Below are 56,805 nucleotides of genomic sequence, written 5' to 3' on the forward strand. Positions count from 1 at the left end.
AGGAGCCGGCTGGCCGGCGAAGCTGTTTTAAAGCCCCGCCAATTCCTCGCAGACCTGGGTAAAGCCCGGTCGCGCCAGTACCTCCGGCTGGCAGCAGCGCTGCACCAGCGCCGCGAGTTTCTGCTGTTGCTCCAGGCTCAGCGAGCCATCCCCGCGCTCCAGCAATTCCTCCAGCAAGATACCGAAGGCCCGTACTTCCAGGCGTTGCAGCGCCCGGCTTTGCACGGTGTCGTCCTGGGCATGGAAGGACGCTGCGCCAAAATCCCCCAGCAGGCAGTCGCCCTGGGCGTTCCACAAGGTGTTGTGGCCATAGAGGTCGCCATGGGTGATGCCCTGGGCGTGCAGGTGCGCGCCCACCGAGGCAATGCCCCGGGCGATGCCCAGGGTTACGTCGGCGTTGAAGCGGGCGTCGTCCGGGTAGATGTCCCGGGAGCAGGAGTCCAGGCTCGGCAGCGCCGCGAGGTTGCGGTAGCTGGGGTCGATCAGTTGCATCACCAGGCCGTTCTGGCCCTGGGGGTGGTCGAGGATGCGGCCTTCGACGCGGATCAGGTTCGGGTGCAGCCCGGCGCTGATGCAGGCGTTCATTTCGTGCAGCGGCGAGCCGTCGCTGGTCATCTCGCCCTTGTACAGCTTGACCGCCACCGCCCGCGGCGGTTGCCCGGCGGGCTGCCATTGCGCCTGGTGAATCACCCCCGAGGCGCCTTCGCCCAGGCGCTGTTCCAGGGTCAGTTCGCTCCAGGGGATGGTCGGCGTGGATTCCAGGGCCGTGGCATCGGCTTCCGACTCCAGCGGGTTGCCGGCATAGGCCAGCCAGGTCAGGCGCGGCAGGGCGAGGAGGAAGGGCGGCAGCTCGGTCAGGCGGTTGGCGGCAATCCGCAGCAGCTCCAGGCGTTGGCACTGGCCCAGGCTCTGGGGCAGGGCGGTCAGGCGGTTGCCGGCCAGCATGAGCTTTTGCAACAGCGGGCGCTTGCCCAGCTCTTCGGGCAGTTCACTGATGCAGTTGTCGGTGAGGATCAGCCAGCGCAGCTGCGGTGGCAGGGCGGCGGCCGGCACCCGCTCGATGCGGTTGGCCTTGAAGCCGATCATGCTCAGTTGCAGGCATTGGCCGAGGCAGGCCGGTACTTCACTGAACCGGTTGTCCGAGCAGAACAGGATGCGCAGGCGAGTGAGTCGGTGCAGGTCCTCGGGCAGGCTGCTCAGGGCGTTGCCACTGAGGTTGAGGATCTCCAGGGAGTCGGCCAGATCGAAGATTTCCCGGGGGAACTCAGTCAGCCCGCAGGACAGGTCCAGGCGCTTGATGCCGGCCAGTTGGCCAGCCCGCAGTTGGGCAAGGGTATCCATGAACAGCGTCAACACTCGAAAGAAGAAAAAGGCGGGCAGAATAAAGCAGTTCGGCGGTTTTTGCTGCCTGAGCGGCCATGGGATGGGGGCTATTGGGTTTCCAGCAGCCTGAAGGCCAACGCGCCCGCTCCTTGAACGTAGTCGGCAATCAGGGTCAGGTCGGTCTTGCGGCCTTTGGACCACAGCTGGCAGGCCACTCTCATGGTCGATGGCTCGGTGCCCAGCGGGTAAAGGTCCAGGGCGACTCGGCCGCTGCGGTCTGGTTGGAATGCCCGGTCATAGGGCACGAGGGTCAGGTCCCCGGCCTGTTCTCCCGAGCTGTCCAGCTCTTCGAGGATTTCTGCATAAATGGCCGGGCTCACGCCAACTGCCGCCAATGCCGTCGGCTGGGCATGTTCAATGGCGCGCAAAAGTGCCTCTGCCAGTCGGTAAATCTCTTTGCGATCAGATGCTTGCATCTTGCAGTGCTCCAGCCAGCCGGCGAAATGCCGCGGGGTGCCTGGAGTTCCCGGCTTCAGCCAGCATCGACTCCAGGCTGTGGTGCTCCAGGGTATTTTTTACCGATCCGGTGGCGGCTCTGCCCAGCGGGCTTTCCAGGTCGAAGTCGCTCTCCAGGGTTGCAAGCAGGTAGGCGCCCTGGCGGCTCCATTGGTTGAAACGCATGACGTGCCGGTCATCCAGAATCACCGCGCCTTCCTGCTTGTCCTCCGAGAAATGGAACGCCAACTGCGAAGGGGGCAGGTTTTGCTGGGCCGCAAGGCGTTTCCTGTACTTGAGCACCGACGTCAGGCGGGCCCCGGGGGCCAGGTTGAAGCCACTGCCGACCCGTTGCCGGTCAAGGAAGTAGCACTTGAACAGCACCTCCAGGGTTCGCTGGTGGTAGCGCGTCGTGCAGCGTTTTTCATACTGGTGAAAGTCCTGGGGCTCGCCGACCCGCTCATAGCCTTTGGCCGCCAGTTCGGCTGCCGAGAAACTCTCCAGGCCAAATAGCCGGGAGTGCTTGAGGGTTGAATCTTGCAGGTGCAGGCACACCAGCTCGCAAAAGCTGATCGAACTCATGTGGCTATTCGCTCAAGCGGGTGCTCGGGGCCGATTTCCTGCAATTGCCCGAGGCGGCTGCGGGTGCGGGCCAGGTCGATGGCGTGGCCGCCCAGGCTTTCGGCCAGCGGGCGCTGGCCGATCAGCAGCAGGCGCTTGTCCTGGTCGTAGAGCACGTCGATCAGGTTGATGAAGCGCTGCTGGGCGGCGATCGAGCACTCCGCCAGTGGCGGCAGTTCATCGATGATCCAGGTGTCGAACTGGCGGCTCAGTTCCAGGTAGTCCATGACTGCCGTGGGCTGCTGGCACAGGTCGTTGAATTCGAAGCGGATGCTGCGCTGCTGGCGCTGGCGGGTGGTCAGCTGGCGGCTGCCGACCTGCAGCAGCGTTGCCGGGGCGTGGCGTTCGGGCAGCGTGAGCGCCTGGCGCTGGGCCGCGGTGCCGGGCCAGAGATACTGCCCCCGGGTAAAGGCCTGTTGCTCGTGGGTTTGCGCGTGGGTCCGGTAATCCTCGGCACCGCCGACTTCCATGACCTGCATGCGCGCGTTGATCAGTTCGATCACCGGTTTGAAGCGGGCATGGTACAGCGGGTTGGGCAGCAGGCCTTCGGGGGCGTAGTTGGAGGTCACCAGCAGCACGATGCCGCGCTTGAACAGGGCCTTGAACAGCCGGGTGATGAGCATGGCGTCGCCGATGTCGTGGACATGGAACTCATCGAAACACAGTACCCGGCACTGGCGGAGCAGCTCATCCAGGGTGGTTTCCAGGGCATCGGCCTGCTGCTGGTGGCGAAACATGCCCTGGTGCAGTTGGGCGAAGAAGTCATGGAAATGCAGGCGCTGTTTCTCGGCGATGGGCAGGGCGCGGAAGAAGCCGTCCAGCAGCCAGCTCTTGCCCCGCCCCACGGCGCCATACAGGTACAGGCTCGGCGCCTGCGGGGTGGCCTGCTCCAGGGCGTCGGCCAGTTGCCCCATGCGCTCGATCACCTGCAACTGGCCATGGCTCAGGGTGTAGCCCAGGTCCAGGGCCTTATGGCGAAAGTAGTCATGGATCAGCGCGCCAGCGGCGCTCGGGCGGCGGGTGGGCCTGGCGAACAGGCGACGCCAGGGAGATCGAGTCTGTGCAGGTTTTGGCGGTAAAGCGGCCAATGTTGATTACCCCGATGGTTCCAGGCCGCTCACCTTAAGAGCGGCGTGCCAATTTAACCAATAGAAAATGCCCCGGCCAGTCATCTCGAAAAGGCATGGCTGCAGCCGTCCCGGCGCAGCGCTCATGCCGTGAGCAATTAATACGCTAACTGGCGGTTTCCCCGCGGGTTGCTAACCTGACTTCAGCGAATGCTCCTCATAAGGATTGAGGCCTTGAATGGATATAAGGGTGTGGCAGTGATGAGCGCATTGCTCAGCGCGACAGCAGGGGCCGCGGACTTGCAGGTGCAGGTCCGGGTCGATGTGCTGCGTGGCTGCCAGTTGGTCGGCCAGCAGCGCGAAGCGGGGATCGAACAGCTCGGTACCCTGGACTTCGGCAGCACCGCGCGCCTGGACGACCCGGCCGGGCCCTTGTCGGCGGCACTGCCGGGCAGCCGCCAGCCGCGCCTGGAATGCAACCCCGATACCCCCTATCAGATGCGCATCGACGGCGGCCTGCACGGTGGTGTCGGCGAAGTGCGCTACCTGGCCAGCAACACCCGGGCCGGCAAACCCATTCCTTATCGCCTCTACCAGGACCCGGCCCGGCGGATTCCGCTGCCGGTGAATGTACCGGTCAGTGGCCGGGTGCCGGATTCCGGCACGGTGGACCTGCCCTTGTACGGGCGTATCGAACCTTTGGCCGAGATCCCCCGGGCCGGCGGTTATTCCGATGTATTGAAAGTGACCCTGACCTGGTAGGGCCGGGGCATGAATGCTGCCACGAGTAACGGGGCAGAGCAGGGAGGGCGGTTCATGGTGAACGGCCCATGTGGGAGTCCTGATGGAACTGGGATGGCTGCAATGAAAGGCAGGACCTGGACGATTGTCGCCCTGGGTTCGTTGTGCCTGTTGGCGGACGACGCCCAGGCGGCAATCAGCGGGCAGATCCAGGCACGCCTGGTGATTACCGCTGCCTGCCAGGTCAGCAGCGGCGGCGATCCATCTGCCAGCCCGATCGGCGACCCGGGCATGCTCAACTTCGGCCAGCAGGGCCCGACCTGGGTCGCGCCGATCAAGGCCAGCCTCACCAACAGCGCCGAGGGCCAGCTGCAGGTGGCCTGCAACTCCTCGGTCACCGGCTTCACCGTGACCATCAATGGCGGCCTCAACGGCGACGGCACGACCCGGCGCTTGAGCAATGGCCGCCAGACCATCCCCTATCGATTGTTCGTCGATGCATCCGGTAGCGACAGCTACAGCATCGGCCAGCAGCGCAATTTCGCAGTGAGCAGCGGCAGACGGATTCCCATCCCGGTGTTCGGCTCTGTGGTCGCGAATACCCGCGCGGTTCCGGCAGGGCTCTACACCGACACCCTGACCATCACGCTGGATTGGTAAACCATGAGAGGACACACATCATGCACGCGCTTGTATCCAGAATCGGCTGGCCTCTGTTGGGGCTGGTCATGGCTTCAACGGCCAATGCCGCCACCACGGTCACCGGGCAGATCAGCTCGACCCTGATCCTCACCAGCAGTTGCCAGGTCAACGGCGTCGGCGGCAGCACCGGGCTGAACTTCGGTGCCCTGAACTTCGGCACCACCAACAGCCTGTTCACCACGGCCACCGGCCAGGTGCTGGGCGGCGGTGGCGGCGCGCTGTCGATCCTCTGCTCCACCGGCACCACGCCGACCCTGACCATCCAGGGCGGCGCCAATGACGGCAAGTCCACCGGTGGCACCCGGGCCCTGTTCGACGGGGTGGCCAACTATGTGCCCTATGACCTGTACACCGACTCCGGGCATTCGCAGATCGTCGCGATCAACGGCGTGATCAACCTGGCGCCAAGCACCGGGGTGGCGCAAACCGTGAACCTCTATGGCCAGGCGGTGGGCAAGGCGGGGCTACCGGCCGGCACCTACACCGATACGGTGTCCGTGCAACTGACCTTCTGATGCCATGGCCAGCCACGCTTGTGCGCTGCTGCTCCTGGCCTGCGCGAGTGCCTGGCCGGGGTGGATCGCTGCGGCCACCAGCCAGAGCTTCCAGGTCAGCGCCACCATCACCGCCGGGTGCCTGGTGGTGGGGGGCGTCAGCAACTACGGCAGCCTGGCCTTCGGCAGCCAGTCGGCGCTGTCCACCAGCACGGTCAGAGTGGCGCTCACCGGGGGCGTGCAGTTGCAGTGCACGCCGGGGGTGACCCTGAACATGACGGTGGACGGAGGCCAGTACAACAGCAGCGGCCGGCACATGCAGCTCAATAGCGGCAGTGCGCGGGTGGCCTATCAGTTGTTTCGCGATGCGGGCTACAGCCAGAGCCTGGGGATAGGCCAGAGCGTGGCCGTGGCCTACAGCGATGCCAATAACATCAGCCTGCCGATCTACGGGCAGGTGCAGTTGCCGGGCAATCAGCCTGGGGGGACGTACAGCGATGTGCTGCAGGTGCAGCTGTCGTGGTGATGGGGCGCATTCATAACCAGCCGGCAGGCGGACAAGGAGTAGCAGTATGCATTTACCTTTGCAGGGCATGCGGGGGACCGGTTATCTGATCCTGGCGGGGCTGTTGGCAGTTGTACCCAGGGTCCAGGCCGCCAGTTCGGTGCTGATCTGGCCGATCGACCCGGTACTGGAGGCCGATCAGCAGGCCAGCGCGCTGTGGCTGGAGAACCGCGGTACCGAGACCGCCAACCTGCAGATCCGGGTGTTTGCCTGGAGCCAGAGCGGCTTTGCCGACCAGTACCAGAACCAGCGCGATGTCATCGGCAGCCCGCCGGTGGCGAAGATCGAGCCGGGGCAGAAGCAACTGGTACGCCTGACCCGCACCCGCGAGGTGCCACCGGGGCAGGAGCTGGCGTACCGGATCATCATCGACGAGATTCCCTCGGCCAAGCCCATCACCCCGGAAGGGGATGCCAAGAGTGCGGCAGCGATCCGCTTCCAGATGCGCTACTCGGTGCCTTTGTTCGCCTATGGCGCCGGGCTGTGGAGCAAGGAAGACACCTCCCGTCCACGCGATCCCAAGGGGGCCGGCGTGCCGGACCTGAGCTGGCGCAAGGTGGCAGTGGACGGCAAGACGTTTTTCGAGCTGCGCAACCAGGGCGCGGTGCACGCCCGCCTGACCGATGTGGCCTTCAAGCAGGGCGGGCAGGCCCGGCCCGTGGCGCCTGGGCTGCTGGGCTATGTGTTGCCCGGGGCGGTGATGCGCTGGCCGGTGCCGGAAACCCTGGCGGCCGAGTCGACCCTGCAACTGCGGGTCAATGGAGCACCGCAGGTACAGGACCTGGCGCCTACGCACTGAGCCTCGGGCGCAACGCGGCCGCCAGTCGGACGGCCGGTGGGGAGAGGTACGGACGGATGTGAGCGCGGTGGCGCATCCGCCCCGGGATGGAGATGTCCATAGATGGACTTGAGCCCGCAATGAGCCAGGACCCGGCTCGGCGTTTTCGCAGGTGGCAAGGGCTGGTGACCGGCCTGTGTAGCCTGATGCTGGCCGCAGGGGTGCCGGCGGGCGAACTGCCGCCGCCGCCCAGCAGCCTGGAGTCGATGGCCGATGCACAGCTGTTTCTGGAACTGGTGATCAATCAGATGAACACAGGGAAGGTGGTGGCGGTGGAGCAGCGCTCCGGCCGGCTGTTTCTGCCGGCGCAGACCCTGCGTGAAACCGGGATCAAGCTGCCCGAGGGGCTGGGCGCCGAGGTCGACCTGGACAGCCTGCCGGGCCTGCACAGCGACTACGACAGCCAGGGCCAGCGGCTGCTGCTGGACGTACCGCCCGACTGGCTGCCGGAGCAATTCATCGGCAGCCGCCAGGCCTACCCACGGACCCCGGCCCTGAGCAGCTTCGGCGGGTTGCTCAACTACGACCTGTACCTCAACGACACCGATGACGGCGGCACCTACCTGGCGGCCTGGAACGAGGTGCGGCTGTTCGACTCCTGGGGCACGCTGTCCAACACCGGGCAGTACCGCCAGACCCTGTCGGGGGTGGGGAACAACTCCCTGAACAACGGTTACCGACGCTATGACACCACCTGGCGTTTTTCCGACGATGAACGCCTGCTGACCTACGAGGCCGGTGACCTGATCAGTGGCGCCTTGCCCTGGAGCAACTCGGTGCGCCTGGGCGGGGTGCAACTGTCCCGGGATTTCTCGGTGCGTCCGGACCTGGTGACCTATCCCTTGCCGCAGTTCGCCGGGGAAGCAGCGGTGCCGTCCTCGGTGGACCTGTTCATCAACGGCTACAAATCCAGCAGCGCCGACCTGCAGCCCGGCCCCTACACCCTGACCAACATTCCCTTCATCAACGGCGCCGGCGAAGCGGTGGTGGTCACCACCGATGCCCTTGGCCGGCAGGTGTCCACCACGGTGCCGTTCTACGTCACCAGCACCTTGCTGCAAAAGGGCCTGACGGACTTCTCGGTGGCCGCGGGCACCTTGCGCCGGGACTACACCCTGCGCGACTTCGGCTATGGCCCGGGGGTGACTTCCAGCAGCCTGCGCTACGGCCTGAGCGACAGCCTGACCCTGGAAGGCCATGCCGAAGCCTCGGACTCCCTGACCCTGGGCGGGGTCGGCGGCAACCTGCGGCTGGGGCAGTTCGGGGTGATCAATACCGCCGTCAGCCAGAGCCGTTTCGACGGCGACGGCGGCCAGCAGTTGAGCCTTGGCTATCAGTACAGCAGCCAGCGCTACAGCGTCGCCTACCAGCGGGTGCAGCGGCGTGATCAGTACGCCGACCTGACGGTGGTCGACAGCCCCTACACCAGCCTCAGCCAGCGTAGCGAGCAACTGACCCTGAGCCTCAACCTGGAGCGCTTCGGCAGCCTGGGCGCCGGTTACTTCGACGTGCGCGCCGCCGACTCGACCCGTACCCGGCTGTTGAACCTGACCTGGAGCAAGCCGTTGTGGCACAGCAGCAGCTTCTACCTGTCGGCCAACCGCGAGATCGGCGACAGCCACTGGGCCATGCAGGCACAACTGGTGATCCCCTTCGACCTGCACGGCAGCCTGAGCCTGAGCAACGAGCGCAGCAAGACCGGGGAAAACCGCCAGCGGGTCAACTTCAGCCGCTCGGTGCCGATCGAAGGCGGGGTTGGCTACAACCTTGGCTACGCCACCGGCAGTGGCGCCGACTATCGCCAGGCCGATGTGACCTGGCGCCTGCAGTCGGTGCGCCTGCAGGCCGGGGTCTATGGCACCAGCGATGCCGAGACCCGCTGGGCCGATGCCAGCGGTTCACTGGTGTGGATGGACCGCCAGGTGTTCGCCGCCAACCAGATCGACGACGCCTTCGTGGTGGTCAGTACCGACGGCTACAAGGACATCCCGGTGCGCTATGAAAACCAGCTGGTGGGCCAGACCGACAAGAACGGCCATCTGCTGGTGCCCTGGAGCAGCGCCTATTACCGCGGCAAGTACGAGATCGATCCGCTGAACCTGCCGGCCAACGTGCAGAGCCCGAATGTCGAGCAGCGGGTGGCGGTGCGGCGTGGCAGCGGCTACCTGCTGGAGTTTCCGCTGACCCGGATCATTGCCGCCAGCGTGGTGCTGGTGGACGCCCAGCAGCGCGAGCTGCCCCTGGGCAGCAACGTCACTCATGAGCAGAGCGGGGCGCGGACGGTGGTCGGCTGGGATGGGCTGGTCTATCTGGAAAACCTCGCGCCCCAAAACACCCTGCACGTGGAACTGGCCGACGGCAAGACCTGCCGGGCGCAGTTCGACATCGACATGCAACAGCAGCAGGTGCCGTTGATCGGCCCGCTGGTCTGTCAGTAACGGCGGTATCACCGGATCAAGGAGCGTGGCGTGTGAATGCGGGCAAGGGATGGCGACAGGCAATACTGGGGCTGCTGGCGAGCGTGCTGTCGTGCACGGCCCAGGCACTGTGCACAACGGTCCCGACCGCGCCGGCAGGCTTCGGTACCGTCAGCTCGATCCTGGTGCGCACCACCTCGCAGCCGGCCTCCACCACCAATGCCGGGCTGAGCTGTACCGGCTCGCTGCTGAGCATTCTGGCCAGCAACGATCATTTCTACGCCACCATCACCTCCACCACCAGCGGCATGGTGGGACCTACCGGCGACGTCATCAGCTACACCCTGTACGCCAACAACAGCACCAGCTATCCGATCACCCGCGGGGTGCAGTTCGACTTCGCCCGCAATTCCATCATCGACCTGCTGGGCCTGCTGGGCAGCCCGACCGTGGCCAAGACGGTGCCCATCTACCTGGGTACGCTCACCGGCAGCAACGTTGCGGCGGGGGTCTATACCGAGAACCTGAGCATTCTCTGGAGCTGGAACTATTGCTCCGGAATCGGCGCCCTGGGGATCTGTCTGGGCAGGGATGTCGGCAGCGGTACCCAGAGCCTGACCGTGAACATGACGGTGTCCAACGATTGCGTGATCACTGCGCCGAACATCAGTTTCGGCAGCGCGCCGGTGATCAGCGCCTTCGCGACGGTGACCGGGCAGACCATCAACCTGGCCTGCACCAAGGGCAGTGCCTACACCGTGGGCCTGAGCGACGGCCAGCACCCGGTGAGTGCGGGGGGGCGCAGGCAGATGATTTCCGGCAGCAACTACCTGGCCTACGACATCTTCAAGAGTGCCGGTAGCACCCGCTGGGGCAGTGTCGGCAGTGCCCGGCGCTCCAGCACCGATGCCGAGGTGAACCCCGGCAACGGCCTGGGCACCGGCAGCCAGATCTTCAACTACAACGCCAGGATCTACACCGACCAGAGCACCCCGCCGGCCGGCACCTATATCGACAACGTGGTGCTGGACGTGGGCTTCTGAGGGCTACAGGGGAATTTCCGCCGGGCCGACCATGGCGTAGTTGTAGCCCTGGCCGGACCAGTACTGCGCCTGCAACGGGCCCTCGCGGCGGCTGCCCGGGGGTAGCAGTTTGTTCTGCGGCCCTGGCGGGCGGATGTAGAAGCTGACCTTGCGCCCCTCGCGATCCTCGTACAGCACCATGGCCGCCGGGCCTTGCTCGGTGCTCAGCAGGCGTCCGCTGACGGCCCTGAACCCGGCCCCCTGCAGATCCGGCAATGGGCTGGCCTGGGTGAAGTAACGGTCCAGCCAGGCCTGCATGCTCTGATTGCCCTGTACCTTGAAGTCCGCGGGGAGCATGCCCTGCTCGGCAAACAGACGATAGGCCTGCAGGGCGTCGGTCATGGGCAGCACGCTGCTGCCGGCCAGGGTCAGTTCCCGCGCCTGCCAGCCGCTCAGGCCGCCCACGCCCACCGCCACCAGGAGCACCGCGGCACTGGCCAGGCGGCGCAGGCTACGTTGCTTCAGGCGCGCGCGGATCTGCACAGGGTCCAGCGCCGGGTTGGCCGGCTGCAGCAGGGCACCACCCAGGGCCGCCCGCAGGTGCTGGGCGTCCTGCTGCCAGGCCTGGACCCGGGCCGCCACCTGCGGGTGGCTGGCCAGGTAGTGTTCCAGCAACCGGCGGTCCTGCTCACTGAGTTGGTGGTCGACATAAGCGTGCAAGTCGCTGTCGCTGGGGGGCAGGCTGATCATTTGAGTATCCGTAGAGAAGGGCTGCTGATTTCGCCGTCGCTGAGTTGGCGCAGGGCCTGGCGGGCCCGGGACAGGCGCGACATCACGGTGCCGGTGGGCACCTGGAGAATCTCGGCGATCTCCTTGTAGCTCAAGCCTTCCACCGACACCCAGAGCAGCAGGGCGCGCTGTTCGGCATTCAGGCGGTCGAAGGCTTCCAGGGTCGATTGCGCCATCACCGTGCGCTCCACCGAGGGCTGGCTGTCGTCACGGCCGGTGAAGAACTCCAGCATCCGCGCGTAGCGTCGGGAACGCCGGTGGGCATCGAGGAACTGCCGGTAGAGGATGGCGAACAGCCAGGCCCGCAGGTCGCCTTCGGGGCGTTTCTCGGTCCATCCGGCGAGGGCGCGTTCCAGGCAGGCCTGCACCAGATCGTCGGCGCTGCTGGGCTGGCGCGTCAGGGACAGGGCAAAGCGGCGCAGCCTTGGAATCAGCGGGCGTAGCTGTTGGTCGAGATCGTTCATGAAATCCTGCGGATGCTGGGCCAGTCACTAGGCTTGAGGCTAGGAAGACGCGCCGCACAGCAGGTTATTCCAGCCGCAGGAAAATAAATACCGGTCGTGGAATAACCCTGGGCGAGCTGCGTCTGACAGGTCCTTGCCCTCATGGCTATGCGTATTGGAGATGTCCCATGGTTGATCCTTCATCAAAGCCCGACCGCCCACCCCTGGGGCCCGTCAGCCTGACCCTGCGCCTGGGGGCAATCGCCCTGGTGGTGGCCGTCGCTGCGGCGGCTCTGGCCTATGTGCATGGCAGCCTCGATCCCGGTCGCCTGACCCCCAAAGCCCTGGTGGATGTGCTGGAAACCAACAATGGCGTGCACCCGGGGTATCGCCGCAATCACGCCAAAGGGGTGTGCGTCATCGGCTACTTCGAAAGCAGCGGCGAGGCCCGGGCCTACTCCACGGCGCAGGTGTTCAATGAGGCACGCACGCCGGTGGTGGGGCGCTTTGCCCTGCCCAGTGGCAATCCCTATGCGCCGGACAGCAGCGTGCCGATCCGCAGCCTGGCGCTGCGTTTCCTCCAGGCCAACGGCCAGCAGTGGCGGACCGGGATGAACAGCATGCCGGTGTTCCCGGTGGGCACTCCCGAAGCCTTCTATCAGTTGCAACAGGCCGGCTCCCCTGATCCGGCCACGGGCAAGCCGGACCCGAGCAAAGTGCCGGCATTCTTCGCCAGCCATCCCGAGGCGGCGCCGTTTTTGCAATGGGTCAAGGACGCCAAACCTTCGGCCAGCTATGCCAGTGAAAGCTACAACGGGATCAATGCCTTCTACCTGGTGGATGGCAGCGGCAAGCGCCAGGCAGTGCGCTGGGGGGTAGTGCCCGAGACCCGGGATGGGCCTGATGCAGGCAGTGCCCCGCAAGGCGCCGACTACCTGGAGCAGGACCTGGCTCGGCGCCTGGCCCAAGGGCCGCTGCGCTGGCGCTTGCAGATCACCCTGGCGGCGCCCGGCGACCCCACGGATGACGCCAGCAAGGCCTGGCCGGCGCAGCGGCCGGTAATCAACGCCGGGACCCTGGTGCTGCAAAGCACCCAGGCGCAGAACAGCGGCGAGTGTCGGGACATCAATTACGATCCGCTGATCCTCCCCAGCGGCATCCAGGCGTCCGACGACCCCCTGCTGGCAGCGCGCTCTGCGGCCTACGCCAGTTCCTACCTGCGTCGCACCAGCGAAGTCAGCCAATTGCCCGGCGCCCAGGAGCCACGTCCATGAATAGCCAACCTCGACATTTCGCTCCCCTGGCGCGCCTGCTGCACTGGCTGATGGCGTTGCTGATCATCGCCATGCTGTTCATCGGCGCCGGCATGGTGGCCTCGGTTTCCGCGCGTCATGAATGGCTGATCCACCTGCACAAGCCCCTGGGGATCGCCATCTTGCTGTTGGTGCTGGTGCGCCTATGGGTGCGTTTCTACACCCGACAACCGCCGTTGCCGGCAGACCTGCCGGGTTGGCAGGTGCTGGTGGCCAAGGCCTCCCATGTGCTGCTGTACGCCTTGATGCTGAGCCTGCCGCTGCTGGGCTGGGGCATGATCTCGGCGGCCGGCGACCCGGTGATGCTCGGCAGTTCGCTGCAACTGCCGGCGATCCTGCCGGCCAATGCCCAGCTGTTTGCGGTGTTGCGCAAGGCCCATGGTTATCTGGCGTACCTGCTGTTTTTCACCGTGCTGCTGCATCTGGCCGCGGCGCTGTTCCATGGTTGGGTGCGTCGCGATGGCGTGCTGCAGAGCATGTTGCGCGGCCGCGGTTGATTGAACCCGGCGGCGCCGGGCTCAAGTGGCGCAACCCACCCTGGCCGCGGCTTTGCCCGGGGCCAGGCTCCACAGCCAGTAGATCAGCGCCACGCCGTTGATCCCGGCCCCCAGCAGGCAGACCCCGGCCCAGCCGGCCCAGGCATAGGTGGCGGTGGCGGCGATGGAGCCTGCGGCGCTGCCCAGGGAATAGAACAGCATGTAGCCGGCGGCCAGTCGGCTCTGCGCCTCGGGGCGCACGCTGTAGATCAGGCTCTGGCTGGTGACGTGCACGGCCTGCAGGCCCAGGTCGAAGCTGATTACCCCGAACAGCAGGGCCCACAGGGACGATTGAGTGAAGGCAATGGGCAGCCAGGACAGCAGCATCAGGCCCAGTGCCAGGCCGCTGGTCCACTGCGCCAGGCCGCGGTCGGCCAGGTGCCCGGCCCGTGCCGCGCCCAGGGCGCCTGCCGCGCCGGCGAGGCCGAACAGGCCGATCTCGGTGTGGGACAAGGACAGTGGCGGGGCACTCAATGGCAACACCAATGGCGTCCACAGCACGGTGCCGGCGGCGAAGATCAGCATCGCCAGCACCGCCCGGTCCCGCAGCACTTTTTCCTCCCTGAACAGTTGCAGCAGCGAACCGAGCAATTGCCCGTAACCCTGGGTGGCCTTGGGTTGCTCGCGGGTAGGCAGGGTTTTCCACAGGGCCAGGGCCACCAGCAGGGTCAGCCCGGCGGACAACAGATAGACCGAACGCCAGCCCGCCAGGTCGGCCATGGTCCCGGCCACGGTACGGGCCAGCAGGATGCCTACCACCACGCCGCTGGTGACCATGCCCACGGTTCGGCCGCGTTGCTCTGCTGGGGCCAGGTTGGCGGCGTAGGCCACCAGTACCTGGGTTACCACCGCCAGCAGGCCGATGCAGGCCATGCCCAGCAGCAGCCAGGCGCTGCTCGGGGCCAGGGCCACGGTGAGCAGGGCCAGCACCGAGAGCAGGGTCTGGGTCACGATCAGCCGTCGCCGGTTGTACAGGTCCCCCAGGGGCACCAGCAACAGCAGGCCCAGGCCATAGCCGACCTGGGTCAGGGTGATGACGATGCCCACGGTGGCCGGCGCCAGGTCGAAGGTATGAGCCATGGCATCCAGCAGTGGCTGGGCGTAGTAGACGTTACCCACCGCCAGACCGCAGGCGATGGCGAATAGCAGCACCACTTTGGTGGAAAGAGCAGGCGAGGCATGAGGGGAAGAATTGGCTGACATGTTGGGCTCCGGGTTTTGGTTTTATAATGAAACCAGTTGTACGGTAAAGATCGTGGTTTTATATTGCAACCACTTTCCTTTGGCCTGATCGGAGAATGCCCTACATGGTCAAGCGCACCAGCCTGCAAGATGCCGAGTGCCCGGTTGCCCGCTCACTGGACGCCATTGGCGACTGGTGGTCGCTGCTGATCGTGCGGGATGCCTTTGACGGAATCCGCCGTTTTGGCGAGTTCCAGCGCAACCTCGGCATGGCCAAGAACATCCTGGCCACACGCCTGCGGACCCTGGTGGAACATGGGGTGTTCGAGGTTGTCCCGGCGTCCGATGGCAGTGCCTACCAGGAGTACGTGCTGACGGAAAAGGGCAGGGGGCTGTTTCCCCTGATCATCGGCTTGCGCCAATGGGGCGAAGCGTTTTTCTACCAGGAAGGGGAAGCGCATTCACGGATGGTCGACCGGCAGACCGGGCAGCCGTTGCGCGCGCTGGAACTGCGCTCGGCGGACGGGCGCTTGCTGGGGCCGGAGGATTGCCGGCGGGTGCCGGTCGGGGAGGGTGACTGAGGGCTGCGCAACGGGGGGCGCAGCCCTCAGTCGGGTTCAGCGCAGGTGATCCACCAGGTCGGCCAGGGTGCTCAGCACATCCTTGCCCAGTTGCATGGAGCGTTTGCCCGACCAGCCGGTGAGCGGGTTGGGGTTGTCATCGTGGTCCTTGAAGGGCATTTCCAGGGTCAGGGCCAGGCAGTCGTACTTTTCCCCGACGGCATTGCAAGCCAGGGCCATGTTGGCCTGGCCGGGTTTGTCCCGGGTGTAGCCATGGGTGGTCTGGAAGTCCCGGGTCTGGCGTTTCAGGTGGCTGCGGAAATGCTCCTCGAGCTTCTCCAGTCGCGGGGTATAGCCCGGGTTGCCTTCGCAGCCGGCGGTGAACACGTGGGGAATCTCTTCATCGCCGTGCACATCGAGAAACAGGTCGACGCCGTATTGTTCCATCTGCTGCTGGACGAACAGCACTTCCGGGCTGAGTTCCTGGCTGGCGGTCTGCCAGGCACGGTTCAGGTCCTGGCCCTGGGCGTTGGTGCGCAAGTGGCCGTGGAATGCGCCGTCGGGGTTCATGTTCGGCACCAGGTACAGGTCGGCCTTGGCCAGTAGCGCGTTGAGCTCCGCATCATCGTGACGGAACAGGCGCTCGATCACGCCCTCCATGAACCATTCGGCCATGTGCTCACCGGGATGCTGCTGGGCGATGATCCAGATCTTGCGTTGGCCTGGCGCGCCGCTGCCTTTGCGCAGCAACTGGATGTCCCGGCCTTCGACGCTTTTACCCACGGCCAGCAACTCGGTGCCGGCCTTGGTCAGGGCCTGGTCGATCAGCCAGTCGTGGCGGCCACGGCTGTAGGGTTCGAAGTAGGCGAACCAGGCATGGGTCTGGGTGGCTTCCAGGTTGAAGCGCAAGGCGTCGCCTTCGAAGATCGTCGGTACGCGAAACCAGTTCACATGGTCGTAGGAGGCCACTGCCTGGTAGCCGGTCCAGGCTTTGTTGTAGGAGGACTGGCTGGCGTTGGTCAGGCGAAACCAGTGTTCCTGGCCGACATGCAGGCCGCTGACCTTGAAATGAAACCACTGGAAGTGCGGGCTGCGGGTATCCGGGCGGATGGCCAGCAGTGCCTGCAACGGGTTGCTGATATCCAGTACGTCGATGTTGCCACTGTCGAAATCAGCGCAAATATCAAAAGAAGTGTGATTGCCCACGGTCATAATCGATTCCTTATCAGGATTGTTATGAGCGCTACTCTACACAGAAGGGGGGGTAAAAGAAGGGGGGCGTCGTCCTTGACGCAGACGAAGCTTAGTGGCTATGCGATTGATTCTCAAGCGCTACTTTTTGATTTGCGAGGCTTTTACGACGGGCGTTTGCTTGCAAAAGGACATTCTTTTGCTATCATCGCCGCCATTATTTTTTGCGACACCTACAGTCTTCATTAGCCTGAAGCCAAGCCAGAAAAACTGGCAAAAAAAAAAGACCCGGCAAAAAGCCGGGTCAAAAACCGTGATTAGCCTGATGAGGAGATAATCCAAAGGTCCGACCTAAGGTCCTTTGGGCTATCGACTGATCTCGCGATCAGTTGCTTGCAATAATAATCATTATCATTTGCAAGTCAAATGTTTTTCCCCGCCTTCCGGAAAATATTTTTCCACTTCCGTTTTTTCCCGTCGCTGGCTTCACGTCCAGCCGTACGCAGGGCTTCAGTTCGACTCAACGCGCTGGCTTTCCAGTGATTTGTCCACCAGGGCCTTGGCCAGATCGATCATGTGCACCACTGAAAACGCCAGGTCGCGATTGGCTCCCCGCAGATTGTCCGCTGCATCGTAGGCGGTGGCCGCTGCACAGCGCAGCAGGTCGGAGGCGTGGATCATGGCTTCCTCGCTGCTCAGGCTGCGCCTGATTTCGAAGAACTTCTCTTCCTTGTCTGACTCGGTAATGGCCGGCTTCAAGTAATAGTCCATTGCGCGTCGGGCAGCCTGGCTGTCCTTGAGTGAGCTTAATGTGGTCTCTGTATCGAGTTCCGGCACGTCCTTGCTGCTTGTGTTCATGAAGTGTTCTGCCCTGTCTGAGAAAGGAAATAGGGGTAGGCCGATGTTAATACACATTGTAATTGTGACGGGATTTCAAATACTACAAGTTGTGTGTTGAGGCTGGAAATACACAACGTATTGTTCGGCCCATGGACAAATGGATCGAGTTGGTCAAAGCCAACATGAAAGGCCGCAAGGTCACACAGGAAAAGCTCGCCGAGCGCCTGGGCATGTCTCAAGGGGGTATCGGTCACTGGTTGAGCAAGCGCCGCCAACCGAAGATCGAAGACATGAACCGGGTGCTGGAAGAGATCGGCATGGGCTTTCTCGAAGTGGCCCTGGTGGTCCGCGAGAAACCCTTGCTAGGAGACGATGGCGAGCCCCTGGCAGACGGGCCTGCGCTGCTCAACAAGTACAACCCGTACTTCCGTTACCCGGTGAGCGATTGGCGGGTGGCCGGCGAGGTTCGCGAAGACGGGCAGCCTGCCTACGTGCCGGAGCGCTACGAGCTTTCCGACTATCAGGCCCGGGGCGCGGCATTCTGGCTGGTGGTGGTCGGCGACGCGATGATCGCTCCCAGCGGTCTGAGCATCAGCCAGGACATGCTGATCCTGGTGGATCCGGCGATTGGCGCCGAACCCGGGAAGTTGGTGGTTGTACAGTGTCCTGGTAGTGACGAGGCGATCTTCCGCAAGTTGGTGCAAGAGGGTGGTTTGCGTTACCTGGTTCCGCTCAATCCTACTTATCCGAAGATGCTCTACAGCGACAAGTGCCGGATTATTGGTGTAGTCGTACAAGCTACTGCGAAGTTTTAACTTTCCCTAGAAGCCCCTTCCTGCAAACAGGAAGGGGCTTTCTTACTTGGGAGTTATTCCAACTCCACCAATGCACTGCCTTCGCTGACCATTTCGCCTTCCTGGCAATACAGCGCCTTGATGACCCCGGCCTGGGGGGCACGAATGCTGTGTTCCATCTTCATGGCTTCCAGCACTACCAGTTGTGCACCGGCCTCGACGCTTTGCCCCGGGCTGACCAATATCCGAACGATGCTGCCATTCATCGGCGCAGTCAGCCCGCCTTGCTGGCTATGGCTGGCTTCGGCCGCGGCAATCGGGTCATAGGCGCTGACGGCATGTGTGTCGCCCTGCCAGTTCAGGTACAGGGTGTCGCCGCGGCGGATGGCCCGGTGCTCGCGGCGCAGTCCCTGTTGCTCTGTCCATAGGTGCTCGCCCTGCAGCTCAAAGGCCGCAGTGCGAGCGCCAAGGCTGATGGCCTGATCCTGGCCGGCGCAGCTCAGGTGCAGGCTGGTTTGCGCTGGCAGGCCGTTGCGCCAGCCGTTGATGGCGGACCATGGCGAGTCGGGATCATCGCTTCGTGTGCGTGGCGGCTGGCTCTGGCTGAAGGCGTGGGCGGCCGCTTGCCAGAAGTCTGCACTCAGCTCGCCTGCGGCTGGCAGCAACTGCTCCTGATAGCGAGGGATAAAGCCGGTATCCAGCTGCGCTTCGGCAAAGGCCGGGTGGGCAATGATGCGCCGCAGAAACGCCAGGTTGGTCTTCAGGCCACCGATGACGAACTCGTCCAGCATGCTCAGCAACCGCAGGCGCGCCTGCTCGCGGTCTTCGCCCCAGGCAATGAGCTTGCCCAGCATCGGGTCGTAGAAGGGCGAAACGCTGTCGCCTTCCTCGACACCGCTGTCCACCCGCCGACCGGGGCCTGCAACCGATTCGCGGTACAGCTCCAGGCGCCCGGTGGCCGGAAGAAAGTCGTTGGCCGGGTCTTCGGCATACAGCCGTACTTCGATCGCATGCCCGCGCAGTGGCACCTGCTCCTGGCTGATGGGCAGGGTTTCGCCGCGGGCCACGCGGATCTGCCAGGCCACCAGGTCCAGACCGGTGATGGCCTCGGTGACCGGGTGTTCCACCTGCAATCGGGTGTTCATCTCCATGAAGAAGAATTCGCCACGGGCATCCAGGAGAAACTCCACGGTGCCCGCGCCCACGTAGCCAATGGCCTGGGCCGCGCGCACCGCGGCTTCGCCCATGGCCTTGCGCAGTTCGGGGCTGAGGCCCGGGGCCGGAGCTTCCTCGACCACTTTCTGGTGGCGGCGCTGGATCGAACAGTCGCGTTCGTTGAGGTACAGGCAGTTGCCGTGCTGGTCGGCAAACACCTGGATCTCCACGTGCCGTGGCTTGAGCAGGTACTTTTCCACCAGCATCCGCGAATCGCCGAAGGACGACTGGGCTTCGCGCTGGGCCGAGGCCAGGGCTTCGGCCAGTTGGCTGACGTCCTCGACGACTTTCATGCCCTTGCCGCCACCGCCCGCGGTGGCCTTGAGCAGCACCGGGTAGCCGATGCGTTCGGCGGCATTGCGGAAGGTTTCCAGGTCCTGGGCTTCACCGTGGTAACCCGGAACCAGGGGCACCCCGGCGGTTTCCATCAGCGCCTTGGCTGCCGACTTGCTGCCCATGGCGTCGATGGCCGCGGCAGGCGGGCCGAGGAAAATCAGCCCGGCGGCTTCGATGGCTCGGGCAAAACCGGCGTTCTCCGAGAGAAACCCATACCCGGGATGGATGGCCTGGGCGCCGCTGGCCCGGGCGGCGGCAATCAGCTTGTCGATCTGCAGGTAGCTGTCGGCAGCCTTGCTGCCGCCCAGGTCCACGCGGATATCCGCTTCACGGCTGTGCCGGGCGTCGCGGTCGGTAGCGCTGTGCACGGCCACGGTGGTCAGGCCCAGGGCCTTGGCGGTGCGCATCACCCGGCAGGCGATCTCGCCGCGGTTGGCCACCAGCAGGGTGTCTAGAACAGGGGCGCTCATCAACGGGACTCCTTGGACGTGGTCTCGGACTGCCAGCTGGGCGGGCGTTTTTCCAGGAATGCCCGCAGGCCTTCCTGGCCTTCGGCGCTGACCCGGATGCGGGCGATGGCGTTTTCGCAATAGCGACGCAGGGCGGTGGTCAACGCGCCGTTGCCCACTTCCCGCAGCAGGTCCTTGCTGGCGCGCATCGCCTGGGGACTGTTGAGCAGCAGATTGTCGACCCACTGCTGGACCTGTTGATCCAGCTCTGCGGCGGGATAGCTTTCTGCCAGGAGACCGATTTCCCGCGCCCGCTGGCCGCCAAAGCGTTCGGCGGTGAGGGCATAGCGGCGGGCGGCGCGTTCGCCGATGGCCTGGACCACGAACGGGCTGATGACCGCTGGTGCCAGGCCGATGCGCACTTCGGAGAGGCAGAATTGCGCCTCGTCACTGCCGATGGCCATGTCGCAGCAACTGATCAGGCCCAGGGCCCCGCCAAAGGCCGCGCCTTGCACCACCGCCAGGGTCGGGATCTTCAGCTTGGCCAGGTTGTACATCAGCTCCGCCAGTTCCCGGGCGTCGTCGAGGTTGGTGTGGTAGTCGAGCTCGGCCGATTGCTGCATCCAGGCCAGGTCGGCGCCGGCGCTGAAATGCCGGCCGCGCCCGCGCAGCAGCAGGAAGCGCAGGCTCGGGTCGCCCTGCACCTGATCCAGGGCGAGGATCAGTTCACGGATCATTTCGGCGTTGAAGGCGTTGTTCTTGTCTTCGCGGCTGAGCCACAGGGTGGCGAAGCCTCGAGGGTCACGCAGCAGTTCCAGGGTATTGAAGTCGCTCATGTTCTTCTCGCGCAGGATTACATGCGGAACACGCCGAAGCGGCTCTGTTCGATGGGGGCGTTGAGGGCCGCAGACAGGGCCAGGGCCAGTACGTCACGGGTTTGCGCCGGGTCGATGACGCCGTCATCCCAGAGCCGTGCGCTGGAGTAGTAGGGGTGCCCCTGATGCTCGTACTGGTCGAGGATCGGCTGCTTGATCTGGGCTTCCTGGGCGGCGTCGAAGCTTTGCCCGCCGCGCTCGGCCTGTTCGCGCTTGACCTGCACCAGGACTCCGGCGGCCTGCTCGGCCCCCATCACGCCGATGCGCGCGTTGGGCCACATCCACAGGAAGCGCGGGTCATAGGCCCGGCCGCACATGCCGTAGTTGCCGGCACCGAAACTGCCGCCGATGATCACCGTGAACTTCGGTACCTGGGCGCAGGCCACTGCGGTCACCAGCTTGGCGCCGTGCTTGGCGATGCCGCCAGCCTCATATTTCTGCCCCACCATGAAACCGGTGATGTTCTGCAGGAACAGCAGCGGAATCCCGCGCTGGCAGGCCAGTTCGATGAAGTGCGCGCCTTTTTGCGCGGCTTCGGCGAAGAGGATGCCGTTGTTGGCGAGGATGGCCACCGGGTAGCCGTGCAGGTGGGCGAAGCCGCAGACCAGGGTGGTGCCGAACAGGGCCTTGAACTCATCGAATACCGAACCGTCCACCAGCCGGGCGATGACTTCACGTACATCGAACGGCTGCTTGGGATCGGCCGGGACCACGCCATAGAGTTCGTCGCGGGCATACAGCGGAGCGATCGGCGTGCGTTGTTGCAATTGGCCCTGTTTATGCCAGTTGAGGTTGGCCACGCTGCGCCGGGCCAGGGCCAGGGCGTGTTCGTCGCTCTCGGCATAGTGGTCGGCGACCCCGGAAATCTTGCAATGCACATCGGCGCCGCCCAGGTCCTCGGCACTTACCACTTCGCCGGTAGCGGCTTTCACCAGGGGCGGGCCGGCGAGAAAGATAGTGGCTTGTTCACGGACCATGATGGCTTCGTCGGCCATGGCCGGAACATAGGCACCCCCGGCGGTGCAGGAGCCCATCACCACGGCGATCTGCGGGATGCCCTGAGCGCTCATGTTGGCCTGGTTGAAGAAGATCCGCCCGAAGTGCTCGCGGTCCGGGAACACTTCATCCTGGCGCGGCAGGTTGGCGCCGCCGGAGTCCACCAGGTAGATGCACGGCAGGCGGTTCTGCTGGGCGATGGTCTGCGCCCGCAGGTGCTTTTTCACCGTCAGCGGGTAATAGGAACCGCCTTTCACCGTGGCGTCGTTGGCCACGATCATGCATTCGACGCCTTCCACCCGGCCGATACCGGCAATCACGCCTGCGGCGGGTACGTCTTCGCCGTAGACCTCATAGGCGGCCAGGGCGCTGATTTCCAGGAACGGCGAGCCGGGGTCGAGCAGGCGGTTGATGCGCTCGCGGGGCAGCAGCTTGCCCCGCGAAGTGTGGCGCTCCTGGGCCTTGGCGCCGCCGCCTTGCTGGACCTGGGCGAGCAGGCTGTGCAAGGCGTCGACCTGGGCCAGCATCGCCTCGCTGTTGGCCACGAACTCCGCTGAGCGCGGGTTGAGCTGGGTATGCAAGATAGCCATGGACAGCTCCGTTAGCGGGTTTCGTTGAACAGTTCGCGACCGATCAGCATGCGGCGGATCTCGCTGGTGCCGGCGCCGATCTCGTAGAGCTTGGCGTCGCGCAGCAGGCGGCCGGCGGGGAATTCATTGATGTAGCCGTTGCCGCCGAGGATCTGGATTGCGTCGAGGGCCATCTGGGTCGCGCGCTCGGCGCTGTAGAGGATCACTCCGGCGGCATCCTTGCGGGTGGTTTCGCCGCGCTCGCAGGCTTGGGCCACCGCATACAGGTAGGCGCGGCTGGCGTTGAGCTGGGTGTACATGTCGGCGATCTTGCCCTGGATCAGCTGGAATTCGCCGATGCTCTGGCCGAACTGCTTGCGGTCGTGGATGTAGGGCACCACCAGGTCCATGCAGGCCTGCATGATCCCGGTGGGGCCGCCGGAGAGCACCACGCGCTCGTAGTCGAGGCCGCTCATCAGCACTTTGACGCCACCATTGAGCACGCCGAGGATGTTTTCCTCCGGCACTTCCACGTCATCGAAGAACAGCTCGCAGGTGTTGGAGCCGCGCATGCCCAGCTTGTCGAACTTGTTGCTGCGGCTGAAGCCTTTCCAGTCGCGCTCGACGATGAAGGCGGTGATGCCGTGGGGGCCTTTCTCCAGGTCGGTCTTGGCGTAGATCACGTAGGTGTTGGCATCGGGGCCGTTGGTGATCCAGGTCTTGCTGCCATTGAGCACGAAATGGTCGCCGCGTTTGTCGGCCCGCAGCTTCATCGACACCACGTCGGAGCCGGCATTGGGTTCGCTCATGGCCAGGGCGCCGATGTGTTCGCCGCTGATCAGCTTGGGCAGGTATTTGCTCTTCTGTTCGTGGTTGCCGTTGCGGTTGATCTGGTTCACGCAGAGGTTGGAGTGCGCGCCGTAGGACAGCGCCACCGAGGCCGAGCCGCGGCTGATCTCCTCCATGGCGACCACATGCGCCAAGTAACCCAGGCCGGCGCCACCGTATTCTTCCGCCACGGTGATGCCCAAGAGGCCCATGTCGCCGAATTTGCGCCACATGTCGGCGGGGAACAGGTTGTCGACATCGATCTGCGCTGCCCGGGGTGCCAGCTCCGCCTTGACGAAGGCCTGGACCTGTTGGCGCAGCATGTCGATGGTTTCACCGAGGGCGAAGTTCAGGGTCGGGTAACTCATGGCGGGGCACCTTCAAACTTGTTTTTATTGAGGGAATAGGATGTCGAGAGCGGCGCGGCCTGGCTCTCACCTTTACGTTAACGTAAACCTGCGACCGGTGGCTGTCAATCGCCCTTTACGTAAACGTCAACTTGCGCCAGAGTAGCGAGGCTTTCGATTGGAGCCAGGCTGTTTTGCACCTTTCGCCTGGCTCCTGCACACCCACTAATAAAGACAATAGGGGTCGTCATGGAACACTCGGGTTTCCAGCCGGATCGCAGTTACACCCGTGGTACGCAAGACCAGCCGCTGCTGGCGTTGACCATCGGCCAGGCTTTCGATAACACCGTCGCCGCCTATCCCCAGGGTGAGGCTCTGGTGGTGCGCCACCAGCAGCTGCGCTACACCTGGCAGCAACTGCGCGAGGCGGTCGACCTGCATGCCCGGGCGCTGCTGGCTCTGGGGCTCAAGACCGGCGATCGCCTGGGTATCTGGGCCCCCAACTGCGCCCAGTGGTGCATCGCCCAGTTCGCCAGCGCCAAGATCGGCGCGATTCTGGTGAACATCAATCCGGCCTACCGCAGTTCCGAGCTGGAGTATGTGCTCAGGCAGTCCGGCTGCCAGTGGCTGATCTGCGCTGGAGCCTTCAAGACGTCCGATTACCACGGCATGCTCCAGGGCCTGGTGCCCGAGCTGGCGCAACAGTCCATCGGCCAATTGCACAGCGAGCGGTTACCCGATCTGCGCGGGGTGATCAGCCTGGATGCGCAGCCGCCGTCGGGTTTCCTGCCCTGGTCGCAGCTATCGGCGCTGGGGGCGGGGGCCACGGCCGAGCAGTTGCAGGCGCGCCAGGACAGCCTGGATTTCGATCAGCCGGTGAATATCCAGTACACCTCCGGCACCACCGGTTTCCCCAAGGGCGCGACCCTGAGCCACTACAACATCCTCAACAACGGTTACATGGTGGGGGAGAGCCTGGGCCTGACTGCTGCCGACCGGCTGGTGATCCCGGTGCCGCTGTACCACTGCTTCGGCATGGTCATGGGCAACCTGGGGTGCATCACCCACGGCACCACCATGATCTATCCCAATGACGCCTTTGACCCGCTGCTGACCTTGACTGCGGTGGCCGAAGAGCGCGCCACCGGCCTGTACGGCGTACCCACGATGTTTATCGCTGTGCTCGATCAGCCCCGCCGCAGCGAGTTCGACCTGTCGAGCCTGCGGACCGGGATCATGGCCGGGGCCACCTGCCCGATCGAGGTGATGCGCCGGGTGATCAGCGAAATGCACATGAGCGAAGTGCAGATCGCCTACGGCATGACCGAAACCAGCCCGGTGTCGCTGCAGACCGGGCCGGACGACGACCTGGAACTGCGGGTGACCACCGTGGGCCGGACCCAGCCGCACCTGGAGAGCAAGATCATCGACGAGGCCGGCAATGTGGTGCCCCGCGGCACCATCGGTGAGCTGTGCACCCGGGGCTACAGCGTCATGCTCGGTTACTGGAACAACCCTGAGGGCACCCGCGAGTCCATCGATCAGGCCGGCTGGATGCACACCGGTGACCTGGCCACCATGAACCAGCAGGGTTATGTGTGCATTGCCGGGCGCAACAAGGACATGATCATTCGCGGTGGCGAGAACATTTATCCGCGAGAGCTGGAAGAGTTCTTCTTCACCCATCCTGCGGTGGCTGATGTGCAGGTAATCGGCATCCCCTGCGACAGGTACGGCGAGGAGATCGTCGCCTGGATCAAGTTCCACCCCGGCCATTCGGCCAATGAGCTGGAGCTGCAGACCTGGTGCAAGGAGCGTATCGCGCACTTCAAGACGCCGCGTTACTTCAAGTTCGTTGAAGAGTTTCCCATGACCGTGACCGGTAAGATCCAGAAGTTCCGCATGCGCGAAATCAGCATCGAGGAGCTGCGTGAGCGCATGAACAAGGGGTGAACCCGGATGGAGCGTGCATCGGCGCCGGTGCACGCTTTATGGGCAGCAAAGAGGGATCGCAGAAAGCACAAAGGGGAGCCGAAGCTCCCCTTTAATTTTGTCGTTGCGTGCTCTTTTTTTATTATTGAGGGGCGGTCTATTGTTGTTTTTGGCAACCGTTGCCCTTTACTGCTGTTTTTGGCGATCCCCATCCGGGATCAAGAGCAAACGTATTTTTTTGAGCGCTGATTCAATGTGTCGCCAGGGCGATCCAACCAGTTCGGGAGCTACCTCAGGGTAGTTTTATTGTTCTCTGACCGGTTGCGGGTGGCTCTTGCAAGCCCTCCTGCACAGTGCATCCTCTCCAAAAAAATCTGTTAGCTGCGTCTCTGCCGTGTTGTTTTTGTTATCTCAGAGTCGTTACGTCTTATTTTTATTAGGTTTGCTGCTTTTTATTCTTGTTATGCCATAGAGATAGCAGAAGCCGTGCCAACTTTTTAAAGTCCTTTAAAATCAATGACTTGATAATTTTGTAGGACAATCTGTACCGCAACAAATTCGACAAACTGTTTCCGTGTTACTCGTTCCCGCCCCAGATCGGAGTGGCCGGTAACACCCGGCCGCACAATGCCTCAGCTGGGGTTACGCGCCTTGGCCACGCGGGAGCCGGAGGGGCGCCCCAGCACGTTGCAGATCTGCCGGCCGGCGTCGATCAGGCGGTCCATGTCGATACCGGTATGGATGCCCAGGCCATTGAGCAGGTAGAGCACGTCTTCGGTGGCGACGTTTCCGCTGGCGCCCTTGGCATAGGGGCAGCCGCCGAGGCCGGCGATGGAGCTGTCGAACACCGCGATGCCTTCCAGCAGGCTGGCGTAGACATTGGCCAGGGCCTGGCCGTAGGTGTCGTGGAAGTGCCCGGCGAGTTTTTCCCGTGGTACCTGGGCGCCCACCACCTCGAACATGCGCCGGGTGGCACCGGCGGTGCCGGTACCAATGGTGTCGCCCAGAGAGACCTCGTAACAGCCCATGTCATGCAGCTCGCGGGCGACCATGGCCACCTGTTCCGGGGCCACTTCACCTTCATAAGGGCAGCCCAGCACGCACGACACGTAACCGCGCACGCTGATGCCGTGCTGCTTGGCGGCGTCCATGATCGGCACGAAGCGTTCCAGGCTTTCGCTGATGGAGCAGTTGATGTTGCGCTGGGAGAAGGCTTGCGAGGCCGCGGCGAACACCGCCACTTCCTTGACCCCAGCCGCCAGGGCATCTTCGAACCCCCGCAGGTTGGGCGCCAGTGCGCCATAGACAACCCCGGGCTTGCGCTGGATACGGGCGAAGACCTCGGCTGAACCGGCCATCTGCGGCACCCATTTGGGAGACACGAAACTGCCGACTTCTATGTAGCCCAGGCCGGCGGCGGTGAGGGCATCCACCAATTGCACCTTGTCTTCGACGCTGATGGGCTGGGCTTCGTTCTGCAGGCCGTCGCGGGGGCCGACTTCGATCAGGCGTACATGGCTGGGGAGTGACATTCAGGTTCACCTTCTTATAGGGAGTGGCGGATACCGGCGCCCGGGCGCAGGTGTGCCGATGATTATCGGGCGGTGCTTTTCTGGTTCAGGATGGTCTGCTCCAGCGCCTGGGTGCAGCGCTCTTCGGCGGTGTCCAGTTCCAGCTTCATCTGTTCGATGTCGAGCAGTTGCTGTTCGAGCTGTTCGCGACGCTCGGCGATTTTCGCCAGCATGCTGTGCAGCTGCTTCAGGTTGCCGCTGCTCGGGTCGTAGAGCTCGATCAGTTCGCGGCACTCGGCCAGGGAAAAGCCGATGCGCTTGCCCCGCAGGATAAGTTTCAGGCTGACCTTGTCCCGGGGCGAATAGATGCGCTCCTGGCCACGGCGTTCGGGTGCCAGCAGGCCCTGCTCTTCATAGAAACGGATGGCCCGGGTGGTGATGTCGAGCTCGCGGGCGAGGTCGGAAATGCTGTAGGTCTGGCTGCTCATGGAGGCGCTCAAGAGGGGGCTTGGCGCTAAGCTAAAGGCAGGTTGACGTATACGTCAAGCAGTCCGAGCCGATCCCGTTCGCCGGCAAGCCGGCTCCTGCAGTGAGGGCTTGCCGGCGAAAGGACTCAGGCGGTCTGCTGGTCGAGCTTCTTTTCGTAGGCCGTGACCTGCTGGCAGAGCTCGATCATCTGCTCGCGCATCCAGCGGTTGGCCGGGTCCTGGTCGGTGCTCTCGTGCCAGTACAGGTGGGTTTCCACTGGCGGGACATCATTGACCGGCAGGTTGAACGCGTGCAGTTCATGGCGACGGGCAAAGCGCTCCGGTACGGTCATCACCATGTCGGTCTGCTGCAGCACCTGGGAAGCCATCAGGTAATGCTGGGAGCGCAGGGCGATCTTGCGCTGGATACCCATCTTGCCCAGGGCCAGGTCGACATGCCCGAGGCCGCTGCGGCGGCTGGAGATATGGATGTGGGTCAGGGACAGGTAATCGTCCAGGCTGAATTTTTCCTTGCCCGCCAGCGGGTGGCCCTTGCGCATGGCGCACACATAGCGGTCCTCCATCAGCTTGACGTGACGCACCTGGGGGTCGGTATTGAGCGGTGCGTCGACGGCAAAGTCCAGGCGCCCGGCTGCCAGCTCCTTGGTGGTTTCCCGACGCTTGGAGAGAAAGCTTTCGATGATCACCGCCGGCGCCAGGCGCCGCAGGCGCTGGAACAGCGGTGGCAGGATCACCGCTTCGGTGAGGTCGGTCATGCTGATGCGGTAGGTCTTGACCGCTTGCAGGGGGTTGAAAATGCGACTTTCCTGGACCGAAACCCGCAGCAGCGACAGGGCATTGCGCACCGGCCCGATGATGTTCTGCGCCATGGGCGTGGGCACCATGCCCTGGGCTGTACGCACGAAGAGCGGGTCGTTGAAGGTCTCGCGCAGGCGTGCCAGGGCGTTGGATACCGCCGGTTGGGTGATGCCGACGATCTGCCCTGCGCGGGTCAGGTTGGCTTCGGTGTAGATCGCATCGAAAACGATGAAGAGGTTGAGATCGACCTTGCTCAGATTCATTGCGCTGCACTCTTATTGTTAGGGCCTGTGGGAGGGCTCGGAAGCCTGTCGGATCAGCCGATCATATATCGGTGATGAATGTTAATACACGCCGAGAATAGGCTAGGTAAATTTTCGTAGCTGATCTAGCATCGATTTCAGTCCTCCAACACCCGATCGTCACAAAGGTAGAGCTGCCCATGGAATTCGCCTATTCCCCCAAGGTTCAGGAACTGCGTGAGCGTGTCACCGCGTTCATGGATGCCTATGTTTATCCGGCTGAAGCGGTCTTCGAGCGTCAGGTTGCCGAAGGCGATCGCTGGCAGCCGACCGCCATCATGGAAGAGCTGAAACTCAAGGCCAAGGAGGCCGGGCTATGGAATTTGTTTCTGCCTGAGTCGGAGTTGGGGGCAGGCCTGACCAACCTTGAGTACGCGCCGCTGGCGGAAATCATGGGGCGGTCGTTGTTGGGCCCGGAACCCTTCAACTGCTCGGCACCGGATACCGGCAACATGGAAGTGCTGGTGCGCTACGCCAACGAAGAGCAGAAACAGCGCTGGCTGGAGCCATTGCTGCGTGGCGAGATCCGCTCCGCGTTCGCCATGACCGAGCCGGACGTGGCGTCCTCCGATGCCACCAACATGGCGGCCCGTGCGGTACGCGACGGCGACCAGTGGCTGATCAACGGCAAGAAATGGTGGACCTCGGGCGCCTGCGACCCACGCTGCAAGATCCTGATCTTCATGGGCCTGAGCAACCCGGATGCGCCGCGCCACCAACAGCATTCGATGATCCTGGTGCCGGTGGATACCCCCGGGGTGAAGATTGTTCGCCCGTTGCCGGTGTTCGGCTACGACGACGCACCCCATGGCCACGCCGAAGTGCTGTTCGACAACGTCCGGGTCCCCTACGAGAACGTGCTGCTGGGTGAGGGCCGTGGTTTCGAGATTGCCCAGGGCCGCCTTGGCCCGGGCCGGATCCACCACTGCATGCGTTCCATCGGCATGGCGGAGCGGGCGCTGGAACTGATGTGCAAGCGTTCGGTGAACCGTACTGCCTTTGGCAAGCCGCTGGCGCGCCTGGGGGGCAACATCGACAAAATCGCCGACTCGCGGATGGAGATCGACATGGCCCGGCTGCTGACGCTGAAGGCCGCGTACATGATGGACACCGTGGGCAACAAGGTGGCCAAGAGCGAGATTGCCCAGATCAAGGTCGTGGCGCCGAACGTGGCCCTGCGGGTGATCGACCGGGCGATCCAGATCCACGGCGGGGCCGGGGTCTCCAACGACTTCCCGCTGGCCTACATGTATGCGATGCAGCGTACCTTGCGCCTGGCCGACGGCCCGGATGAGGTGCACCGCGCGGCGATCGGCAAGTATGAAATCGGCAAGTATGTACCCAAGGAGCTGATGCGCAGCGGGCATTGAGGGCGATGCGGCCGGCCTGTCGAAAGGCCGGCCGCTGGGAGTTCAGTACACCCACACCTCCACGCGGCGGTTCTTGATCCGCCCTTCGTCGGCACTGTTGGCTGCTACCGGCAGCTCGGCGCCAAAGCCGCGAATCTCGCGAAACACCACGCCGCTCTTCACCAGTTCCCGGCGTACCGCCATGGCCCGCAGTTTGGACAGCAAGGCCGCGCGGGCCGGATCGTTCTTGGCGTCACCGAAGCCGGCCAGGGTCACCTGGCGGTTCATCTTGCCGTGCTGGCGCAGGTAATCCAGTACCCGATTGAGGTCCTGGCGGGCCTTGTTGTCCAGGCTGGCGCTGCCCTCCTCAAAACGAAAGTTGACCGTCAGGCGCTGCGCCTGGCGGGTGAGCGCCTGATAAGCCTCCGGCATCTGCGGGCCGGGAGCGACGCGCATGGCCTGCACGGTCTGGGCGATAAAGCCGTTGGCGGCGACGATGGCCTGGCCCTTGCTGCCCTGGGCAAAGCTCACCAGGGCATCGGCCCAGGGGTTCTGCCCATTGGGCGGCAGGTACAGGTACAGGCGCCGTGACAGCGGGTAATCCTCGGTGGCGATCAGGCTGTTGAGCGGCAGCATCGGCTGTGAGTCGCCGTCGACAATGGCCACCGCCTTGGCCTGGCGCACATAGGGCAGGCCGATGAAACCTATGCCCTGGGGGTCATGGCTGACCGCGTCGGACAACTGCTCGCTGGATTCGAAACGTTTCGCGCCGGGGCTCAGGGTCTTGCCGCGACGGCTGAGTACCAGTTCCTTGAAGGTGTCGTAGGTGCCGGACTGATCATCCCGGGCATAGAGATGTACCGCGCCGCCAATGCCACCCAGTTCTTCCCAGGTCATGGCTTCGCCGCTGAACAGCCGGGCCAGTTGCTCGGTGTTCAGTTGGTTCAGCGGGTTGTGCGGATGCAGGATGATTGCCAGCCCGTCGATGGCGATCACCTGTTCGGCGCTGGGGCTTTTCAGGTCTCCCAGGCTTTCAAGGTCCACCAGCTCGCTGTCCTTGATCGGCCGTGAAGCGGCGGCCAGGTCGGCCCGGGCGGTTTTCAGAGCGGCAAAGCCGGTACTCGAACCGTGGGCGGCCACTTCCACCCGCACCGCTCGGCCTTGGGCGGTTTGCCCCACCACCTGTTGTTCATTGTCTTTGCCACTTGCGGTGATCCTGATATCGCGCAGGCCCTGTTCTTCCATCAGGCCCTTGACCAGGGCCGGGCCCAGCCGGGCGCCGATGGTATTGGAGCCTTGGATGCGCAGGACGGGCGCATTGTCCGGGGCTGGGGGCAGGGCGGCGAATACCGACCAGGGCAGGGCGTAGCAAACGAAACCGATCAGAAACAGGCTGATGGTCCGGCACCAGATATCTCGTTCACTGACGGTGGAAGCGCGGGGCATGGCGGCACTGGCCTTCTATATAGAGGGAGGAGGTAAGTGCTGGGGACATTAAGTCAGGGAGGTGACAGGGATGTGACGGACGGGGCTATTTGCAGAGAAATGGCGAAAGTCTTACATCATAAATAGCTGTTTTCTCTAGATTTTTTGAGATTTGTCCTAAAGACCAACCCCGGAACGGTGCGTAGAGTGGGCAACTTTGTCTGGCGGGGATTGGGGCGACTGCCAACGCGTCATCCCCCGCGGATGCCTCGGCAGTGTTGAGCTGCTATTTCGTAGTGTGCAAAGGAGTTACAAATGAGTGCCTGGTTCGAGCTGAAGCAGTATGGCAGTGGTGCATGCAGATTCTTGCTGAAGACAAAGGAGGCGCAGACCATGCTTCAAAGCGACCGCTACCCTTGCCGGGACAGTGCCGAGGCGGCGCTCGGCCTGTTCCGCGCACACTGCGCTTCCCCGGAACGCTACGTCAAGAAAATTTCGTCGGGCGGCAAACCTTTTTTCAAGCTCAAGTCCGGTAAGGAAGTGATTCTGGTCAGCCACTTGTACGATTCGGAAGCCACCCTCGAGAGCGCCATCAGCGCTATCGCCAGTGCCGGTACCACGGAGCGGGTCGAGCACATACAGTTGTAACCGCAAAAAAAAGCCCATCGGCAGATGGGCTTTTTTGTGCCTGTCGATCAGCCCAGTTCGAGCCAGATCGGCGCATGGTCCGAAGGTTTTTCCATGCCTCGCAGTTCATAGTCGACCCCAGCGTCCTTGACCCGTGGCAACAGCCCCTGGGAAGCCATGATCAGGTCGATGCGCAGGCCGCGCTTGGGCTCATCCTCGAAGCCGCGGCTGCGGTAGTCGAACCAGCTGAAGCGGTCGTTCACCTCGGGGTTCAGGTGACGAAAGCTGTCCACCAGGCCCCAGTTCTTCAGGCGGGCCATCCACTCGCGCTCTTCCGGCAGGAAGCTGCATTTGCCGGTCTTCAGCCAGCGCTTGGCGTTCTCGGCGCCGATGCCAATGTCGCAATCTTCCGGGGAAATGTTCACATCGCCCATCACCACCAGGGGCTGGTCATTGCTGAAACGGCTTTCCAGCAGGTGCTGCAGATCCTGGTAGAAGCGCTCTTTGGCCGGGAATTTGGTGGGATGGTCGCGGCTTTCGCCCTGGGGGAAGTAGCCGTTCATGATGGTCACCGGGGTGCCGTTGGCATCGGCGAAGGTGCCCCAGATAAAGCGCCGCTGGGCGTCTTCGTCGTCACCTTCAAAGCCTTTATGCAGGGCCAACGGTGCCTGGCGCGAGAGCAGGGCTACGCCGTAATGGCCTTTCTGGCCGTGGTAATGCACGTGGTAGCCCAGGGCCTGGATGTCGGCAAGAGGGAACTGTTCGTCGGCGACCTTGGTTTCCTGCAGGCCGATCACGTCCGGCTGGTGTTTGTCGATCAGCGCCGCCAGCTGATGGGGGCGGGCACGCAGCCCGTTGATATTGAACGAGACGATTTTCATGGTCGGCGGTCCTGGCAAAACAGCGATGCTAGCTGACAACGCCCGGGCCGGCCAGCGTGGCGGCGTGGCGGATGCGCTGCTAATGTCCCTGGGGCGCGGGAACGATCAGCGGCGCGCAGGGCTCGTAATAACAAGAACGCGGCCATTTGAGCCGGGTCCAGGGGAGAGTGACCGTCATGCCTGATTCCTCCAATGTCATCGCCGATATTCACCAGCTCGACAGCGGCTATTCCCGCGAAGCGCGGTCGCTGCTGTACCAGGCCTACCGCCATGAGCCGACCTTCGGCTTCATTTTCGAAGCCGATCGCCCCGGCTACGAACAGCGGGTACGAGCCACAGTGCGCGAATTGGTGAAGCAGCATTTTCTTCAGGACCTGCCGGCCATCGGCCTGCTGGTCAATGACCGGCTGATCGGTATCGCCCTGATCGCGCCGCCGCAACGGCGCCTGGGCATCACCGAAAGTTGGGCCTGGCGCCTGCGCATGGTGCTCAGCACCGGGTTTCGCTGCACCCAGCGCTATCTGGAGTATCACCAGGCGGTGCAGGCCTGCCTGCCCAATGATGCGGTGCATGTGCTGCCGCTGCTGGGGGTACATCCGCAGTTTCAGGGCCAGCATTTCGGCGAGCAATTGCTGGCGGCGGTGCACAACTGGTGCGCCGTGGACGAGCATTCCCAGGGTGTGGTGCTGGACACCGGCAATCCGCGTTACCTGGAGTTCTACAAGCGTCAGGGCTATGAAGAGATCGGTGAGATTGCGGTGGGGCCGGTGCGTGAGCACGTATTTTTTCACCCCAACCCGCAGCACTTACAAAGAGCAACAGCCTGATATAGAACTTTCCGTGCACCTGAGCGCTCTATCGCCCTCCCAAGCTCGTGATAGCATCCGCGCCTATGAAGTTTCCAGGAAGATTTACCAGCGGCTTTTTGCTGTTGTTCACAAGCTGTGCGGCGCTGGCGCAGAGCGAATTGGATGTCAGGGTCAAGCCCGCCAATGACGAGTTGAAGGCCAATGTGGAGGGTTACATTGGCAGTGTCGGCGATCGCGATGAAGAAGCCCTGCTGCGGTTCAGCCGGGGCGCCGAGGAGCAGGCGAAGAAAGCCGCCCAGGCCCTGGGCTACTACCAACCGCATATCCAGAGTGAGGTGCGTGGCGGTGACAAACCGCGCTTGACGTTGCGGATCGACCCCGGCGAACCGGTGCACCTGCGCAACGTGACAGTCCGGGTCGAAGGCCCGGCGGCTTCCCTCAAGTCGTTTCGCCTTCCCGACGGCGACCAGCTCAAGCCTGGTGCCGTGCTCAATCATGGCCATTACGAAGACGCCAAGCGCCTGATCCAGAACCAGGCTTCGCGCTATGGCTTTTTCAGCGGGCGCTTTACCCAGCAGAAACTGTCGGTGGACCCCCAGGCAGGTGTCGCGGACATCGACCTGGTCTATGACAGCGGCCCGCGCTACGCGCTGGGCAAGGTCAGCTTTAGCGGCGACTCCCTGTTCGATGAAGACCTGTTGCGGCGCATGGTGCCGTTCAAGGCCGGCGCGCCCTATGACTCCGAACTGATTGCCGAACTCAACCAGGCCCTGCAGTCGAGCGGCTACTTCGAGGGCGTGCGGGTGGACGCCGCGCCTACTGCCGCCGAGCACGAGGTGATTCCGGTGGCGGTCCAGCTGGAAACCCGCAAGCCCCGGACCATGGGCCTCGGCCTCGGCTATTCCACCGACGTGGGGCCGCGGGTCAAGGCCAACTGGACCCGGCACTGGGTCAACCCCCAGGGCCACAGTTACGGCTGGGAGGCGGAAGTTTCTGCCCCGCGGCAGAACGTCGGCCTGTGGTACGACATTCCCCTGGACCCGCCTCTGACCGACAAGCTGCGGTTCGCCGGTGGTTACCAGAATGAAGAGATTGCCGGCACCGATACCCTGAGTAAGTTGCTCACCATCGGTCCCGAGTGGCACAGCAAGTTGCCCAGCGGCTGGCAGCGGGTACTGTCGCTGAAGTATCAGCGAGAGGAATATCGCCTCGGGGACGACTCGGGCCTGAGTAATCTGCTGATGCCTGGCCTGACTTATTCCTACCTGCGCAGCGACAATCGCATCGACCCGCATAACGGCTATCGCATTCAGTTCGACACCAAGCTGGCCAAGGAAGGGGTCGGTTCCGACACCAACCTGCTGTATGGCACGGTGCTGCTCAAGGGCCTGACCACGGTCTGGGACAATCACCGCTTTCTCGGGCGAGTGCAGTTCGGTGGCAGTGCCACCAATGGCTACAAGTCGATTCCGCCGTCCTTGCGCTTCTTTGCCGGTGGCGACCAGAGCGTTCGGGGCTACGACTATCAGACCCTGTCACCGGAAAACTCCGAAGGCGATCGCATCGGCGGCCGCTACATGGTGGCCGGTAGCGTCGAGTACCAGTATTCGATCGCCGAGAAATGGCGGATCGCGACCTTTGTCGACCAGGGCAACTCTTTCAACAAGCTGGAGCTGCCTAACCTCAAGACCGGGGTGGGCGTCGGCGTACGCTGGGTTTCGCCAGTGGGACCGATCCGGGTCGACCTGGCCCACGCGATGAATGACGATGGCGGCATCCGCTTGCACTTTTCCATGGGGCCAGAGCTTTGAAGCGTGGTTTGAAGATAACGCTGCTGGCGATTGTTGCGCTGGTGATCCTGATCATTCTGGCCGTGGCCAGCGTACTCGGAACCCAGGCTGGCAGCCGCTGGGCCCTGGCGCGAGTGCCGGGGCTGACCCTGGAAAATTTCGAGGGCCGCCTTGGCGGGCACTGGAGCGCCGATCATCTGCTCTGGCAACAGGAGGGCAACCGGGTCGAGCTCAATGCCGTGCAGTTCACCTGGTCGCCCGGCTGCCTGCTGCGCATGACCCTGTGCATCGAGCAGTTGGAAGCCGATCAGGTCAGCCTGCTGTTCCCTCCGAGCGGCGAAACCGAAACCAGTTCGGAGCCCATCAGCCTGCCGGAACTGAAGCTGCCGTTGGCCATCGAGTTGGGGCAAGTGCGTGTGGGCAGCCTGCTGTTCAATGGCAGTGAAGAACTCAAGACCCTGCAGCTGGCGGCGCACTGGACTGCCCAAGGCCTGCAGATCGACTCTTTGCACCTAAAGCGCGATGACCTGAGTCTGGACCTTTCCGGGCTGCTGCAACCCAGTGGCGACTGGCCCCTGACCGCCCAAGGCAACCTCGGCTTGCCCGCTCCCGGCGGTGGCCCCTGGTCCCTGGCGTTGAAGGTTGAAGGCGACCTGCTCAAGACTCTGCAGCTCAATGCCGACAGCCGTGGCTACCTGCAAGGGCAATTGAGCGGCCAGGTGCAGCCCCTGGTGGAGAACCTGCCAGCCCAGGTGCGAATCACTGCCGATGGGTTCAAGGCCAGCGCCGATCTGCCGGACACCCTGCAACTGGATCAGCTGGAGCTGACTGGCAGGGGCGACCTGAAAAGCGGCTACCAGCTCGCCGGCAAGGCCAGCCTGCCGGCGGAGCAGGGCCCGGTGGCCCTGTTGCTGCAAGGCAAGGTCGACGCCAAGGGCGCACAGATTGCCGCCCTGGACCTGAGCGCCAACGACAAGCAACACCTCAAGCTCAGTGGGCAACTGGACTGGAGCGAAGGTTTTGCCGCCGAGGCCAAGCTGGCCTGGCTGGACTTCCCCTGGCACCGTCTGTATCCGCTGATTGACGAGCCGGCGGTGCGGGTCCGCAGTTTTGATGCCGAAGTGGCTTACCGTGACGGTAACTACCTGGGCAACTTCAAGGGCGACCTGGACGGCCCGGCAGGCGCGTTCAGCCTGAGCAGCCCGTTCAGCGGCGACCTGACGAAAATCTATCTGCCGCAGTTCAAGCTGGCGGCGGGCCAGGGCAAGGCCGAGGGCCACCTGAACCTGCAGTTCGCCGACGGCATTGCCTGGGATACCGCCCTGGATCTGTCGGCCATCAACCCCGCGTACTGGGTGGCGGAGCTGCCCGGAACCCTGGCCGGCCCCCTGCGCAGCCAGGGCGAAATGAAGAACCAGCAACTCAAGCTCAATGCCAACCTCGACCTCAAGGGACGCTTGCGCGGACAGCCGGCGGTTCTCCAGGCCAAGGCCGACGGAGCGGACGAGCAATGGACCCTGGGCGCGCTGGACATCCGCCTGGGAGACAACCGGATCAACGGCTCCGGCAGCCTGCAACAGAAGATCACCGGCCAGCTGGATATCAAGATGCCGCGCCTGGGTCAGCTCTGGCCCGAGTTGCGTGGGCAGCTCAACGGTCGACTGGACCTGGCCGGCACTCTCAAGGCGCCACAGGGCAAGCTGGACCTGGCTGGGCAGCAACTGGCCTTTGCCGAAAACCGCCTGCAGAACCTCAAGTTGGACGCCACTCTGGATGGCGCGCAAAAGGCCCAGGTGGACCTCAAGGGCAGCGGGATTCAACTGGGCGACACGCAGTTGGGGACCCTGACCCTGGCCGGCCAGGGCGACATCAAGAAACAGAAACTGCAACTGGACCTGCAAGGACCGCTGTTGAAACTGGCCCTGGGCCTGGATGGCGCCCTGGACCAGGGCAGCTGGCGCGGGCGCCTGGCCAGCGGCGATGTACAGACCGGCGGCCAGGACTGGAAGCTGCAGAACCCGGCCCGGCTTGAGCGGCTGGCCAACGGCACGCTGAACTTCGGTGCCCACTGCTGGGCCAGCGGCGATGCCAGCCTGTGCGGTGAAGACCAGCGGCTGATGCCGGACCCGAAACTGCGTTATCACCTCAAGCGTTTTCCCCTCGACAGCCTGGCGCAGTGGTTGCCCAAGGATTTCGCCTGGAAGGGCATGCTCAATGCCGATGTGCAATTGGACTTGCCGGCCAGCGGGCCCCAGGGCCAGATCATGCTGGACGCCAGCGGTGGTACCCTGCGGGTCAAGGAAAAGGACCAGTGGCTGGATTTCCCCTATCAGGCATTGAAGCTCAATACCCGACTCACCCCGAGGCGCATCGACACGCAGTTGCAGTTCAACGGCGGCAAACTGGGTGAGCTGATGCTCCAGGCGCAGATCAATCCCTTGCCGAAAAGCAAACCGCTGTCCGGTGATTTCCGCCTCAGCGGCCTGGATCTGTCCGTGGCGCGGCCGTTCGTGCCCATGGTGGAAAAGCTCAGCGGCAGCCTCAATGGCAGCGGTCGTTTGTCTGGCGGCCTGCTGGCGCCTCAGGTCAACGGCAACGTGCAGTTGTCCGGGGGCGAGGTGTCCGGCTCCGAGTTGCCCATCAGCCTTGAAGACCTGCAACTGAGCGCGCAGATCGCTGGCGAGAGCGTGCAGCTCAACGGCGGCTGGAAAAGCGGCAAGGCCGGGCAGGGCAGCCTCAATGGCAACATCGCTTGGGGCCGGGCGCTATTGGTGGACCTGAGCCTCAAGGGCACCCAACTGCCGGTGACGGTGGAGCCCTATGCGGCGCTGGAGGTGGCGCCGGACCTGAAGATCTCGCTGCAGGAGGAAAAGCTGGCGATTGCTGGCAAGGTGCTGATCCCCAAGGGCCAGATCACCGTGCGCGAATTGCCGCCCTCGACGGTCAAGGTCTCCGACGACACGGTGATCGTCGGCCAGCAGACCGACGACGGCAAAAAGCCCATGGCCATGGCTATGAACATCGATGTGGAGGTGGGCCAGGACAAGCTGGCCTTCAGCGGTTTCGGCCTGACTGCCAACCTGCAGGGGCACGTGCACATTGGTGACAATATGGATACCCGCGGTGAACTGTGGCTCAACGACGGCCGCTATCGGGCCTACGGCCAGCGCTTGACCGTGCGTCGTGCGCGGCTGCTGTTTGCTGGCCCCATCGACCAGCCTTACCTGGACATCGAGGCCGTGCGCCAGACTGACGACGTGATTGCCGGCATCCGCCTGAGCGGCAGCGCCGAGCAACCGGCGACGCAGATATTTTCGGAACCGGCCATGAGCCAGGAACAGGCGCTGTCCTATCTGGTTCTGGGGCGCCCGCTGACGTCCACCGGTGAAGACAACAACATGCTGGCCCAGGCGGCTCTAGGGCTGGGGCTGATGGGCAGCTCGGAACTGACCGGAGGCATTGCCAAGAACCTGGGCATTCAAGACTTCCAACTCGATACCCAGGGCAGCGGCAACAACACCAGCGTGGTGGCCAGCGGCGCCATTTCCGAAAGGCTCAGCCTGCGCTATGGCGTCGGGGTCTTTGAGCCCGCCAGTACCATCGCTCTGCGTTACAAGCTGAGCAAGAAGGTCTATCTGGAAGCGGCGAGCGGTTTCGCCAGCTCCCTGGATATCTTTTACAAGCGCGATTTCTGAGGAATCAGGGGCGGCACACCAGGTTCGCCCGCTCATAGTTCAGCGCCTTGTCGCGTTCGGGCAAGGCATAAGGCGCTTCACACCTCTGGCCCTGCCAGTGGATAGTCAGGGTACCGGTGTCGGCTTCAACCAGTGCCAGAGCCTTGCCACCAGGGTCAGAGATCGCCAACTGTTTGCCAGTGCTGTCCTCGAGCGACGCGCCAAACGGAATCGGCTGGTGCTTGGCGTCGAACAGCGCAAACTGCACCCGCCGTCCGGTCTTGCTGGTGTAACGCGCCAGCACCACGGCACCACGACGTGGCACCACTTGCCGGGTCCCACTGTCGATCTCGATATCGGCGCCCAGGTCTCGAGTGTCGAGGTTGATCCAGTTCACGCGATAGGGCTGCGCATTGGGGATCACGGCGAAGCCGTTGCTGCCGGTCCTGGCTCCGGAGAAGCTGCCGATTTTCACCCCTTTCACCCCTTCTGCGCCTTCGACTTGCGCCAGCGCGAACGTTTCGCCCACGGTTTGTCCCAGGTTGATTCCGCCGGCATGGCCGACGATCGAACCCGACAGGTTAAGGTTTTGCGCGTTGTAACCGCGCCCCTGGCTGTAACCGGCGCTGATATCCATAAATGAGGTGCGGGTGCTGAGGTTGACTGAGCCGGAGCTGCCGCCGTTGCTGCTGTTGCCGGCTTGCACTGAGTAATAGGTGTCGCTGTCTTGCGCCAGATAGCCGTTGATGCCCATTTGCGTGGTATCGCTGGATTTCTGCGTGCTGGCCGAGACGAAGGCGCGGGGTGCACGAGGCTTGGAGCCCAGCGGGAACGATATGGACAGGTTCACCAGTGTGTCATTGTTCGCCGGCCCGTAGTTGCCGACATCCTTGGAGTAGGTGGCGCCGAGGTTGTAGCTCACATCGCCCCAATAGTTGCTGTAACCCGCCGACAGGCTTTGCGAGCCCCCGCGTCCCCAGTAACGCTGGTCGCTGGCGTTGATGTAGGCGCTGCCGTATCGCTGGTTTCGGCCCAGGCTCTGGTTGACGGTCAGGTCGGTACGGGTTTTCGAGTTGCCGATACGCTTCTGACCGTCGTTGCTCAGTTCCTCGACGTGCTCGGTGAGGGTGCGATAGCCCTCGGTCGAGTAGCGATAGGCGGCGAGGGTGAAGTTGGTGTCGGTGCCGGTGAACGTCTTCGCATACAGCGCGCGCAGGCTGTTGCCGGTGATGGTTTTGCCGAAAGTGCTGCTCATGGAGTGGGTCAAGTCCAGCGAGACGGCACCGATAGTTGTATTGCGGCCAGTCCCCACGGACAGCGCCTTGAAGTTTTCCGAGGCCTGCACCCCGACGATCCCGGACAAGTTACTGCTGATGCCGTATGCCAGGGTGCTGCTGACAAATTGCGGTGACTTCTGGTCAACGCTGTTGCTGTTGTACCGGCCGGCCGAGACGCTGTACTTCAACTGGCCCTCACGGACCATGATCGGCAGGCTGGAAAATGCCTGCACCGTCACCCGGCGGCGGCCATCGGCTTCGATAATCGTCACTTCCAGGTCGCCGTTGGAGCCGCTGGGGTAGATATCGCTGATCTCGAATGGCCCCGGCGGCACGTTGGCGGTGTAGAGGAGGTAGCTGTCCTGGCGAATCTCCACGGTGGCGCTGGACTGCGCAATGCCGCGAATGATTGGCGCATAACCGCGCTCGCTGTCGGCACGCATGCCGTCGTCGGACGCCAGTTTCAGGCCGCGATAGCGCACGCTGTCGAACAGGTCGGCATCTGAAAAAATATCCCCGGCGCTGAACTGGCCCTTCAGGGCAGTCACGTCATGTTGCAGATAGCTGCGGTTACTTTTGAATGTGCTGGGGCGGCCGGTGCTGCTGCTGAAGTTCGATTCGTTACGCAAGCGCCAGGCGCCGAGGTTGATGCCGTTGCGCAGGCCGATGTTGTTGGACAGGGTATTTTCACCCCGAGTGCCGTTGCGGCTGCTGCTCAACTGATAGTTGATGAATGCGGCGGGAACGCCTTCGTCCCATAGGGCCGAGTCGACATAACCACGTCGGCCACGCACCATGGCGCGTTGCGGAACACTGACGATCAAGCGCAGACGGGGTACGTCGTAACGCACGCTGGCGTGATCGATCAAGGCGGGCAAGTCCAGGCAGGCATCGGGATCATCGCTGCTCAGTTTGCCGCTGGCTTGCAGCTTGCCGATGTCGACCCCCAGTTGCTGCACTATTTCCAGAGTCAGGCAGGCCTCGACCTTGCTCGTGCCGGGAGGGCGACGAAAATCGATGTCGCGGCGGCCGACCAGCGTTTCGTTGCCGTACAGGTCCACCCGATAGATGCCGGGCAGCACACGACTGCTGGCGAGCAATGGTTGCAGATCCACAGAAGATGGTGCGCCTAGGAGAAACGAGGTATTGAACTGTTCATCGTCATCGGCCACGCAGGTGGTGCTGAATAACAGAACAATCGAAAATGGCGCCCATCTGTCGCGCTTGAGTAAAAACATGCAGGAACCCCATATCACCTCCGATACGAACTAACGGAGCGAAGAGAAATACAGTGGAAGTTCAGCCGTCACAGCGGCGCTTAAGTTATGGGGTTTGTTTATTCAAACTGGCTCGGGTATCGGCACTGTTGGAAATTTGTGCTCCATAACGATCTTGTGCGCCATAATCATTAATGCTTTTGAATAAAAGACGGGCTGTATTGGCGTTGTGAAGTTGTTTAAGGGGGAAGCTTTTTTGCTCGCCGGGGGCAATCATCATTGATTCAACGGGTTGCTCACTGACGGTGCCGGATTGAAGTGTGATTTCGGCAATCGACACGTGATACCGGCCAGGGTTGTTCACCACCAACAGGTGCTTGCCGGCTTGTTCTGTCAGGCGCCAGGTCAGTTCGCTCGGTGCCAGATAGGCGTTGTTTTTCAGGCCTGCCGGGCGGAAGAACACCTTGATGCGCTGACGCACGGCCAGTTGCAAGGTGTTCTTGGATTTCGCCGCTTGAGGGATCTCTTGCACATTGAGCCACACCACCGACTCGCGGTCGGATGGCATGCCCGTGCCTTCGTAGATCACCCGCAATATTTGCTGTTCGTCGCCGCTGACGCGCACCAGTGGCGGCGTGACGGCAAAGGGTACTGCTGCGGTTTCGCTGGAGTCGGTGTCGATCCACGACTGGATCAACACGTCTTCACCGCTGTTGCGCACGGTGATTCCGGCCTCCTTGTGCTGGCCGTCGAAAATCAGCCGGGTGCTGCTCAAGGAAATTCCGGCCATGGCCTGATTGACCATGAACAGGCTCAGCAGGCCTGCACAAAAGGATAGTGAGTGACGATAAAACATGAGGGCTACCGCGCAAGTGAATGAGGATGCGGGGCCGACCGGCCCCGCACCGGGCTTGTGTGTTCGCGCGGATTATTCGTATTGCAGCGTGAACGGTAGGGTGGCGTCGCCACGACCGGCAACAGCCTGTGCCGGAGTGCCGGTGGTTACGTAGGCTGCGGAGAATTTGAGGGTGGCGTTGCTGTCTTGCAGAGAGTTTTCGATCTTTGCGGTGCTTGCCGTGCGGAGGTCGATCACCTCGCCATTGGAGTCAAGCAGCGCAATGCCGATACCTTTCGCAGCCCCCAGACCGTCAATCAGACGAAGCACCTTGGTACCGGGCACGAGACCCGAACCTGCGCCCGAGGTTGGTTTGAAGATCATTGCGACCTTAGTACCGGCGTTGCAGTTGATCTTCATGCTGAAGTTTTCGACGTTCAGTGTGCCGTTGCCTTTAGGCGCGCTGGGAGTGCCCATGTCTTTGATCGACACTTCGCCCATTTCGACCGCTATGGTTTTACCCTTGCCAGCGCCTTCAACGGAGCAGGCATCGTTGTTGATGGTGCCGGTGAAGTTGATAGTGCCACTACCGGCCTGGACGGGGTCATCTGCCAGGGCGTTGCCAGCGGCGGCGATGATTGAAAGGGCGAGAAGTGCGCGAGTTAGCTTTTTCATGTTGTTTTCCAGTGGTTAGGTTTAAAACAACAACACGATATAACGCGATTTTTTGGTGGTACATCAGACGATTCCTAGAAGTTAATTGCAGCTGGAATGTAGTTGTCTATTGGTTTGAGTTTTTTCTAGTTATGTTAGTAATCCAGAAGTGTATGGTTGCTGTTGGCGCCAAGTTTGCTCGTGGCAAGAGTTTTTGAATGCTTGTTATCTTTTCGCTCTTAAGTCAATTGTTGCTGACTCCCACTCCCGGAACAAATCAACGCACTATTTTATGTTCCTTTAGCAACAAATGAGTAAAACGCTCGGCACTGCTGCGCACCGGCTTGCCACGATCTCTTGCAGGCGCGTCAGGCTCAGCGGGTTGGAAATTATCGTCAGCGCCAGCACCAGCACGTTGGGGAAGTGCCGCGTCAGGTATTCCATCAGCGCGCAAGCATTGGCCACGCTCAACCAGCTCTCGTACCCCCCCAGGACGATGGGGTGGTCATTGGCAATGGCAACCTTGAGGGTTTCCATGGCTGATTATCCGCATTGAAATTATTCAAGGGTGTCCAGCAGGTCTTTCAATCGAGCCAGATTCTGGCGCACCTCCAGGTCCAGGGCGCTGGTCACGCTCATGCCGTTCAGGCGACACTCCAGCTCGACGAAGGTTGTGGCCAGTTCCTCGAGCTGTACCGCACCCAATGCACCGGCCATGCTGTGCAGCTGTTGCGCCACGCGATGGGCATCGGCGTTGTCCAGTGCCGTCAGCGTGACCTGCATGTCCTGGCGTAGCGTCGTGACAAAGAGTTCGCGCATGTTCGATGACAGCTTTAGAGGCGCAACGCTGGTCGCCGGTAGGGCGATTTTGCAATGTCTTTCCAGGTGCGCGCGCAGGGTGGCGAGGTTCAGCGGCTTGACCATCCAGGCGTTCATGCCGACGCTAGCGCAGCGCTCGCCTTCTTCGCGCAAGGCGTTGGCGGTGACGCCGATAATCGGCAAGGCCTGATCCAGTTGTCGCAACGCCGTGGTCAATTGGTAGCCGTTCATGACCGGCATATTGACGTCGGTCAGCAGCAGATCGAAACGTCCGGGCGACCACTGCGCCAGGGCAAGCTCGCCATTGGCCGCGACGACCACCGAGCAGCCCAGCACTTCCAGTTGCTCCTTGATGATCGCCGAGTTGATCACATTGTCTTCCGCCACTAGCACTTGCAGATTCAACTGCCGGGGGGTATCCGGCGACGAAGGTTGGCTGTCGGTGCGAGCGCCGTGCTGGGCCTGGTAAATCGCCCAGGCGATCGCGCGGACATCATGGGCGTCGACTTCTCGGACGGTACCGCGTAATTGCGAAGGGTTGGGGCCATCCGCCGTGGCGACGACCTTCGGACCCGGCCAGGCCGCGGTATTGGCCAGCGAGCAAAGCTCTACCAGCAGTGCCGATGACACTGGTGTACCGGCCGTCAGCGGGTGGCAGTCGAGGCCAAAACGCTTGAGCCAGGCCATCAGGTGTTGGGCCTGTTCAGCGACCTTTGCACGCACATAGACGGCGGCGCTGCCGGGGCCGAACACAGGGCAATCGGCCAGCTCACCGGGTGCGTGTTCCAGCGAGAGTTGAAGGATGAAACTGCTGCCGAGCCCGGGCTCGCTGACCACGTTCAACTGGCCCGCCATCAACTCGCACAGCCATTTGCAAATGGCCAGTCCCAATCCGGCACCGGCTTGCGCGTTGGCGTCGTTGACCTGATAGAAAGGGTCGAACAGTTGCTGTTGTTGCGCCTGGGTAATCCCCTTTCCCGAATCGCTGACTTGCCATTGCACATGGGCACGGCCGTCGTCGCTTTCCAGCAACTGAACCCGCAGCACCACGCGACCGTTATCGGTGAACTTGATGGCGTTGCTCAACAAGTTGTTGAGGATCTGGCGAATCCGTATCGGGTCACCGCGCAACCGGTCCGGCAGCGCCTGGTCGATGCAGGCATAGAGCAGCAGGCCCTTGGATCGGGCGAAGGCGCTGTAGGTGCGCACGGTGTCTTCGGTCAGCTCCAGCGGGCAGAAATCCTCAAGTTCGAGGGTCATCTGTCCGGCTTCGATTTTCGACACATCCAGTACATCGCTGACCAGTTGGAACAACGTGGCGGAGGAGCGCTGGATGGTGTGCAGGTAATCCTGCTGGCGCGGGGCGAGCGAGGTCAGGCCAAGCAGCTCCAGAGTTCCCAGCACGCCGTACAGGGGAGTACGGATCTCGTGGCTCATGGTGGCGAGGAAACGGCTTTTGGCCTGGTTTGCCGAGTCGGCGGCCTGGCGCGCCTCTTCCAGCGCCGCTGCATCTTCGACATGCCGGGTCACGTCATGCAACGCACATAACCAGGCGTCCTGGCCCTGATAGCGGGTGGGCACGAAGGCAACATGCAAGTGGCGCCCATTGATTTCAAGATCGGCATGACCGGGGCCCGTAAGGGGCGTGAGCAAGCTCATCAGTTGGCCGTTGTCGTGCCATTGCTGGGCGCGCTGGTTTTCCAGCAGCACCTGGTGATCGCTGCGGCGAATCACGCACAGGCCGGTCGGCGCCGTATCGATCACCGTGCGGCTGAACGCCTCGCTTTCAGCGATGCTGGCGTGGGCGCTCTGCGCGGGCAGGATGACCCGGGCCTGGTACCAGCGATTGATCGCCCGACTGCAACCGAGCAGCGCAAGCACCAGCGCGACCAGGCCAAGCAATGGCCACAGCGCGTAATCGAGGAAGCTGCGCAGGCTGATGAAGTAGATCGCCGTCCAGTGATGCTCCCCGGGGCTGCTCAGTTTGAACACCAGGCCGTCGCGGTTGAAGTTCACCCCTTCATCCAGCACCTCGCCGGGTTTCAGAGCTCCGGTCAATACCACGCCACGAGGGGTGATCAAGGTGAAGTCATCGTAGATCGACCACTGCATCAACCGCTCGATGTTGTTGACCTGAGACAGGTTCATCAGCGAGCCCAGCACCACCCAGGTATCGGCGCCCTCGACGGTCAATGCGGTTTTCGCCAGGTTGATACTCACGTACGCCAGCAGGGTGGGGGCGCTCTTGTCGTCATTGGAAGAGACATAGGGTTCCCAGTGCACCTGAAAATCTGGCAATGGTGAGTTCTGCCCGCGCAGGCGCTTGTTCAAGCGGGTCATCGCATCGATCAGATCGCCCATAGGCATCGGTATCCGTCCCGGACCGCGCAAACGCCCGGTGGAGGGTACGGCAAGGTCAAAATTGTCGGGGCCATTGATCAGGGCGACTTGGGGCGACTGATAGTGCGAGGCCGACCAGAATGCGCTGTAATAGGCCGCCAAATGAGTACCCAGCGCAAAGATCTTCGGGTATTGGCTGGGGGCAATCCTGTCCGTATTGATCTTCAAGCTATAGGGCAGCGAAAACGGCAGGCCGCGGCCCTCGTAAATATTCGGCCCTTCCTCGGGCAGGGGTTTTTGTGAGTAGGGTGGCAACATGAGACTGGGCAGCCGTTCGCTCTTGACGCTTTCCCGGGCGATATCCTGCAGGAACACTTCCTGTTCGTGGACATTCTCCATCAGCCGGGCGAAGTGAAACTGCAAGGTTTCGCGCCGCTCTTCGATCATGCGCGTCACCCCCACATAGCTGATGCCCAGCAACAGCAACAACAGGGCTCCGAGCACCAGCAGGCTCTTGTTCAGGCGCGAGGAACTGCTGGCGAGTTTCTCCAGAAGGGCATTGGGATGTGGCATTAGAGGACCTGGGTAGCAGTGATGAGAGAGCCGTTGGACACAGTGACCTCGATGGCAAGTGACGGGCCTCGACACCCGCTTGCCAATCCATACGCGTTTGTCGGCCCGTCATGGGACAGCAACGGCTGGAATTGATCCGAAGAATATGGCGTGAAAGATCAGGAAACCCTGAATCTGAGTGCAGTCGATTTTACGCAACAGATCAAGTTCTTGCGCGGTCTCCAAGCTTCCCGTCACCACCGTTAGACCAACGGGGGACCGAGCCGGGCAACGCAGGTTGGCGCCTGCGTCAGTACCTCGTTGGCGCTGCAGTCGTGCACCTGTATGCGGTCGATCTCCAATTCGCTCAAGGGGGGGGATGCCGGGTGCACGTGCGATCCATGGCCTTTGTCGAAGTCATCGTGGAATAGGGCAATCCCGTTGACTCACAGGCGGTAGGCAGAGGCATGAAGACTACTAATCGTCAGCGGGTTGGTGATGACGCCCGCCTGTTCAGCATAAAGACCAAGTCCATTGGTCAACTAATTACAAAGCAACCTAACTATTGCGTTGACATTCGCTGCCTAGGCAGTAACATCTCGACATATATTCACTGCCTAGGCAGTTATTAGGTGAGCACATGAAGCATTTCACCCCGGACGAATTCAAAACCTGCCATCTCGGCCTGTTGCTGGGCCGCGCCGCATTGCTCAAGGACCGGATCATCGACACCCACATGGAACCCCACGGCATCACTGCCGCGCAGTTCAAAGTGTTGATCATCATGGCCCAGTTCGGCGTCGATACCCCGGCCGAGCTGTGCCGGCACCTGTCGCTGGACAGCGGTTCGATGACACGCATGCTCGATCGTCTGGAGCAAAAGGGCTTCCTGGCTCGCCAACGCAGCGAAGGTGATCGCCGCCAAGTACAACTGACCCTGACCGAACAGGGCCAGCAGTTGACGGATCGGCTGCCGCAGATCGGCGCCGACGCGATGAATGAACTGGCTGGCGCGATCTCCCCGGACGAGTTGAAGACCCTGGAATACATCCTCAAGAAAATCCTGCTGGCCGCCGGTGACCCGATCACCATCCAGCGCTTAGGTGAACACAATGAGCAGTAAAACCTTGCGCAGCAGCCTGACGCTGGTGCTGTCGGCGATGATCCTTGCCGGATGCGCCAATTACAGCGGCCTCGATACCCAAGGCAAAAATCTCGACGCGAAAAGCCTGAAGGCCGGCCAATCCCTCAACGGTGTGACCCTGTCGCCTGCGGCATGGCCGAAAAGCGACTGGTGGACCAGCCTCGGCGATCCACAGCTTGACGGTTTGATCCGCGAAGCCCTGCGCGACAGCCCGGACATGCAGATTGCCGCCGCCCGCGCCCATCAGGCCAGCGCTGCCGCGTATGCCGCCGATGCCGAACGCTATCCGACCCTCGACGCTAGCGCCGGCATCAGCCGTTCGCGCCTGGCCAAGGATCAGGATCCGCTGGGGCAGGGCGATGCCTACGCCACCGTGCGTAACATCAGCGCTGGCTTCAATTACAACTTCGACCTGTGGGGCGGCCAGCGTGATGCCTGGGAAGCCGCACTCGGCCAGGCGCGTGCTGCTGAAGTTGACCGTCAGGCCGCGCAATTGACCCTCGCCGCCGATGTGGCCCGGGCCTACAGCGATCTGGGGCAGGCGCACATCGTCTATGACCTGGCCAGCGACGACCTCAAGCGCACCAGACAAATGCTCGATCTGAGCCAGCGTCGCTTGAGCGCCGGGATCGACAGCCAGTACCAGTTCCAGCAAACCCAGAGTCTGGAAGCCAGTTCCGAAGCCAGCCTGATCGACGCCGAAAAACGTCTGAGCAGTGCGAAAATCGCCCTGGCCGTGCTGCTCGGCAAAGGCCCGGATCGCGGCAGTGAAATCGCCCGGCCCAAAGTATTGCAAGCCAGCGCCGTGGCTGTGCCCTCGGTTCTTCCGGCAGAGCTGCTTGGCCGTCGCCCGGACCTGGTCGCCGCCCGCTGGCGTGTAGAGGCCGCGAGCAAAGACATCGATTCGGCGAAAACCCGCTTCTATCCCAACCTGAACCTTACGGCGTCCGCCGGTGCCGAATCCTTGTTGGGTGACGCAATGTTTGGTTCGGCCAGTCGCTTCTTCAGCATCGCCCCGACCATTTCGCTGCCGATCTTCGATGGTGGGCGCCTGCGCGCCAACCTCGATTCGCGTGACGCCGATTACGATCTGGCGGTGGCGCAGTACAACAAAAGCCTGGTGAAAGCGCTGGGTGATGTCAGCGACACGATCAACCAGTTGCGTGACATCGGCCGGCAAATCGGCGCGCAACAGCACGCCACCGACATTGCTCAGGATTCCTATAACACCGTGGTCCAGCGTTACGGTTCCGGCATCGGTAACTACCTGGACGTGCTCAGCATCGAGCAGCAACTGCTGCAGGCCCAACGTCAGTTGGCCAACCTCAATGCCGAGCAGATCGATCTGTCGATTCAACTGATGCAAGCGCTGGGCGGGGGCTTTCAGGGCGAGACCCTGAGCGCAGCCAACGCCATCCCAGCCACGCCGCACAACTAATTCAGGTATTTGTCATGGCCACTGCCGAAAACACCCAAGCTCAAGACAACTCGCAAGACACCGGCAATCCGCGCAAGCGCAAAGTGATGCTGCTGGTGCTGGCCATCGTTGTGGCCCTCACCGGTGCCGGTGTCTGGGCTTATCACGAATTCATCGGGCGCTGGAATGAGAGCACCGATGACGCCTACGTCAACGGCAACGTCGTTGAAATCACTCCGCTGGTGACCGGTACCGTGGTCAGCATCGGCGCCGACGATGGTGACCTGGTCCACGAAGGTCAGGTGCTGATCAACTTCGACCCCAACGATGCCGAAGTCGGTCTGCAAAGTGCCCAGGCGAAACTGGCGCGTACCGTGCGTCAGGTTCGCGGCCTGTACAGTAATGTCGACGGCATGAAAGCCCAGGTCAACGCGCAACAGGCCGAAGTGCAGAAGGCTCAGGACAACTTCAACCGCCGGAAAAACCTTGCCGCGGGCGGCGCGATTTCCCAGGAAGAACTGTCCCACGCCCGCGACGACCTGACCTCGGCGCAAAACGCCCTGGCCAACGCCAAGCAGCAGTTGAAAACCACCAGTGCGCTGGTCGATGACACTGTGGTCTCGTCGCACCCCGACGTGATGTCGGCGGCGGCGGATCTGCGCCAGGCCTACCTAACCAATGCGCGCAGTACCCTGATTGCGCCGGTCACCGGTTACGTTGCCAAACGCACCGTGCAGCTCGGCCAGCGAGTGCAACCGGGTACGGCGTTGATGGCGGTGATCCCGCTGGATCAACTGTGGATCGATGCCAATTTCAAGGAAACCCAACTGCGTGACATGCGCATCGGCCAGCCCGTGGACATCGAGTCCGACATCTACGGCAGCAGCGTGAAATACAGTGGCACCGTCGACAGCCTCGGCGCCGGCACCGGCAGCGCGTTTGCTCTGTTGCCCGCGCAGAACGCCACCGGCAACTGGATCAAGATCGTGCAGCGTGTGCCGGTACGGATTCACATCAACGCTGAAGAGCTGGCCAAGCACCCACTGCGGGTTGGCCTGTCGACCAATGTTGAAGTGAACCTGCATGACCAGAGCGGCCCGGTACTGGCGCAGCAACCGCAGCAAAAGGCCTCGTTCAGCACCAACGTCTACGACCGGCAGTTGGCCGAAGCCGACGCGATGATCGCTCAGCTGATCCATGACAACAGCGCTGTGGTCAGCAAAACCGCGCAACGCTGATTCGCCACTGACCCTGTGGGTGCGAGCACGCTCGCCCCACAGGGGCGCAGCGCCACCCCGGTTCCAAAGGATTCGCGATGAGCAATAACGCTTCTTTCACGCCGCCCAGCCTGTTGCTCAGCACCATCGGCCTGTCGCTGGCGACCTTCATGCAGGTGCTCGACACCACCATCGCCAACGTGGCGTTGCCGACGATTTCCGGCAACCTTGGTGTGAGTTCGGAGCAGGGCACGTGGGTGATTACCTCGTTCGCCGTGAGCAATGCGATTGCGTTGCCGCTGACCGGCTGGCTCAGCCGGCGCTTTGGCGAGGTAAAACTGTTTCTCTGGGCGACGATGCTGTTTGTGCTGGCCTCGTTTCTCTGCGGCATCTCGACCTCGATGCCTGAGCTGATCGGCTTTCGTGTGCTGCAAGGCCTGGTGGCCGGGCCGTTGTACCCGATGACGCAAACCCTGTTGATCGCCGTTTATCCACCCGCCAGGCGCGGCATGGCCCTGGCATTGCTGGCAATGGTCACGGTAGTGGCGCCGATTGCTGGTCCCATTCTTGGCGGCTGGATCACCGACAGTTACAGCTGGCCGTGGATTTTCTTCATCAACGTTCCGATCGGCATTTTTGCGGTGATGGTGGTGCGTTCGCAGCTGGCCAAGCGCCCGGTGGTCACCAGCCGTCAGCCGATGGACTACGTCGGGCTGATTTCGCTGGTCATTGGCGTCGGCGCGTTGCAGGTGATCCTCGACAAGGGCAATGACCTGGACTGGTTCGAGTCGAACTTCATCATCATTGGCGCGGCGATTTCGGTGATCGCGCTGGCAGTGTTCATCATCTGGGAAATGACCGACCAGCATCCGGTGGTCAACCTGCGGCTGTTCGCGCACCGCAACTTCCGCATTGGCACGATAGTGCTGGTGCTGGGCTACGCCGGGTTCTTCGGTATTAACCTGATCCTGCCGCAATGGTTGCAGACCCAGATGGGCTACACCGCGACATGGGCGGGGCTGGCGGTGGCACCGATCGGCATCCTGCCGGTGCTGTTGTCACCCTTTGTCGGCAAGTACGCGAACAAGTTCGACCTGCGCCTGCTGGCCGGGCTGGCATTCCTGGCCATTGGCCTGAGCTGCTTCATGCGTGCCGGTTTCACCAATGAAGTGGACTTCCAGCACATCGCCCTGGTGCAACTGTTCATGGGCATCGGCGTGGCGCTGTTCTTCATGCCGACCCTGAGCATCCTGATGTCCGACCTGCCACCGCACCAGATCGCCGACGGCGCTGGCCTGGCAACCTTCCTGCGGACTCTGGGGGGCAGTTTTGCGGCGTCGCTGACCACCTGGATCTGGATTCGCCGGGCAGACCAGCATCACGCTTACATGAGCGAGAGCATGAGCATCTTCGATTCGGTCACCCGAGATGCGCTGAACAATCTCGGAGGCGCGAGCACCAAGGCTTACGCGCAGCTGGATCAAGTCCTGACCAGCCAGGCATACATGCTCTCGACCGTGGACTACTTCACCTTGCTGGGCTGGGGCTTCATGGGCCTGATTCTGCTGGTCTGGCTGGCCAAGCCGCCATTCGCTGCCAAGGCCGGCCCAGCCGCGGCGGGGCATTGATGCCCTTCGCCGCAGGCGCAGGCGTCCGACAGGGCCATGCAAGGCTTGCTGGCCTCTTCGCCGGCAAGCTGGCTCCTACGGCAGCGAGGGCGTCCGTTCAGGGCGAACCGGGCAGCGCCAGTTGCGTCGGTACGAAATCGAACGCCGCCAGTTGGAAACCCTGCTCATCCACCTGCAGCGCCCAGCCCTGACGGTCCCAGTCCCCCAGCACAATGCGCTTGGCAGCTTGTTCGCCGATCTGCAGCTTGTGGATCGCCGGGCGATGGGTGTGGCCGTGAACCAAGGTGCGCACCCCGTGTGCCTGCATGACCTGCGGTACCTGGTCCGGGGTCACATCGACAATGTCGTTGGCCTTCATGCGGGTCTGGGCTCGGCTTTCGTTGCGCAGCTTACGCGCCAGCTTGCGCCGGGTGCCCAGGGGCAGGTGGCGCAGAATCCACAGGCTCAGCGGGTTGCGCAGGTAGCGGCGCATACGCATGTAGGCTTCGTCACGGGTGCACAGGCTGTCACCGTGCATCAGCAATACAGGCTCGCCGTAGAAGTCGACGACGCTGGGATCCTTGAGCAGGGTGGCGCCGGCCGCCTTGCAGAAGGCCTTGCCGAGCATGAAGTCGCGATTGCCGTGCATCAGGAAAATCTGCGTGCCGCTGTCGCTGAGCTCGCGCAATGCCTGGCAAATGGAAAGCTGGTAGGGGGTCATGGCATCGTCGCCGATCCATACCTCGAAAAAGTCCCCGAGGATGTACAGCGCCTCGGCGGCGCGGGCGCGCCCACCGAGTAATTCCAGAAACGCCCGGGTGATGTCCGGGCGCTCCTCTTCCAGATGCAGATCTGAAATCAGCAGTATCACTCAATGATCTCGGCTTTCTCGATGATCACGTCGTCTGCGGGTACGTCCTGGTGGCCGGACTTCATGGTGGTGGCCACGCCCTTGATCTTGTCGACCACTTCGGTGCCGGCGATCACTTTGCCGAATACGGCGTAGCCCCAGCCCTGCACGGTCTTGCCGCTGTGGTTGAGGAAGCTGTTGTCGGCAACGTTGATGAAGAACTGCGCGGAAGCCGAATGCGGCTCCATGGTGCGGGCCATGGCAACGGTGTACTTGTCGTTGGAAAGGCCGTTGTCAGCTTCGTTCTGGATGCTTGGACGCTTGTCTTTCTTTTCTTTCATGCCAGGTTCGAAGCCGCCGCCCTGGATCATGAAGTTACCGATGACGCGGTGAAAAACGGTGTTTTCATAGTGACCGGCTTTCACGTATTCGACGAAGTTGGCCACGGTCAACGGGGCTTTCTCGGCGTTCAGTTCCAGCACGATCTCGCCGTGGTTGGTGGTCAGTTTGACTTGGGTCATGGTCGGTACTCTTTATAAGGAGAAGCGTTTTCAAGAAAATCCTGGGTGGCGGGGCACGCATGGGGTCCGCACCGATTTGGCCATCCAGCAGCCAAGGAGCGCAGTTTAGCGTGACCGCCACGAATTTCGAGGCTGTTTTTTCACTTGGGTGCCATTAATAGCCGCAGTTTTAAAGCTGCGCTCTGTCAGGCACTTGACAGCATCGGCTATGATATCCGTTTTGATTTATCAGGCCGCACCTGGCCGCGCACTTGTACGTTCAAGGATCCTATGAGCAAGCCCACTGTCGACCCTACCTCGAATTCCAAGACTGGACCGGCCGTACCGGTCAACTTCCTGCGCCCGATCATCCAGGCGGACCTGGACTCGGGTAAGCACACACAGATCGTGACCCGCTTCCCTCCGGAGCCCAACGGTTACCTGCACATCGGTCATGCCAAGTCGATCTGCGTGAACTTCGGTCTGGCCCAGGAGTTCGGTGGTGTCACGCACCTGCGTTTCGACGACACCAACCCGGCCAAGGAAGACCAGGAATACATCGACGCCATTGAAAGCGACGTCAAGTGGCTGGGTTTTGAGTGGTCCGGCGAAGTGCGTTATGCCTCGCAGTACTTCGACCAGTTGCACGACTGGGCCGTGGAGCTGATCAAGGCAGGCAAGGCCTATGTCTGCGACCTGACCCCTGACCAGGCCAAGGAATACCGCGGCAGCCTCACCGAGCCAGGCAAGAACAGCCCGTTCCGCGAACGTTCGGTTGAAGAGAACCTGGACTGGTTCGCCCGCATGCGTGCCGGCGAATTCCCAGACGGTGCACGGGTGCTGCGGGCCAAGATCGACATGGCCTCGCCGAACATGAACCTGCGCGACCCGATCATGTATCGCATTCGCCACGCCCATCACCACCAGACCGGTGACAAGTGGTGCATCTACCCCAACTACGACTTCACCCACGGTCAGTCGGATGCCATTGAAGGCATCACCCACTCGATCTGCACCCTGGAGTTCGAAAGCCACCGTCCGCTGTACGAATGGTTCCTCGAGCACCTGCCAGTGCCGGCCAACCCGCGCCAGTACGAGTTCAGCCGCCTGAACCTGAACTACACCATCACCAGCAAGCGCAAGCTCAAGCAACTGGTGGATGAGAAGCACGTGAATGGTTGGGACGACCCGCGCATGTCGACCCTGTCGGGCTTCCGCCGCCGCGGCTACACCCCGGCATCGATCCGCAATTTCTGCGAGATGGTTGGCACCAACCGCTCAGACGGTGTGGTCGACTACGGCATGCTGGAATTCAGCATCCGCCAGGACCTCGACGCGAATGCCCCGCGCGCCATGTGCGTGCTGCGTCCGTTGAAAGTCGTGATCACCAACTACCCGGAAGACCAGGTCGAGAACCTCGAACTGCCACGTCATCCGCAAAAAGAAGAACTCGGCGTGCGCAAGCTGCCGTTCGCCCGTGAAATCTACATCGACCGTGACGATTTCATGGAAGAGCCGCCAAAAGGCTACAAGCGCCTGGAGCCGAACGGCGAAGTGCGCCTGCGCGGCAGCTACGTGATCCGTGCCGACGAAGCGATCAAGGATGCTGAGGGCAATATCGTCGAGCTGCGTTGCTCCTACGATCCGGACACCCTGGGCAAGAACCCTGAAGGCCGCAAGGTCAAGGGCGTGGTCCACTGGGTGCCGGCTGCGGCTAGCGTCGAGTGCGAAGTGCGTCTGTACGATCGTCTGTTCCGCTCTCCGAACCCGGAGAAGGCCGAAGACAGCGCGAGTTTCCTGGACAACATCAACCCTGACTCCCTGCAAGTGCTCACTGGTTGTCGTGCTGAACCCTCGCTGGGCAACGCACAGCCGGAAGACCGTTTCCAGTTCGAGCGCGAAGGCTACTTCTGCGCGGATATCAAGGACTCGAAACCAGGTGCTCCGGTATTCAACCGTACCGTGACCCTGCGCGACTCCTGGGGTCAGTGATTCAGTCAAGGAACTAACGTGCTAACGATCTACAACACGCTCACCAAGAGCAAAGAAGTCTTCAAGCCTCTGGATGGCAACAAGGTGCGCATGTACGTGTGCGGCATGACCGTGTACGACTACTGCCACCTGGGCCATGGCCGCAGCATGGTGGCCTTCGACCTGATTACCCGCTGGCTGCGTTTCAGCGGGTATGACCTGACGTATGTGCGCAACATCACCGACATCGAAGACAAGATCATCAACCGGGCCAAGGAGAACGGTGAGCCGTTCAATGTCCTGACCGAACGCATGATCACGGCGATGCACGAGGATGAAGCACGCCTCAACATCCTCAAGCCGGACATGGAGCCGCGTGCCACGGATCATATTCCGGGCATGCTGAAGATGATCCAGACCCTGATCGACAAGGGTTACGCTTATGCCCCGGGCAATGGCGACGTGTACTACCGCGTCGGCAAGTTCATGGGCTACGGCAAGCTGTCGCGCAAGAAGATCGAAGACCTGCGCATCGGCGCGCGGATCGAAGTCGACGAGTCGAAGCAGGACCCACTGGACTTCGTTCTGTGGAAAGGCACCAAGCCGGGCGAGCCAAGCTGGCCATCGCCTTGGGGTGACGGTCGTCCGGGCTGGCACATCGAGTGCTCGGTGATGTCCACCTGCTGCCTGGGCGAGACCTTCGACATTCATGGCGGCGGCAGCGACTTGGAGTTCCCGCACCACGAGAACGAGATCGCCCAGAGCGAGGCGGCTACCGGCAAGACCTACGCCAACGCCTGGATGCACTGCGGCATGATCCGCATCAATGGCGAGAAGATGTCCAAGTCCTTGAACAACTTCTTCACCATTCGTGACGTGCTCGACAAGTACCATCCGGAAGTGGTGCGTTACCTGCTGGTGGCCAGCCACTACCGCAGCGCCATCAACTACTCGGAAGACAACCTCAAGGACGCCAAGGGCGCGCTGGAGCGTTTCTACCATGCGCTCAAGGGCCTGCCGAAAGTGGCGCCGGCCGGTGGCGAAGCCTTCGTCGAGCGTTTCACCCAGGTGATGAACGACGACTTCGGTACTCCGGAAGCCTGTGCCGTGCTGTTCGAGATGGTGCGCGAGATCAACCGCCTGCGTGAGAGCGATATCGATGCGGCGGCGGGTCTTGCAGCCCGCTTGAAGGAACTGGCCAGTGTGCTGGGCGTGCTGCAACTGGAGGCCGACGACTTCCTGCAGGCCGGTGCCGAAGGTCGGGTCGATGG

49 protein-coding genes (1 of these 49 only partly in view) are annotated in these 56,805 nt (G+C 62.6%); 24 read left to right on the top strand and 25 right to left on the bottom strand.

Annotated elements, in window-relative coordinates:
• Window positions 1-27: 27 nt before the first annotated feature.
• From F6S12_RS07885 to zapE, 4 genes are all read right to left on the bottom strand, one after another.
• Window positions 28-1,341: a leucine-rich repeat-containing protein kinase family protein gene (locus F6S12_RS07885; protein WP_210671977.1), complete on the bottom strand. Its 1,314-nt coding sequence runs from the start codon at window positions 1,339-1,341 to the stop codon at window positions 28-30.
• Window positions 1,342-1,430: 89 nt separating this feature from the next.
• A complete protein-coding gene (locus F6S12_RS07890) occupies window positions 1,431-1,799 on the bottom strand; it encodes a hypothetical protein (RefSeq protein ID WP_210671976.1) in 369 nt (122 codons plus the stop codon).
• Window positions 1,786-2,400, bottom strand: coding sequence for a hypothetical protein (locus F6S12_RS07895; protein ID WP_210671975.1), 615 nt, complete (start codon window positions 2,398-2,400; stop codon window positions 1,786-1,788). The genes F6S12_RS07890 and F6S12_RS07895 overlap by 14 nt, the downstream gene beginning before the upstream one ends.
• Window positions 2,397-3,527 (bottom strand): cell division protein ZapE, encoded by a 1,131-nt coding sequence (gene zapE, locus F6S12_RS07900; protein ID WP_315868823.1) that lies wholly within the window; start codon window positions 3,525-3,527, stop codon window positions 2,397-2,399. The genes F6S12_RS07895 and zapE overlap by 4 nt, the downstream gene beginning before the upstream one ends.
• A 240-nt stretch (window positions 3,528-3,767) precedes the next feature.
• On the opposite strand from zapE, the gene F6S12_RS07905 reads away from it, so the two are divergent.
• The 7 genes from F6S12_RS07905 to F6S12_RS07935 all read left to right on the top strand — a co-directional run bounded on the left by F6S12_RS07905 (window position 3,768) and on the right by F6S12_RS07935 (window position 10,306).
• Window positions 3,768-4,268, top strand: coding sequence for a spore coat U domain-containing protein (locus F6S12_RS07905; protein WP_015636329.1), 501 nt, complete (start codon window positions 3,768-3,770; stop codon window positions 4,266-4,268).
• A gap of 102 nt (window positions 4,269-4,370) precedes the next feature.
• Complete coding sequence (locus tag F6S12_RS07910) at window positions 4,371-4,907, top strand: spore coat U domain-containing protein (RefSeq protein WP_011062241.1); 537 nt, start codon at window positions 4,371-4,373, stop codon at window positions 4,905-4,907.
• 20 nt (window positions 4,908-4,927) lie between these two features.
• Window positions 4,928-5,464, top strand: coding sequence for a spore coat U domain-containing protein (locus F6S12_RS07915; RefSeq protein ID WP_015636327.1), 537 nt, complete (start codon window positions 4,928-4,930; stop codon window positions 5,462-5,464).
• Between the two features lie 4 nt (window positions 5,465-5,468).
• Window positions 5,469-5,969 (top strand): spore coat U domain-containing protein, encoded by a 501-nt coding sequence (locus tag F6S12_RS07920; RefSeq protein WP_015636326.1) that lies wholly within the window; start codon window positions 5,469-5,471, stop codon window positions 5,967-5,969.
• Window positions 5,970-6,015: 46 nt separating this feature from the next.
• Window positions 6,016-6,807 carry a molecular chaperone gene (locus tag F6S12_RS07925; RefSeq protein WP_015636325.1) on the top strand — a complete coding sequence of 264 codons (792 nt, stop codon included), beginning with the start codon at window positions 6,016-6,018 and terminating at the stop codon, window positions 6,805-6,807.
• A 119-nt stretch (window positions 6,808-6,926) separates the two neighbouring features.
• Window positions 6,927-9,284, top strand: coding sequence for a fimbria/pilus outer membrane usher protein (locus F6S12_RS07930; RefSeq protein WP_315868824.1), 2,358 nt, complete (start codon window positions 6,927-6,929; stop codon window positions 9,282-9,284).
• A 32-nt stretch (window positions 9,285-9,316) separates the two neighbouring features.
• Complete coding sequence (locus F6S12_RS07935) at window positions 9,317-10,306, top strand: spore coat protein U domain-containing protein (protein ID WP_011062236.1); 990 nt, start codon at window positions 9,317-9,319, stop codon at window positions 10,304-10,306.
• A 3-nt stretch (window positions 10,307-10,309) separates the two neighbouring features.
• On the opposite strand, the gene F6S12_RS07940 is transcribed toward F6S12_RS07935, so the two are convergent.
• Both F6S12_RS07940 and F6S12_RS07945 read right to left on the bottom strand, forming a co-directional pair.
• The gene (locus F6S12_RS07940) at window positions 10,310-11,035 is read right to left on the bottom strand and encodes an anti-sigma factor family protein (RefSeq protein WP_019095137.1); all 726 of its coding nucleotides are present in this window, start codon (window positions 11,033-11,035) and stop codon (window positions 10,310-10,312) included.
• Window positions 11,032-11,538, bottom strand: coding sequence for an RNA polymerase sigma factor (locus F6S12_RS07945; RefSeq protein ID WP_011062234.1), 507 nt, complete (start codon window positions 11,536-11,538; stop codon window positions 11,032-11,034). The genes F6S12_RS07940 and F6S12_RS07945 overlap by 4 nt, the downstream gene beginning before the upstream one ends.
• A 167-nt stretch (window positions 11,539-11,705) precedes the next feature.
• Here F6S12_RS07945 and F6S12_RS07950 point away from each other — a divergent pair, with 167 nt between their 5' ends.
• Window positions 11,706-12,791: a catalase family peroxidase gene (locus tag F6S12_RS07950; protein ID WP_315868825.1), complete on the top strand. Its 1,086-nt coding sequence runs from the start codon at window positions 11,706-11,708 to the stop codon at window positions 12,789-12,791.
• Window positions 12,788-13,327, top strand: a complete 540-nt coding sequence (locus F6S12_RS07955; protein ID WP_123472766.1) for a cytochrome b — start codon at window positions 12,788-12,790, stop codon at window positions 13,325-13,327. The genes F6S12_RS07950 and F6S12_RS07955 overlap by 4 nt, the downstream gene beginning before the upstream one ends.
• A 21-nt stretch (window positions 13,328-13,348) precedes the next feature.
• On the opposite strand, the gene F6S12_RS07960 is transcribed toward F6S12_RS07955, so the two are convergent.
• The gene (locus F6S12_RS07960) at window positions 13,349-14,569 is read right to left on the bottom strand and encodes an MFS transporter (protein ID WP_315868826.1); all 1,221 of its coding nucleotides are present in this window, start codon (window positions 14,567-14,569) and stop codon (window positions 13,349-13,351) included.
• A 104-nt stretch (window positions 14,570-14,673) separates the two neighbouring features.
• Between F6S12_RS07960 and F6S12_RS07965 the strand changes: the two genes are divergently transcribed.
• On the top strand, window positions 14,674-15,129 hold the full coding sequence (locus F6S12_RS07965; protein WP_011062230.1) for a winged helix-turn-helix transcriptional regulator: 456 nt from the start codon (window positions 14,674-14,676) through the stop codon (window positions 15,127-15,129).
• Window positions 15,130-15,165: 36 nt separating this feature from the next.
• On the opposite strand, the gene F6S12_RS07970 is transcribed toward F6S12_RS07965, so the two are convergent.
• The gene (locus tag F6S12_RS07970) at window positions 15,166-16,320 is read right to left on the bottom strand and encodes a M14-type cytosolic carboxypeptidase (RefSeq protein WP_011062229.1); all 1,155 of its coding nucleotides are present in this window, start codon (window positions 16,318-16,320) and stop codon (window positions 15,166-15,168) included.
• A gap of 489 nt (window positions 16,321-16,809) precedes the next feature.
• Complete coding sequence (locus tag F6S12_RS07975) at window positions 16,810-17,157, bottom strand: DUF6124 family protein (RefSeq protein WP_015636319.1); 348 nt, start codon at window positions 17,155-17,157, stop codon at window positions 16,810-16,812.
• A gap of 131 nt (window positions 17,158-17,288) precedes the next feature.
• On the opposite strand from F6S12_RS07975, the gene F6S12_RS07980 reads away from it, so the two are divergent.
• Window positions 17,289-17,954: a LexA family protein gene (locus F6S12_RS07980; RefSeq protein WP_011062227.1), complete on the top strand. Its 666-nt coding sequence runs from the start codon at window positions 17,289-17,291 to the stop codon at window positions 17,952-17,954.
• 53 nt (window positions 17,955-18,007) lie between these two features.
• Here the strand turns inward: F6S12_RS07980 and F6S12_RS07985 are convergent, their stop codons facing one another.
• Genes F6S12_RS07985 through F6S12_RS08000 form a run of 4 tightly spaced genes read right to left on the bottom strand, consistent with a single transcriptional unit; the run spans window position 18,008 to window position 23,569 of the window.
• Complete coding sequence (locus F6S12_RS07985) at window positions 18,008-19,954, bottom strand: acetyl/propionyl/methylcrotonyl-CoA carboxylase subunit alpha (protein WP_065363225.1); 1,947 nt, start codon at window positions 19,952-19,954, stop codon at window positions 18,008-18,010.
• On the bottom strand, window positions 19,954-20,769 hold the full coding sequence (locus F6S12_RS07990) for a gamma-carboxygeranoyl-CoA hydratase (RefSeq protein WP_011062225.1): 816 nt from the start codon (window positions 20,767-20,769) through the stop codon (window positions 19,954-19,956). Before F6S12_RS07990 ends, F6S12_RS07985 begins: the two co-directional genes overlap by 1 nt.
• A gap of 17 nt (window positions 20,770-20,786) precedes the next feature.
• A complete protein-coding gene (locus F6S12_RS07995; RefSeq protein ID WP_015636317.1) occupies window positions 20,787-22,394 on the bottom strand; it encodes a carboxyl transferase domain-containing protein in 1,608 nt (535 codons plus the stop codon).
• Between the two features lie 11 nt (window positions 22,395-22,405).
• Window positions 22,406-23,569, bottom strand: coding sequence for an isovaleryl-CoA dehydrogenase (locus F6S12_RS08000; RefSeq protein ID WP_015636316.1), 1,164 nt, complete (start codon window positions 23,567-23,569; stop codon window positions 22,406-22,408).
• A 228-nt stretch (window positions 23,570-23,797) separates the two neighbouring features.
• On the opposite strand from F6S12_RS08000, the gene F6S12_RS08005 reads away from it, so the two are divergent.
• Together F6S12_RS08005 and F6S12_RS08010 are read left to right on the top strand one after the other, a co-directional pair.
• Window positions 23,798-25,501: an AMP-binding protein gene (locus tag F6S12_RS08005; protein ID WP_194237568.1), complete on the top strand. Its 1,704-nt coding sequence runs from the start codon at window positions 23,798-23,800 to the stop codon at window positions 25,499-25,501.
• A 6-nt stretch (window positions 25,502-25,507) separates the two neighbouring features.
• Complete coding sequence (locus F6S12_RS08010; protein WP_125062762.1) at window positions 25,508-25,729, top strand: hypothetical protein; 222 nt, start codon at window positions 25,508-25,510, stop codon at window positions 25,727-25,729.
• Between the two features lie 383 nt (window positions 25,730-26,112).
• On the opposite strand, the gene F6S12_RS08015 is transcribed toward F6S12_RS08010, so the two are convergent.
• The 3 genes from F6S12_RS08015 to F6S12_RS08025 all read right to left on the bottom strand — a co-directional run bounded on the left by F6S12_RS08015 (window position 26,113) and on the right by F6S12_RS08025 (window position 28,540).
• Window positions 26,113-27,012 carry a hydroxymethylglutaryl-CoA lyase gene (locus F6S12_RS08015; protein WP_053159463.1) on the bottom strand — a complete coding sequence of 300 codons (900 nt, stop codon included), beginning with the start codon at window positions 27,010-27,012 and terminating at the stop codon, window positions 26,113-26,115.
• A 62-nt stretch (window positions 27,013-27,074) separates the two neighbouring features.
• Window positions 27,075-27,479, bottom strand: a complete 405-nt coding sequence (locus tag F6S12_RS08020; protein ID WP_011062220.1) for a MerR family transcriptional regulator — start codon at window positions 27,477-27,479, stop codon at window positions 27,075-27,077.
• Between the two features lie 125 nt (window positions 27,480-27,604).
• Window positions 27,605-28,540, bottom strand: a complete 936-nt coding sequence (locus F6S12_RS08025; protein ID WP_011062219.1) for a LysR family transcriptional regulator — start codon at window positions 28,538-28,540, stop codon at window positions 27,605-27,607.
• A 179-nt stretch (window positions 28,541-28,719) separates the two neighbouring features.
• Here F6S12_RS08025 and F6S12_RS08030 point away from each other — a divergent pair, with 179 nt between their 5' ends.
• A complete protein-coding gene (locus tag F6S12_RS08030; protein WP_011062218.1) occupies window positions 28,720-29,949 on the top strand; it encodes an acyl-CoA dehydrogenase in 1,230 nt (409 codons plus the stop codon).
• Between the two features lie 42 nt (window positions 29,950-29,991).
• Here F6S12_RS08030 and F6S12_RS08035 read toward each other — a convergent pair whose 3' ends face one another.
• On the bottom strand, window positions 29,992-31,374 hold the full coding sequence (locus F6S12_RS08035; RefSeq protein ID WP_315868827.1) for a phosphate ABC transporter substrate-binding/OmpA family protein: 1,383 nt from the start codon (window positions 31,372-31,374) through the stop codon (window positions 29,992-29,994).
• A 294-nt stretch (window positions 31,375-31,668) separates the two neighbouring features.
• Between F6S12_RS08035 and F6S12_RS08040 the strand changes: the two genes are divergently transcribed.
• On the top strand, window positions 31,669-32,001 hold the full coding sequence (locus F6S12_RS08040) for a YegP family protein (protein ID WP_011062216.1): 333 nt from the start codon (window positions 31,669-31,671) through the stop codon (window positions 31,999-32,001).
• 47 nt (window positions 32,002-32,048) lie between these two features.
• Here F6S12_RS08040 and xthA read toward each other — a convergent pair whose 3' ends face one another.
• Window positions 32,049-32,861 (bottom strand): exodeoxyribonuclease III, encoded by an 813-nt coding sequence (gene xthA, locus F6S12_RS08045; RefSeq protein WP_011062215.1) that lies wholly within the window; start codon window positions 32,859-32,861, stop codon window positions 32,049-32,051.
• 176 nt (window positions 32,862-33,037) lie between these two features.
• Here xthA and F6S12_RS08050 point away from each other — a divergent pair, with 176 nt between their 5' ends.
• The 3 genes from F6S12_RS08050 to F6S12_RS08060 all read left to right on the top strand — a co-directional run bounded on the left by F6S12_RS08050 (window position 33,038) and on the right by F6S12_RS08060 (window position 39,155).
• A complete protein-coding gene (locus tag F6S12_RS08050; RefSeq protein ID WP_011062214.1) occupies window positions 33,038-33,688 on the top strand; it encodes a GNAT family N-acetyltransferase in 651 nt (216 codons plus the stop codon).
• 65 nt (window positions 33,689-33,753) lie between these two features.
• Entirely contained in the window at window positions 33,754-35,481 is a 1,728-nt protein-coding gene (locus F6S12_RS08055) for an autotransporter assembly complex protein TamA (protein WP_015636311.1), read from the top strand.
• A complete protein-coding gene (locus F6S12_RS08060) occupies window positions 35,478-39,155 on the top strand; it encodes a translocation/assembly module TamB domain-containing protein (protein WP_315868828.1) in 3,678 nt (1,225 codons plus the stop codon). Before F6S12_RS08055 ends, F6S12_RS08060 begins: the two co-directional genes overlap by 4 nt.
• Before the next feature lie 4 nt (window positions 39,156-39,159).
• Here the strand turns inward: F6S12_RS08060 and F6S12_RS08065 are convergent, their stop codons facing one another.
• From F6S12_RS08065 to F6S12_RS08085, 5 genes are all read right to left on the bottom strand, one after another.
• Window positions 39,160-41,649 carry a fimbria/pilus outer membrane usher protein gene (locus tag F6S12_RS08065; RefSeq protein WP_015636309.1) on the bottom strand — a complete coding sequence of 830 codons (2,490 nt, stop codon included), beginning with the start codon at window positions 41,647-41,649 and terminating at the stop codon, window positions 39,160-39,162.
• Window positions 41,650-41,734: 85 nt separating this feature from the next.
• Window positions 41,735-42,484: a molecular chaperone gene (locus F6S12_RS08070; protein ID WP_015636308.1), complete on the bottom strand. Its 750-nt coding sequence runs from the start codon at window positions 42,482-42,484 to the stop codon at window positions 41,735-41,737.
• A 72-nt stretch (window positions 42,485-42,556) separates the two neighbouring features.
• Window positions 42,557-43,138 carry a fimbrial protein gene (locus F6S12_RS08075; RefSeq protein ID WP_077934495.1) on the bottom strand — a complete coding sequence of 194 codons (582 nt, stop codon included), beginning with the start codon at window positions 43,136-43,138 and terminating at the stop codon, window positions 42,557-42,559.
• A 279-nt stretch (window positions 43,139-43,417) separates the two neighbouring features.
• Entirely contained in the window at window positions 43,418-43,654 is a 237-nt protein-coding gene (locus F6S12_RS08080) for a hypothetical protein (RefSeq protein ID WP_015636306.1), read from the bottom strand.
• A gap of 21 nt (window positions 43,655-43,675) precedes the next feature.
• Complete coding sequence (locus F6S12_RS08085; protein ID WP_315868829.1) at window positions 43,676-46,849, bottom strand: hybrid sensor histidine kinase/response regulator; 3,174 nt, start codon at window positions 46,847-46,849, stop codon at window positions 43,676-43,678.
• A gap of 619 nt (window positions 46,850-47,468) precedes the next feature.
• Between F6S12_RS08085 and F6S12_RS08090 the strand changes: the two genes are divergently transcribed.
• The 4 genes from F6S12_RS08090 to F6S12_RS08105 all read left to right on the top strand — a co-directional run bounded on the left by F6S12_RS08090 (window position 47,469) and on the right by F6S12_RS08105 (window position 52,234).
• On the top strand, window positions 47,469-47,951 hold the full coding sequence (locus F6S12_RS08090) for a MarR family winged helix-turn-helix transcriptional regulator (protein ID WP_011062206.1): 483 nt from the start codon (window positions 47,469-47,471) through the stop codon (window positions 47,949-47,951).
• Window positions 47,941-49,410 (top strand): efflux transporter outer membrane subunit, encoded by a 1,470-nt coding sequence (locus F6S12_RS08095; protein WP_053159455.1) that lies wholly within the window; start codon window positions 47,941-47,943, stop codon window positions 49,408-49,410. The genes F6S12_RS08090 and F6S12_RS08095 overlap by 11 nt, the downstream gene beginning before the upstream one ends.
• Before the next feature lie 14 nt (window positions 49,411-49,424).
• The gene (locus F6S12_RS08100; RefSeq protein WP_011062204.1) at window positions 49,425-50,627 is read left to right on the top strand and encodes an efflux RND transporter periplasmic adaptor subunit; all 1,203 of its coding nucleotides are present in this window, start codon (window positions 49,425-49,427) and stop codon (window positions 50,625-50,627) included.
• Window positions 50,628-50,704: 77 nt separating this feature from the next.
• Window positions 50,705-52,234 (top strand): DHA2 family efflux MFS transporter permease subunit, encoded by a 1,530-nt coding sequence (locus F6S12_RS08105; RefSeq protein ID WP_065363234.1) that lies wholly within the window; start codon window positions 50,705-50,707, stop codon window positions 52,232-52,234.
• Between the two features lie 97 nt (window positions 52,235-52,331).
• Here the strand turns inward: F6S12_RS08105 and F6S12_RS08110 are convergent, their stop codons facing one another.
• The gene (locus F6S12_RS08110; RefSeq protein WP_232643452.1) at window positions 52,332-53,084 is read right to left on the bottom strand and encodes a UDP-2,3-diacylglucosamine diphosphatase; all 753 of its coding nucleotides are present in this window, start codon (window positions 53,082-53,084) and stop codon (window positions 52,332-52,334) included.
• Window positions 53,081-53,584, bottom strand: a complete 504-nt coding sequence (locus tag F6S12_RS08115) for a peptidylprolyl isomerase (RefSeq protein ID WP_011062201.1) — start codon at window positions 53,582-53,584, stop codon at window positions 53,081-53,083. Before F6S12_RS08115 ends, F6S12_RS08110 begins: the two co-directional genes overlap by 4 nt.
• A gap of 270 nt (window positions 53,585-53,854) precedes the next feature.
• Here F6S12_RS08115 and F6S12_RS08120 point away from each other — a divergent pair, with 270 nt between their 5' ends.
• Both F6S12_RS08120 and cysS read left to right on the top strand, forming a co-directional pair.
• On the top strand, window positions 53,855-55,555 hold the full coding sequence (locus tag F6S12_RS08120; RefSeq protein WP_315868830.1) for a glutamine--tRNA ligase/YqeY domain fusion protein: 1,701 nt from the start codon (window positions 53,855-53,857) through the stop codon (window positions 55,553-55,555).
• Window positions 55,556-55,573: 18 nt separating this feature from the next.
• Window positions 55,574-56,805, top strand: the 5' portion of a protein-coding gene (gene cysS, locus F6S12_RS08125; protein ID WP_123430474.1) for a cysteine--tRNA ligase. It continues 151 nt past the right edge of the window; 1,232 of the gene's 1,383 nt are visible here — the first part of the coding sequence; its start codon is at window positions 55,574-55,576; its stop codon lies off the right edge, out of view.

It is taken from the genome of Pseudomonas sp. JV245A, from assembly GCF_032424515.1.
Lineage (GTDB): Bacteria > Pseudomonadota > Gammaproteobacteria > Pseudomonadales > Pseudomonadaceae > Aquipseudomonas > Aquipseudomonas protegens.

Coding starts and splice junctions, on each gene's coding strand:
- F6S12_RS07905 (WP_015636329.1), top strand. CDS start 3,768: ATGAGCGCATTGCTCAGCGCGACAGCAGGGGCCGCGGACTTGCAGGTG.
- F6S12_RS07995 (WP_015636317.1), bottom strand. CDS start 22,394: ATGGCTATCTTGCATACCCAGCTCAACCCGCGCTCAGCGGAGTTCGTG.
- F6S12_RS08050 (WP_011062214.1), top strand. CDS start 33,038: ATGCCTGATTCCTCCAATGTCATCGCCGATATTCACCAGCTCGACAGC.
- F6S12_RS08105 (WP_065363234.1), top strand. CDS start 50,705: ATGAGCAATAACGCTTCTTTCACGCCGCCCAGCCTGTTGCTCAGCACC.
- F6S12_RS07885 (WP_210671977.1), bottom strand. CDS start 1,341: ATGGATACCCTTGCCCAACTGCGGGCTGGCCAACTGGCCGGCATCAAG.
- F6S12_RS07980 (WP_011062227.1), top strand. CDS start 17,289: ATGGACAAATGGATCGAGTTGGTCAAAGCCAACATGAAAGGCCGCAAG.
- F6S12_RS08030 (WP_011062218.1), top strand. CDS start 28,720: ATGGAATTCGCCTATTCCCCCAAGGTTCAGGAACTGCGTGAGCGTGTC.
- F6S12_RS07915 (WP_015636327.1), top strand. CDS start 4,928: ATGCACGCGCTTGTATCCAGAATCGGCTGGCCTCTGTTGGGGCTGGTC.
- F6S12_RS07910 (WP_011062241.1), top strand. CDS start 4,371: ATGAAAGGCAGGACCTGGACGATTGTCGCCCTGGGTTCGTTGTGCCTG.
- F6S12_RS08020 (WP_011062220.1), bottom strand. CDS start 27,479: ATGAGCAGCCAGACCTACAGCATTTCCGACCTCGCCCGCGAGCTCGAC.
- F6S12_RS08095 (WP_053159455.1), top strand. CDS start 47,941: ATGAGCAGTAAAACCTTGCGCAGCAGCCTGACGCTGGTGCTGTCGGCG.
- F6S12_RS07945 (WP_011062234.1), bottom strand. CDS start 11,538: ATGAACGATCTCGACCAACAGCTACGCCCGCTGATTCCAAGGCTGCGC.
- F6S12_RS07955 (WP_123472766.1), top strand. CDS start 12,788: ATGAATAGCCAACCTCGACATTTCGCTCCCCTGGCGCGCCTGCTGCAC.
- F6S12_RS08100 (WP_011062204.1), top strand. CDS start 49,425: ATGGCCACTGCCGAAAACACCCAAGCTCAAGACAACTCGCAAGACACC.
- F6S12_RS08065 (WP_015636309.1), bottom strand. CDS start 41,649: ATGTTTTTACTCAAGCGCGACAGATGGGCGCCATTTTCGATTGTTCTG.
- F6S12_RS07940 (WP_019095137.1), bottom strand. CDS start 11,035: ATGATCAGCCTGCCCCCCAGCGACAGCGACTTGCACGCTTATGTCGAC.
- F6S12_RS07920 (WP_015636326.1), top strand. CDS start 5,469: ATGGCCAGCCACGCTTGTGCGCTGCTGCTCCTGGCCTGCGCGAGTGCC.
- F6S12_RS07890 (WP_210671976.1), bottom strand. CDS start 1,799: ATGCAAGCATCTGATCGCAAAGAGATTTACCGACTGGCAGAGGCACTT.
- F6S12_RS07925 (WP_015636325.1), top strand. CDS start 6,016: ATGCATTTACCTTTGCAGGGCATGCGGGGGACCGGTTATCTGATCCTG.
- F6S12_RS07895 (WP_210671975.1), bottom strand. CDS start 2,400: ATGAGTTCGATCAGCTTTTGCGAGCTGGTGTGCCTGCACCTGCAAGAT.
- F6S12_RS07975 (WP_015636319.1), bottom strand. CDS start 17,157: ATGAACACAAGCAGCAAGGACGTGCCGGAACTCGATACAGAGACCACA.
- F6S12_RS08035 (WP_315868827.1), bottom strand. CDS start 31,374: ATGCCCCGCGCTTCCACCGTCAGTGAACGAGATATCTGGTGCCGGACC.
- F6S12_RS07965 (WP_011062230.1), top strand. CDS start 14,674: ATGGTCAAGCGCACCAGCCTGCAAGATGCCGAGTGCCCGGTTGCCCGC.
- F6S12_RS08115 (WP_011062201.1), bottom strand. CDS start 53,584: ATGACCCAAGTCAAACTGACCACCAACCACGGCGAGATCGTGCTGGAA.
- F6S12_RS08055 (WP_015636311.1), top strand. CDS start 33,754: ATGAAGTTTCCAGGAAGATTTACCAGCGGCTTTTTGCTGTTGTTCACA.
- F6S12_RS08090 (WP_011062206.1), top strand. CDS start 47,469: ATGAAGCATTTCACCCCGGACGAATTCAAAACCTGCCATCTCGGCCTG.
- F6S12_RS08010 (WP_125062762.1), top strand. CDS start 25,508: ATGGAGCGTGCATCGGCGCCGGTGCACGCTTTATGGGCAGCAAAGAGG.
- F6S12_RS08015 (WP_053159463.1), bottom strand. CDS start 27,012: ATGTCACTCCCCAGCCATGTACGCCTGATCGAAGTCGGCCCCCGCGAC.
- F6S12_RS07930 (WP_315868824.1), top strand. CDS start 6,927: ATGAGCCAGGACCCGGCTCGGCGTTTTCGCAGGTGGCAAGGGCTGGTG.
- F6S12_RS08005 (WP_194237568.1), top strand. CDS start 23,798: ATGGAACACTCGGGTTTCCAGCCGGATCGCAGTTACACCCGTGGTACG.
- F6S12_RS08000 (WP_015636316.1), bottom strand. CDS start 23,569: ATGAGTTACCCGACCCTGAACTTCGCCCTCGGTGAAACCATCGACATG.
- F6S12_RS07950 (WP_315868825.1), top strand. CDS start 11,706: ATGGTTGATCCTTCATCAAAGCCCGACCGCCCACCCCTGGGGCCCGTC.
- F6S12_RS08080 (WP_015636306.1), bottom strand. CDS start 43,654: ATGGAAACCCTCAAGGTTGCCATTGCCAATGACCACCCCATCGTCCTG.
- F6S12_RS08075 (WP_077934495.1), bottom strand. CDS start 43,138: ATGAAAAAGCTAACTCGCGCACTTCTCGCCCTTTCAATCATCGCCGCC.
- F6S12_RS08120 (WP_315868830.1), top strand. CDS start 53,855: ATGAGCAAGCCCACTGTCGACCCTACCTCGAATTCCAAGACTGGACCG.
- xthA (WP_011062215.1), bottom strand. CDS start 32,861: ATGAAAATCGTCTCGTTCAATATCAACGGGCTGCGTGCCCGCCCCCAT.
- F6S12_RS08025 (WP_011062219.1), bottom strand. CDS start 28,540: ATGAATCTGAGCAAGGTCGATCTCAACCTCTTCATCGTTTTCGATGCG.
- F6S12_RS08070 (WP_015636308.1), bottom strand. CDS start 42,484: ATGTTTTATCGTCACTCACTATCCTTTTGTGCAGGCCTGCTGAGCCTG.
- F6S12_RS07960 (WP_315868826.1), bottom strand. CDS start 14,569: ATGTCAGCCAATTCTTCCCCTCATGCCTCGCCTGCTCTTTCCACCAAA.
- F6S12_RS07985 (WP_065363225.1), bottom strand. CDS start 19,954: ATGAGCGCCCCTGTTCTAGACACCCTGCTGGTGGCCAACCGCGGCGAG.
- F6S12_RS07990 (WP_011062225.1), bottom strand. CDS start 20,769: ATGAGCGACTTCAATACCCTGGAACTGCTGCGTGACCCTCGAGGCTTC.
- F6S12_RS08040 (WP_011062216.1), top strand. CDS start 31,669: ATGAGTGCCTGGTTCGAGCTGAAGCAGTATGGCAGTGGTGCATGCAGA.
- F6S12_RS07970 (WP_011062229.1), bottom strand. CDS start 16,320: ATGACCGTGGGCAATCACACTTCTTTTGATATTTGCGCTGATTTCGAC.
- F6S12_RS08085 (WP_315868829.1), bottom strand. CDS start 46,849: ATGCCACATCCCAATGCCCTTCTGGAGAAACTCGCCAGCAGTTCCTCG.